This is a genomic window from Arthrobacter sp. 05N429, from assembly GCF_056397045.1.
In genome coordinates this window covers 56,882-114,552 of record NZ_JBFTMQ010000007.1, presented here as the reverse complement: position 1 = coordinate 114,552, position 57,671 = coordinate 56,882, and the positions used below count along the sequence as shown (strand labels likewise).

Genomic DNA, 57,671 nt, shown 5'->3' with positions numbered 1-57,671 from the left:
CTTCTCCAGCGAGTCGACGAGCTCCTGCAGGGTTTCTGTGCGGACAAAGTCGCCGTCCTGGCCGTGCTTCGCCAGCAGGGCGTCGGTCTTCTCGACGGACCGGTTGTGCAGGGCAACGGTGAAGCCGTTCCGGGCCAGGTTGCGGGCGAGGTTGGCCCCCATCACCGCAAGGCCGGTGACACCGATGTGTGCTGACATCAAAACTCCAATTCATTCTGTGCAACGAGTGCAGTTCGTCCCGCGCGTGGGGCGGGACTTTTCTTCTTGGGATCAGTGGCTGTCAATAAACCATACGTATTTCCGCGGGCCGCTGGAAAGCAGTGCCCACGTGGCGGAATATGGCGCGTCACAAACAGTCTATGATTTCCGGCGCCCTGCGCGCCGGTCCGGGGCGAAACGGCGGCGGGATCCGCGTCAGCCCCACTATGCTTACGACTATGTCAACCAGCCTCCACCACCGTGCGATTGAGCACCTCGGCACCCGCATTGTGGCGGGCGATCTCCCGGCCGGCCACATCATGCTGGCAGAGCACCTCGAAGACGAACTCCAGGTTTCCCGTTCGGTGGTCCGGGAGGCGGTGCGTGTCCTGCAGTCGCTCGGCCTGGTCGAAACGACCAAGCGTGTGGGCATCCGTGTGTTGCCGGCCAACCGGTGGAATCCCTTCGATCCCCAGGTCATCCGCTGGCGCCTCGCCGGCGAGGGCCGCGGCGCGCAGCTGCGCTCCCTCGCGGAGCTGCGCACCGCCGTCGAGCCTGTGGCCGCCGAACTGGCCGCCGCCAACGCCCCGGAGGAGATTCGCCGCGAGCTGGTGGACGTCTCGCACGCGATGCGCGACGCCGGCCGGGCCGGGGATGTGCCGAAGTTCCTGGAGCTGGACATCCACTTCCATTCCCTGCTGCTGACCGGCTCCGGGAACGAAATGTTCGCCAACCTGGTGGGCCAGGTGGCCGAGACGCTGACCGGGCGCACCGTGCACGGCCTGATGCCGGACCACCCGCGCGACACGGCGCTGCAGTGGCACGTGGACGTGGCGGAAGCGATTGCCGCCGGGAACCCGGCGGCCGCCCGCGAGGCCTCGGAGCGGATCATGCGGGAGACCATCTCGGACATGGAACCTGAGTGGAAGGACCAGCCGAGGGTGTTCGTCCCGGTCCCGCGGCCCTAGCCGTCCTGCCCCGCCGCCCTGGCGCTGCTGTCCCCGCCACGCTCACTCCCCTGCATCCGGGCTGAAGTCGATCAGCACCTTTCCCGAAGCCGCCGCGTTCCTGGCCACTTCAAAGGCTTCCAATCCGCTGCCGAGGGGGAAGGTGTGGGTGACCACCGGATCCACCAACAGCGATCCGTCGGCGAGCGCATTGATGACGTCGTCAATTTCGTCGTTGAAGCGGAAGGAGCCCAGCAGCTCCAGCTCGCGGGTGATGGCCAGCGAGATCAGGACGGGCTGCGGCCCCGAGGGCAGGAGCCCCACCATCACCACCCTGCCGCCGCGGACCGCGCCCTTGATCGCCGAGGCGAGGCCGTGGTGGCTGCCGGATGATTCTATGACAACGTCCGCCGCGACGGCCGCGATGGCCTCTGCATCGTCGCCCTTGAGGACCAAGTCCGCGCCCACGGCGCGGGCAATCTCCAGCGGGCGTTCGTGCATGTCCACGGCCACGATCCGCCGCGCCCCCGCACGCTTGAGGACAGCCACGGCCAGCGCGCCGATGGGCCCGCTGCCGATCACGAGGGCCGTCTTTCCCGCCACATCTCCCGCACGGGAGACGGCGTGCCAGGCCACGGCCGCAGGTTCCGCCAGCGCGGCTGTCCTCAGGTCCAGGCCGGCCGGCAGGGGACGGAGCATCCGGGCGGGCAGGACGGCGTACCGGCTGAAGGCACCGTCGGTGTGCGGGAAACGCGCGGCGCTGCCGAGGTAGGTGCAACCCGGCGAAAGGTTCGGTCGGTCCTCCGGATACGGGGCGGCGCCAGGTCCCGGCGTGGCGGGATGCACGGCGACACGCGTGCCGGCCGCGGGCCCCGAGCCGTCTCCGGCTGCCACGAGGACCGTTCCCACGATCTCGTGGCCCAGGATCATCGGCGCCTTGAGGACCGATTCCCCCGCGGCTCCGTGCAGCCAGTAGTGCAGGTCCGAGCCGCAGATGCCGCCGAAGGCGACTTCGATGACTGCCTCATCGGGCGCCGGCGCGGGGACGGGAAGGTCCTCGATCCGGAGATCACCCGCCGCGTGGGCCACCACTGCGGCCGCCATGGCCGGAAGTTCCACTACGCTGCCCAGCAAAACGGTGTCCATCAGACCACCACCGTCATTCCGCCGTCGATGAAGATGGTCTGGCCGTTGACGAAATTCGAGCCGTCGGACGCGAGCCAGACCGCCGGGCCGGCGAGGTCCTGCACGGTCCCCCAGCGGTGCGCCGGGGTACGGCCCAGGATCCAAGCATTGAACTGCTCGTCGTCCACGAGGTTCTGGGTCATTTCGGTGTGGATGTAGCCGGGTGCGATGCCGTTGATCTGCAGGCCGGACCCGGCCCACTCGGCCGTCATGGCCCGGGTCAGGTTGCGCAGTCCGCCCTTGGCCGCGATGTAGGGGGCGATCGTGGGCCGGGCGAGGTCCGACTGGACGGAGCAGATGTTGATGATTTTTCCCCGCCCGCGCGGAATCATGTGCCGTGCCGCCTCCCGGCCCACGAGGAAGGCGCTGGTCAGGTCGGTGGAGATCACCCGCTCCCAGTCGGCGACATCCAGCTCCAGCATGGGGACCCGGTGCTGGATGCCGGCGTTGTTGACCAGGATTTCGAGCGGTCCGACGTTCTCTTCCACCCACGCGACGCCCCGGGCAGCCTCGGTGTCGCTGGTGACGTCGAAGGCGCAGCTGGAGATCCGCCCCGGCGGGTAGTCCGCGGCCATGGCGGTTTCCGCGGCTTTCAGCCGTTCGGGGCTGATCCCGTTGAGCACCACCGTGGCGCCGGCGTCGGCCAATGCCCGGGCCAGCGCGTTGCCGATCCCCCGGCTGGAGCCGGTGACCAGTGCGGTCCGGCCTGTCAGGTCAAAAAGTCCGCTCATGGTTCGCTGATCCTCACTTGGTGTTGACGGTTGTGGTGACTGTCGTGCCGCCTCTGGCGACGTCGCCGAGATTTGCGATGGCCTGCCGGACGACGGCAAGGTCCCGGTCCCCCAGTCCCTGGCGTTTCAGTTCCGCGTAGAGTTCGACGCCGGCCTCCGCCATCGGCACGGCGGCACCGGCGGCGGCGGCGCTCTCGATCACGAAGGACAGGTCCTTGTGCATGAATTTTGCCGGGCCGGTGGGCTCGTAGTCCTTCGCGGCGAGCCGAGGGCCCACGATGTCCAGGACCCTGCTGCCGGCCAGGCCGCCCGCGAGCACGTCGTAGAGGGCACCGACGTCCATGCCCGAGCGTTCGGCGAGTTCCGCTGCCTCGGCGAGCGCCGCCGTCGTGGTCCCCACGATGAGCTGGTTGCACGCCTTGGCGAGCGACCCGGACCCCAGCGGCCCCAGCCGCCGCACGGTGCTGCCCATGGCGCTGAAGAGCGGCAGCAGCCGCTGGAAGTCCTCCTCGCTGGCGCCGGCCATGATGGCCAGGGTCCCCTCCACGGCGCCTTTGGTGCCGCCGCTGACGGGAGCGTCGACGACGACGGCGTTTCCTCCGCTTGCCCGGGCCACCCGCGACCCGAAGTCCTGCACCGCGGCCGGCGAGACGCTGCTCATGACCACCACGGCGGTTCCGGCTGCGGGCGGGTGTACGGACCAGCTGGCCAGGAGCCCCGCGGCGGCGTCTTCGATGTAGGGCAGATCCGGGAGCATAAAGATGATGAACGGGACGTCGCGGAGCTCTTCCACCTCTGCCACGCGGGCGCCGCCGAGGGCTTCGATCTCCTCCAGCGCCGCCGGCGAACGGTTCCAGGCGCTGACAGCCCAACCCGCTTTGAGGAGGTTTGCCGCCATCGGCGCCCCCATCAGGCCCAGGCCCACAAAGCCGGCTTCCTTCCGGTCCTTATCCATGCTGCCTCACTTCGTCGTGGCTAATCTGTAGTGGCCAATCTTTGAAATCTGTTCAATATCCTAGCCTCCATTCAGTATGATGAACACTATGACGACTAAAACCACCGTCGCGATCGCCGTCCCGCTCGAAGCAGAGCTGGTGGAGCGCATCCGCGCAGTAGATCCCTCCGTTACCGTCCTCTACGAGCCGGAACTGTTGCCTCCGGAGCGCTTTCCCGCCGACCACGCGGGCGATCCTGACTTCCGCCGGACGCCTGAGCAGGAAGAGCGCTACTGGGACATGCTCAACCAGGCCCAGGTGCTGTACGGCTTCCCCAACGAGAGCCCCGCAGGCCTTGCCAGGATCGCCGGCAGCAATGCCCACCTGGAGTGGATTCACGCCATGGCGGCAGGAGCCGGCGGTGCCGTGAAGGCATCGGGGCTCGACGCCGGGACGCTGCAGAAGTTCAAGGTGACCACCTCCGCCGGGGTGCACGCCCTGCCGCTCGCCGAGTTCGCCGCCCTCGGCATCCTCAACGGGTTCAAGCGCAGCGCGGAACTGGCACAGGACCAGGCGGCCAGGAACTGGCCCGAGCTCCGCACGCCCACGCGGCTGGTCAACGGCTCACACCTCGTGGTCACCGGACTCGGGGAGATCGGCCTGGAGACTGCCCGGATCGCCCGCGCACTCGGCATGACCGTCAGCGGCACCAAGCGGACGGTGGAGCCGCTCGACGGGATCCAGGACGTCACGGACAACGACGGCCTCGCCGGACTGCTGGCCACCGCGGACGCCGTCGTGAACACCCTTCCGGGCACGCCGTCCACCGAGAAGCTCTTCAGCCGCGAAGTCTTCGCGGCCATGAAGCCGGGCACGGTCTTCGTGAACGTGGGCCGCGGCACCGTTGTGGACGAGGAGGCGCTGCTGGAGGCGCTTGGGAACGGCCAGGTGTCCTACGCGTGCCTGGACGTGTTTGCCGTGGAGCCGCTTCCACAGGACAGCCCGCTGTGGAACCACCCCAAGGTGATGGTGTCCCCGCACACCTCGGCCCTCAGCGCCGCCGAAAACCGGCTGATCGCCGAACGGTTCTGCAGCAACCTGCGGACCTACCTCGACGGCGGCGAACTCCCCCACGTGGTGGACACGGTCCACTTCTACTAGATCCTGACCCCGGCCGGATTTCTACGGTCCGGGTTGCACGCCCAAGGGCGGCCCTCCCAAGAACGGAGGGCCGCCCTTTTGTGTCGGTTCGTGCTGGGTCGATGCGCGTTGTGTCGAACCCCGCGACGCAAAACGAGAAGCCGCGGCCCCTTCCTGAGCGGAAGGGGCCGCGGCCGGCCCGGCAGACCGGGCAGCAAACGCGAGGGCTTAGCTGGCGTCCTCGGTCAGGAGGAGGTCGCGTCCCACCGTCTCGGGGGTGAAGAACGTCGTGACGAACGAGATCAGGGCGAGTACCAGCGAGTAGATGGCGAGCACCAGCCAGGAGTGATCCGTCACAGACAGCAGCGCGGCACCCACCAGCGGAACCAGCCCGCCGGCCATCACGGCAGAGAGCTCGCGGCTCATGGCCACGCCGGTGAACCGGTACCGCGAACCGAAGAGTTCGGGCAGAAGCGGGCACTGCGGGCCGAGCATGGACTGGACGCCAAGGGCAATGCCCACCACCATAACGATCCACACGAGCGTGACGTTGCCCAGGGTCACCAGGTAGAACGCCGGCAGCGCGATGAGGGCCTGGAACAGCGCGCCGTAGCGGTAGACCGGAACCCGGCCGAACCTATCCGACAACGCACCAAACGTGACGACCATGACGGCGGCGAAACCGGCGGCAATGAGCAGGCCCACGGGCCCGATGAACTTGTCCCCCGGGAAGACCCCGTCCTTGGACGCCAGGAAGGCGATCAGCAGGGCCGAGTAGATGGAGGAGTTGCCGTTCTCGCCCATCCGCAGGCCAATCCCGATCAGGGTGTTCTTCTTGGAGTGCTTCCACAGCTGGCCGAGGGGGTTCTTGGCCACGTTCTTGTGCTTCTCAAGTTCCTGGAAGACGGGCGTTTCCTTCAGCCGCAGCCGGATGAAGACGGCAAGCGCAATCAGGATCACGCTGGACAGGAACGGAACCCGCCACAGCCATCCCTCCAGGGTGGCCTTGTCCGACATGGCAATCAGGGCAAAAGTCCCGGCGCCGAGCAGCGTGCCGAGCTGTATGCCGACGAACGGGAGCGCAGCGAAGAAGCCCCGACGGCGGCGCGGTGCAACTTCGGAAATCAGCGTGGTGGCCCCTGCCTGCTCCGCGCCGGCGCCCAGTCCCTGGAAGATCCGCAGGGTGACCAGGAGAACGGCGCCCACCATTCCGGCCTGTTCAAAGGTGGGCAGCAGGCCGATGGCGAAGCTGGCCGTCCCCATCAGGCCGATTGTGAGGATAAGGACCATCTTGCGGCCGAACCTGTCACCGATGTAGCCGAAGATCATCCCGCCGAAGGGCCGGGCCGCGAAACCGACGCCGTACGTGGCGAACGAGGCGATCAGGGCGCCGTCGTCGCCGAGCGGCTTGAAGAACAGCGGGCCGAAGATCAGGGCCGAGGCCAGGCCATAAATGTAGAAGTCGTAGTACTCCAGGGCCGAGCCCACGGAGCTGGCAAGAGTCGCCCTTCGCAGCTGATCCGGATCGACGACGGCGCCGTCCGCCTCAGCATGCGGTGTATTCGTACTGGTTGTCACAAGCACTCCCTCAAGAACACTCCAGACCCCCGTTGGCCTGGTGGGATATGAGCAACCCCCGGAAGGGATGATCACCATGTTGAACAGCGTACAACATGGTGATCACCTAGCCAATGTGTAATCCGATATATTTTTTGGGTCCGCCGTCTGCTGCGCGACGGCGGAGGCGTTACCCCATGGGGTTGCCCAGGGACCGGGCCAGTTCCTTGAGTTCTTTGACCATCAGGGCGCCCTGTTCGTCCGAGTAGGTCGCCTTCAGCGCGGTGACTGACAGGCCCAGGCTGGGCCCGTGCGCACCACGGGTCGGGACGGAAACGGCAAGGCAGACGACACCCGTGGTGGACTCCTCGTCCTCGAAGGCATAGCCCCGTTCCCGAATGACCTCGAGTTCGGCCTTGAGTTCGGCGCCCGTCCGCAGCGACTTGGGGGTCAGAACCGGAAGTTCGGCGTCGTCCGGGAACATCTCGGCAACATCGTGGTCATGCAGCCGTGCCAGCAGCGCCTTGCCGACGGCGCAGAGGGAAACCGGCATCTTGTCGCCGATGTTGGACGTCAGACGCACGGCGGGATGGCCCTCATAGCGGGCCAGGTAGATGACGTTGGTTCCGTCCAGCATGGCGATGCGGACTGTTTCGCCGGAAAGCGTCGGAGCCTGCTCACAGAAACGGTAGAACTCCTGGACCTCGTCAAGGCGGCTGAGGTAGGCCGCGCCGAGTTCGACCAATTTGCGCCCCAGGGTGAACTCCGCACCCTGGCGGTTGATGAGCCGGGCCTCTTCGAGGGCGAGCAGGAGGTTCGATGTGGAGGATTTCGGGATCCCCAGCTCCCGCGCGAGGTCACTCAGCGTGAGGCGTCCGGTCGCAGACGCAGCCAGGGCCTCCAGCACGGCGGCGGCGCGTGTGACCGCCGGCGCCGGCGAGGCGCTTCCCAGTCCATCAGTGGTTCGGGGAACTCGGGAATCGGCCATGATTCTCCTTCAGGTATCGCGTGTGTGGCGCAGGCGCCGTTCGAACGGCTGTTCATTCAGCTGAACAGTAACCATCATAATGTCTGGAGTCGCCAATCTCTCCCAGCGGTCGGCCCGGAGCGCAGGCTGTTGCCGGCCTGGAGTCAGCCGACGGCCACAACGGGGTTAGTGAGCTCCCCGATTCCTTCGACGCGGCAGGTGACCGTGTCGCCGGGGTGGATGCGTGCACACTCGGCGGGGAAGCCCGTGAGCACGAGGTCGCCGGGGTGAAGCGTCATGAACGACGTCAGGTAGACCAGGATTTCCGCCACGCCCCAGCCCAGATCAGCAGAGCTCGCCGCCTTGAGCTCCGTGCCGTTGTGGGTGATCCCGATGGCCAGGTTGGCGCCGTCAAGTCCCGTAACGATCCACGGCCCTGCCGGAGTGAACGTGTCCTGGCTCTTGGCGCTGATCCAGAGATCGTCCGTCTTCTGCAGGTCCCTTGCCGAGACGTCGTTTCCGATGGTGAATCCCAGGACCGCCGTCAGTGCGTTGTCCAGCGTCAGTCCGCGGGCCCTGCTCCCGACGACGACCGTGAGTTCCGCCTCCGGATCAACGTGGCCCACGTCTGGACCCAGCTCTATGGCGTCTCCCGGCCCCACCACACTGGTTGCTGCCTTGTGGAAGGCCTGGGGAGGCAAAGCCCGGCCCGCAGGCCCGGTGTTGTGGGCCATGCCCAGGACATTGGCCGGGGCGCTTGGCGCCAGGAAGGTGAACGTGCTTGCGTCGACCGCGTCGCCGTTTTCCCAACCTGCGCGGGGTGCACTGCCGGCGTTCGCCAAGGAACCGGGGAACGGCGAGTCGACAACTGTCCACACCCGCCCTGCTTCACTGTCGAAGGCCGGGACATCGTTGGCGACGAAGAAGTGCTCGGCTTCCGAGACGGGGGCAAGGGGGCGGACCCGGGCGATACGGCGGGCACTCGTGGCGTTCATGATGACATCCTAGGTGGCGGCCACGGACCGGTACGGAATGTGTCGGTCCGGGCGCCTTCCGCCCCCGGCTCCAGGCCCGGGCCAGGCCGTCGAATGGCCGTCAATTACCCCATCGAATGGTCATTTCGGCGCGTCGGAATCGCCGCCGCCTGTTTCACATTTCCCAGTGTTCACGGTATATTCATATCAAGCCTTCCACCGCGGCATCCCCCAATAGTCGCGGTGGAAGGCTTTTCCAATGCCCGCGTAAATGCCCCGGGAGTTCCGGCGTTTCAGGCCCGCAGTCCCGCCGCTACGCCGCGTCCGCTATGGCCTCCCGGAGCCGCCAGCCGCCACCCAGTCCGTCCCGGATGATTTCCATCGTGGTGAGGGCGGAACCCGCATTGCGGCCCAGCCTCGCCTGGATCTGCCAGACCTCGACGTCGACGCGGCTCAGCCCCTTGGGCATCCGCCGCTCCGCCTCCCACCAGCTGACCCGTTCGAACCAGCGGACCGGCTCCGCGCCGACAATCCATTCGCGGCCGCCGCGCACTACGGCCTGGGGCCTGCCATCCGGGGCGGATTTCACCATGACGTGTTCCATGCCAGCCACGGTAGGCCGGGGCACCGACAATATCCCGGGCGCGGCGAGCAGGCCGCCGTCCGAATCCAGAGACAAGCCGTGACCAGGGCAACCTCCGCACCGATAGAACATGGAAGCACCCAGGGCACAACGACGCGGACTCCATGGCAAAACTCTATGGGGGCACGGGCCGAAGAGTAAGTGGCTGGCAGCACCCGGCGGGCTGGCTCCAGTTCATGGGGGGACATAGGAGCCAGCCTCGGGGAATCGGCACATCGCTGGGATGTGCCGTGTGGGACTGTCAGCGAATGACATTGCCACTTCCGAGGTAAAGGTATGGGCGGGACCTTAACTATTCCTTGGAGCTATGGCGTCGTTCACCCTCGACGGGATCTCCTACGAGTACCTGCGGCGGGCCCCGGGACCCCACGCGAACATCCAATCGTGGGAGTACGGCAGTTACCCGAATATCATGGCGACCGTTCCCCTGGCCGACGGCTTCACAGTGGACGTCTACGCGCTGGCTTCCCGGTGGAACCCGACGCACATCCTCGTCGCATGGCAGGACGACGAGTACCACCCACACGGGGAAACAGGATCCCTGGGTTCCTGCCGACCTGAAACGAATGCGTCAGAAGAGGCGCCGCTCGCGGGCGTGACTAGCAGCCGTCTGCTCCTTACGTGACGGCCACGCGATCGACTTTCTTCACCGATCGGTTTCGCGCCACTCCGATGGTTATAATCGATCCGCCTCCCGCTGGGGGCGCCGTGGATTCAATACTTTGGAGGCTGATGTGGACGAGAGTTTGGCGCGTGTTTGGGTTGCTTCCGCAGACAGTGAGTCCGCGGACTTTGCAGCGGATCAAGCGCGAATGGACCTACGCGATGCAATGACCGAGGCCCTGGATGGGGGCGCCGATCCGCAGAGTGTCTGGGCTGCTTCCAATGCCACTGACTCTGACATGATGCGCGACCAACAAGATGCGGATCTGCCCGAGTTGGCATAGTTGGGAGGCGTCCGCGGTCGCAGCCGTGATGCGGCGCTTGACGCCTTTAAGCCGTCCCGGTCCCTGACTGGTTTTAGAACTTGATGATTTCCGTCATGGGCTGATACTGCCCCGGCATCCCGGTCCCAGGGAGGTTCAGGGAGCCTCAGCTCCCGCAGGCCATGGGCGGCGGCTGCAACTCTACGGATGTGCGCGGAACTCAGCAGAAGAACTCCGAGGAACTCGATACGCCCGGAACTCACGCAAAAGCCCCGCCGTTCCGGGGATTTCCAGAACAACGGGGCTGCGTAACTTGGTGGGTCCTACCGGGATCGAACCGATGACATCCACGGTGTAAACGTGGCGCTCTACCAGCTGAGCTAAAGACCCAAACCGCTGTTTTCACGCTTCCGCGCTTCAACCAACGAACAGTTACTGTACCGGATGAACCCGGCGGAACGCCAATCGGGCCGAGGCTCCCCCGCCCCGTTCACAGCGGGGGCAATTCGGCGGCGAGCCAGGTGAGCGCCTCGCTGACGCCGGCGTCGAGCTTGATGGCGGCAAGCCCGTCCCCGCGGGTCTGGCCCCGGTTGATGATGACGACCGGCTTTCCGTGCTTGGCGGCGTGCCGGGCAAACCGCAGGCCACTCATGACCGTCAGCGAGGAGCCCGCCACCAGGAGGGCACCTGCCTCATCCACCATGGCGTAGGAGCGTTCCACCCGGTCCTTGGGGACGTTTTCTCCGAAGTAGACGAAATCGGGCTTCAGCGTTCCGCCGCAGGCAGGGCAGTGGGCCACAACAAAACTCTCAATCAGGGCGGCGTCCTCGACCGTGGCGTCGGCGTCGGGGGCCATTTCAACCACCCCGGCGGCAAGGGCACGTTCCAGGAAACCCGGATTGAGTTCCTCCAGCACGCCCGCCAGCAGCTTCCGGCTGTAGCGGCGGTGGCAAGAGAGGCAGACCACCTGGTCGAACCGGCCGTGCAGGTCCACAACGTTGACACTCCCGGCGTCCTCGTGGAGCCGGTCCACGTTCTGGGTGATGAGGCCGGTGAGCAGCCCGCGGCTCTCCAGCCGGGCGACGGCGGCGTGGCCCTCATTGGGGTCGGCCCGGCGAAGGTGGGACCAGCCGATGTGGTTGCGGGCCCAGTAGCGGCGCCGGTTGTCCGCGGCGCCGATGAATTCCTGGTAGGTCATCGGCGCCCGGGGCGCGGCACCCGGTCCGCGGTAGTCCGGAATGCCGGAATCAGTGCTCAGCCCGGCACCGGTCAGCACCGCAAAGCGTTCTCCCGCGAGAATGCCGTGGATATCCTGCAGGACCTCAAGTTCGCTGCGGGCGGGCTCGCCGGCAGTGACCGGGGGCAGGCTGGCGAACCCCGTCATGCCGATCCCGGGCCGCCGCGTCCTCACCGCGTCAGTTCCCGCCGAGTCCCGCCAGGGCGGTGCGGTACTCGGTGAAGTCCCGGGCCTGGCCGCGGGGATTCACCACGACGTAACGCACGGTTCCGCCGGCGTCGATGATGAACGTTCCCCGCTTCGCCATCCCGCTTTCGGCGTCGAACACGCCGTACTGACGGGCGACGGCGCCATGAGGCCAGAAGTCCGCCAGCAAGTCGAAGGCGTAGCCTTCCTTCTCCGCGTAGGCCCTCTGGGCAAATTTGCTGTCCACCGAGATCCCCAGCACGACGGCGTCGGCATCCTCGAGCAGCGCCAGGTTGTCACGGATTTCGCACAACTCCCCCGTGCAGATGCCGGAAAAGGCGAACGGGAAGAACACGAGGACAACGTTCCGGCCCCGGAGTTCCGAGAGCCTCACGGGTTCGCCGAACTGGTTCACCAGTTCGAAGTCGGGAGCGGCCTCGCCGACGGCGGGCACAGCCCGCGCCTCAAGCCGCGGATCCCCGATGACGCCCGCAGCGCCCGCTTGGGTCACTTGTTCTTCCGCGTGACCAGACGGGTGGCGCTCCAGTCCTTGGAGACGCCCGCGGAGGTGGTGTAGTGCAGGCCAGCCGTGGGCGCAGCATCCTGGATGTCAGCCGGCGAAACGTAGCCAACCCGGCCGGACTTCGGGGTCAGCACCCACACGACGCCGCCCTCGGTCAGGGTGGTGCGCGAGCCGACCAGGGTGTCAACGAGGTCGCCGTCGTCGGACCGCCACCAAAGAATCACCGCGTCGACGACTTCGTGCTCGTCCTCATCGAAGAGTTCCGAGCCGGTGAGATCTTCGATGTCGTCGCGCAAATCGAAGTCGACGTCATCGTCATAACCGAATTCCTGGATCAGGTCTCCGGTTTTGAAACCCAGTTTTTCCGCCACATTTACCGAAGTGGCGGCGTCGGCCTCGCTCACGTGTTGCTCCTATGCTTGGTGTTTTCAACAGCTCTAGTGATTTCCATTACTCCAAGCCAACACCCTTTGCGCCTGCGCTTCAAGCTGTTGGCCCCGCGATCCGCCATATTCTGCGTCACACACGGCGATCCGAGCACCGCCTGGCGGCACTTCGTCACACAACCAGTATGCCGGTCAAATACGACGGTGCCCCCACACGACAGCTACGCATCCCCGAGCTGTCAGAGCTAGAGTGGCTGATGACGACTACGCCCGCGAGGGCGAATGCCCCGCCGACGCAGGCGGGAATAGTTGTGATTGGACCTTGCCCGGCGCACATGACCGGGCAGTTGTAACCGATATGTCGCACACGTCGCGTTCACGCCAGGCAGTTACCCTGCCGGAGCTGAGGGTGCCGATGAATGCGCTCAAAGAGAGGTTGGACGTGGCTGCAGGAGAAGAGACCTCCCATATCCTCAGCGGGTTGACTAACCAGCTGCCTGATCGTGATCCGGAAGAGACCGCCGAATGGCTGGAGTCCCTGGATACCCTGATTCAGGAACAGGGCACCGAGCGTGCCCAGTACATAATGCGCAGCCTGCTCCAGCGGGCCGGCGCGCAGAGCGTGGGTGTGCCGATGGTCACCACCACGGACTACGTCAACACGATCCCGGTGGACCAGGAAGCGGAGTTCCCGGGCGACGAGGAAATCGAGCGTAAGTACCGGGCATGGCTGCGGTGGAACGCCGCCGTCATGGTGCACCGGGCGCAGCGGGCAGACATCGGCGTCGGCGGGCACATCTCCACCTACGCCGGTGCCGCGACCCTGTACGAGGTCGGGTTTAACCACTTCTTCCGCGGCAAGGACCACCCCGGCGGCGGGGACCAGGTCTTCTTCCAGGGCCACGCCTCCCCCGGCATGTACGCCCGCGCCTTCATGGAAGGCCGCCTGACCGAGGAGGACCTGGACGGGTTCCGGCAGGAAAAGTCCAAGGAAGGCCACGCCCTCTCTTCCTACCCGCACCCGCGCCTCATGCCGGAGTTCTGGGAATTCCCCACGGTCTCGATGGGCATCGGCCCCATGAACGCGATCTACCAGGCCCAGTCCAACCGGTACTTGGCCAACCGCGGCATCAAGGACACCACCGACCAGCAGGTCTGGGCGTTCCTGGGCGACGGCGAAATGGACGAGCCCGAGTCCCGCGGCCTGCTCCAGCTCGCCGCGAACGACAAGCTCGACAACCTGAACTTCGTGATCAACTGCAACCTCCAGCGCCTCGACGGGCCGGTCCGGGGCAACGGCAAGATCATGCAGGAACTCGAGGCGTTCTTCCGCGGCGCGGGCTGGAACGTCATCAAGGTCGTCTGGGGCCGGGAGTGGGATGACCTCCTTGCCAAGGATGAGGACGGCTCGCTCGTGAAGATCATGAACGAGACCGTCGACGGTGACTACCAGACGTACAAGGCCGAGTCCGGCGCGTTCGTCCGCGAGCACTTCTTCGGGCAGACCCCTCAGACCAAGGAAATGGTCCAGGACCTCACCGACGACCAGATCTGGAACCTCAAGCGCGGCGGCCACGACTACAACAAGGTCTACGCCGCCTACAAGGCCGCGACCGAGTTCAAGGGCAAGCCCACTGTCATCCTGGCGCACACGGTCAAGGGCTACGGCCTGGGCACCCACTTCGAGGGCCGCAACGCGACCCACCAGATGAAGAAGCTCACGCTCGCGGACCTGAAGGCCTTCCGCGACCACCTGCGCATCCCGATCACGGATGACCAGCTCGAAGCGGACCTCTACCGGCCCCCGTACTACCACCCCGGCCCGGATTCCCCTGAGATCAAGTACCTCATGGAACGCCGCCGCGCCCTCGGCGGCTTCGTCCCCGAACGCCGCTCCAAGCACACCGACGTCACCCTCCCGGATGACAAGGTCTACGAAGTCGCCAACCGCGGCTCCGGCAAGCAGCTGGCCGCCACCACCATGGCCTTCGTGCGGCTCCTCAAGGACCTCATGCGGGACAAGGAATTCGGCAACAGGATCGTCCCGATCATCCCGGACGAGGCCCGCACCTTCGGCATGGATGCGTTCTTCCCGACGGCGAAGATCTACAACCCGAACGGCCAGAACTACCTGTCCGTGGACCGCGAGCTCGTCCTGGCGTACAAGGAGTCCATCTCCGGCCAGATCGTGCACGCCGGCATCAACGAGGCCGGTTCGGTGGCTGCTTTCACCGCCGCGGGCACGTCTTACGCCACGCACGGCGAACCGCTGATCCCGATCTACGTCTTCTACTCGATGTTCGGCTTCCAGCGCACGGGTGACTCCTTCTGGGCCGCAGCGGACCAGATGACCCGCGGGTTCATCATCGGCGCCACCGCCGGCCGCACCACCCTGACCGGTGAGGGCCTGCAGCACGCCGACGGCCACTCCCCGATCCTGGCCGCGACCAACCCGGCCGTGGTCACCTACGACCCCGCCTACGGCTACGAGATCGGCGTCATCATGCGCGACGGCCTCAACCGCATGTACGGTCCCGGACCGGCGGACAACGACCCGTCGCGGAACGTGATGTACTACATCACCGTCTACAACGAGCCGATTTCCCAGCCCGCAGCACCGGCGGAAATCGACGTCGAAGGCATCATCAAGGGCATCTACCTGCTGGCACCGGCCAAGATTGACGGCCCGCGCACGCAGATCCTTGCCTCCGGCGTGTCCGTCCCCTGGGCCCTCGAAGCCCAGCGGGTGCTCGCCGAGGACTGGGGCGTCTCCGCCGATGTCTGGTCCGTGACGTCCTGGAGCGAACTGCGCCGCGACGCCATGGCCGCCGAGGAAGAAGCCTTCCTGAACCCGGGCCAGCCCGCCCGCGTGCCGTTCGTGACCGAGCAGCTCGCCGGCGCGACCGGTCCGATCGTGGCGGTCACCGACTACATGAAGGCCGTGCCGGACCAGATCCGCCAGTTCCTTCCGAACGAGTTCGCCTCGCTCGGAGCCGACGGCTTCGGCTTCTCGGACACCCGTGCCGCTGCGCGCCGCTTCTTCAAGAACGACATCCACTCCGTGGTTGTCCGTTCGCTGCAGATGCTCGCTCGCCGTGGCGAGGTGGATGCCCAGGCTCCGGCCCAGGCAATCGAGAAGTACCGCCTGCACAACGTCAACGCCGGTACCACCGGCAACGCGGGCGGCGACTCCTAAGTCCAGTCCAGCACCGTACGACGGCGGTCCCCACCGGAAGGCGGGGGCCGCCGTCGTCGTTTGGTCCCGCTTGCTGCGCCGGTACGCATACCAGTCCGGCCGGCCGACGGCGTTCGGATCCAGCACTGTGATCCAGCACTGTGATCCAGCACTCCGTGCCTTGTAGCCTTTGCACAAATGGAGCTTGGGCGGCAGGCACCGTATGCTCGATGCATGTCCGAGCCGATCACCACTCCCGCAAAAAGCAAGCCCTCCTCACGGGCGATGCCCCCGGAGAAGGTCGAGACCCTCAAAAAACTTCGGGCGAGCGTCGGCCAGCTCTCCACCACGACACTGCGCCAGCTGGAAAAATCCCTGCCGTGGTACAGCCGGCTGAACTCCGATGAACGCTCGGCCCTGGGCATGGTGGCCCAGAACGGAATCGCCGCCTTCGTCACCTGGTACGAGCGCCCCAGCTCCCCGTCGTGGATCCTGTCCGACGTTTTCGGCACCGCGCCCACCGAACTCACCCGCTCCATCAGCCTGCAGAAGGCCCTCCAGCTGATCCGGATCGTCGTGGAAGTGGTCGAGGACCAGGTGCCCGTGATCGCCCCGGAGGCGGACCAGGGCGCACTGCGGGAAGCGGTGCTGCGGTACTCCCGCGAGGTTGCCTTCGCCGCCGCCGATGTCTACGCCCGCGCCGCCGAATCCCGCGGATCGTGGGATACCCGGCTGGAAGCCCTCATTGTGGACGCCATCCTGCGCGGCGAAAACACCGATGCTTTGCGGTCCCGGATTGCCGCGCTGGGCTGGAAGGCCCAGGAGCGGTTCACCGTGATGGTGGGAAATTCCCCGTCCGAACCGAGCGCCAGCTACGTCAGCGAACTGCGCCGCACGGCCGGGCGTTTCGCCGAAGACGCCCTCGTCGGAATCCAGGGCGACCGGCTCATCCTCATCCTCGGCGGGGTCCACGACCGCGAGACCGCTTACCTGAAGCTCGCCGAACTCTTCGCTCCGGGGCCGGTGGTCTACGGCGCCGAAGCAGGTTCCCTGCTGGAGGCCAGCGGCTCGGCCCAGTCCGCGTTCGCGGGGCTGACCGCTGCCCGCGCGTGGCCCGCCGCGCCGCGCCCGGTGGCAGCGGACGACCTCCTGCCGGAGCGCGTGATCTCCGGGGACGACGCCGCCCGGCGCTCCCTGGTCAAGAACATCTACCGGCCCCTGCTGGCGGCATCCAACGGCCTGGTGGAGACGCTCGGCACCTACCTCGAACTGGGCCATTCGCTGGAGGCAACGGCCCGTGAACTCTTCGTGCACGCCAATACCGTGCGGTACCGGCTCAAGCGCGTCTGTGACGTCACGGGCTGGGATCCGCTGTTGCCGCGGGAGGCCTTTGTGCTCCAGACGGCCCTCGTCGTGGGCCGGCTTGCGACCCCTCCGAAGCCCGCGACCGAACGGCAGCCGTCGCGTAACAACCCCTGATGAGTTGTAGACTTCCTACAAAGTGACCCGATGAGCTTGGTGCATGAATGCACCGATAATCACGCCGTAGTTTGGAAAGCTGGATACGTGCTTGCAATCGTCTGCCCTGGACAGGGCTCCCAGACCCCTGGTTTTCTGGCCCCCTGGCTGGAACTGCCGCCCGTCGCAGGCCAACTGGCCTCCCTCAGCGAAATCGCAGGTATCGATCTCACCGCCCACGGCACCACCTCGGACGAAGAGACCATCAAGGACACCGCCGTTGCGCAGCCCCTGATCGTCGCAGCCGGGCTGGTGGCCGCGAAGTCCCTGTTCGACGTCGAACTCGGCACCCTGCCGGTGATCCTCGCCGGCCACTCCGTCGGCGAAATCACGGCGTCCGCCCTGGCGGGCGTGCTGACTGAAACCGAAGCCATGACGTTCGTCCGCGAACGCGCCAACGGCATGGCAGCCGCCGCTGCCGCGACCCCGACCGGCATGAGCGCCGTGGTGGGCGGCGACCCGGCCGAGGTCCTGGCCGCGATCGAGGCCTGCGGCGCCACGGCCGCCAACGTCAACGGCGCCGGCCAGACCGTCGCCGCCGGAACGCTCGACCAGCTCAAGGCCCTCGCCGAGAACCCGCCGGCCAAGGCCCGGGTCATCCCGCTCAAGGTCGCCGGCGCATTCCACACCTCGCACATGTCCCCCGCCGTCGCCGCGCTGCAGGCCCTCCGGCCCACGCTGCACCCGCGGAACCCGCAGGTCCCCCTGCTCTCCAACTTCGACGGCGCCGAAGTCACCGACGGGGACGCCGCCGTCGAAAGCCTGATCGCCCAGGTGTCCCGCCCGGTCCGCTGGGACCTCTGCATGGAAACGCTCGTGAAGCGCGGCGTGACCGGCGTGATTGAGCTGGCACCCGCAGGAACACTTGCCGGACTCGCCAAGCGCGGCATGCCGGGGGTAAAGACCGTCACCGTCAAGACCCCGGACGATCTGTCCGCCGCCCTGGCCCTATTCGCAGAACTGGAAGGACAGGCATGAGCGTTCCCACCTTGAAGCAGGCGCCCCTGAACGAGAACACCCGCATCATGGGCGTCGGCGCGTACCGGCCCGACGTGATCGTCACCAACGATGACGTCTGCCAGTGGATCGATTCCTCCGACGAGTGGATCCGCCAGCGCACCGGCATCATCACCCGGCACCGCGCCCCCGCAGACGTCAGCGTGATCGACATGGCCGAAGGCGCTGCCCGCGAAGCCCTGCAAAAGGCCGGCATCGAAGCTTCCCAGCTCGGCGCCGTCATCGTCTCCACCGTGACCCACCCGTACGCGACGCCGTCCGCCGCGGCAAGCCTCGCCGACCGCCTGGGCGCGACACCGGCCCCGGCCTTCGACATCTCCGCCGCGTGCGCCGGCTACTGCTACGGCATCGCCCAGGCCGACGCGCTGGTCCGCTCCGGCACGGCCGACTACGTCCTGGTGGTCGGGGCGGAAAAGCTTTCCGACGTCATCGACAACACCGAGCGCACCATCTCCTTCCTGCTCGGCGACGGCGCGGGAGCCGTGGTGATCGGCCCCTCCGACACCCCGGGCATCGGCCCGTCGGTGTGGGGCTCGGACGGCAGCAAGTGGGACGCGATCGGCATGACGCACTCCATGCTGGACCTCCGCGAGCTCGCCACGGCCGGCAAGCAGGGCGGCGCGCTGAGCGCCGAAGAAGCCGCCGTCACGGACGCGGCCGTCTGGCCGACGCTCCGCCAGGACGGCCAGACGGTCTTCCGCTGGGCGGTCTGGGAGATGGCCAAGGTGGCCCAGCAGGCCCTCGACGCCGCCGGCATCACCGCCGACGACCTCGCGGCCTTCATCCCGCACCAGGCGAACATGCGGATCATCGACGAGATGGCCAAGAAACTCAAGCTCCCGGAGAACGTCATCATCGCGCGGGACATCGCCGACGCCGGCAACACCTCCGCTGCCTCCATCCCCCTGGCCACCCACCGCCTGCTGCTGGAAAACCCGCAGCTCAGCGGCGGGCTTGCACTGCAGATCGGCTTCGGTGCCGGGCTGGTCTTCGGTGCCCAAGTGATCGTGCTTCCGTAGGCGTTCCGCTTTTCCGTTTTCCCCGTCTTCAAATCACACAGCAAGCCGAAGCCTCGGTTTGAATAATTACCGCCCGAAGATGCCGGCACACCGGCAGCCCACGGCACCAACAAGAAAAGGAGCCATCAATGGCTAGCAACGAAGAGATCCTGGCCGGCCTGGCTGAAATCGTCAACGAAGAGACCGGCCTGGCCACCGAGGCTGTCGAAATGGACAAGTCCTTCACCGAGGACCTGGACATCGACTCCATCTCGATGATGACGATCGTCGTCAACGCAGAAGAGAAGTTCGGCGTGCGCATCCCGGACGAAGAGGTCAAGAACCTCAAGACCGTCGGCGACGCCGTCAGCTTCATCGCGAACGCACAGGCCTAATTTCGGCCCCGGCCGGTCCGGGGGCGCAACTGCACCCCCGGACCGCGCCTTTTGCAGCACCCTCCACTGCACCACCCCAGAGATTTTCAAACGCAGGCCCCGGCAACCTTTCCCAGGTCCCGGACACGGCAGGCGCACCGACAGAGAGTGATCCCATGGCACGCAAAGTAGTCATTACCGGTCTGGGTGCCACCACACCCATTGGCGGCGATGTCCCCACGATGTGGAAGAACGCGCTGAAGGGCGTCTCCGGCGCGCACACGCTCGAGGACGACTGGGTGGCCAAGTACGAACTGCCGGTCCACTTCGCCGCACGCGCCACCACCGCCGCGACCGAGGTCCTGAGCCGGGTCGAAGCCAAGCGCATGGACCCCTCCACGCAGTTCGCCGTGGTCGCCTCCCGCGAGGCCTGGGCCGACGCCGGCATCACCGAAATCGACCACGACCGGCTGGCTGTGGCCTTCGCCACCGGCATCGGCGGCGTCTGGACGCTCCTGGACGCGTGGGACACCCTGCGCGAAAAGGGCCCGCGCCGTGTCCTGCCGATGACCGTGCCCATGCTGATGCCCAACGGCCCCGCCGCGGCCGTAAGCCTCGACCTCGGCGCCCGCGCCGGCGCCCACACCCCCGTCTCCGCCTGCGCGTCCGGCACCGAAGCCGTTCACATGGGCCTGGACCTGATCCGCTCCGGCAAGGCCGACGTCGTGGTCTGCGGCGGCGCCGAAGCCGCCATCCACCCGATGCCGATCGCCGCGTTCGCCTCCATGCAGGCACTCTCGCGCCGCAACGACGATCCCGAGCACGCCTCCCGCCCCTACGACCGTGACCGCGACGGCTTCGTCATGGGCGAAGGCGCCGGTGCCCTGGTGCTCGAAGCCGAGGAACACGCCCTGGCCCGCGGCGCCCGGATCTACGCCGAACTGGCAGGCACCTCGGTCACCGCCGACGCGTACCACATCACCGCCCCGGACCCCGAGGGCCTCGGCGCCACCCGCGCACTGAAGTCCGCGATGTTCGACGGCCGGATCCAGCCGGAGGACGTGGTGCACGTCAACGCGCACGCCACCTCCACCCCGGTCGGCGACAAGCCCGAGTACGCGGCCCTGAAGGCCGCCCTCGGCAAGCAACTGGACAGCGTCGCGGTCTCGGCCACCAAGTCGCAGATGGGGCACCTGCTGGGCGCCTCCGGGGCGGTGGAAGCCGTGCTGACCGTGATGGCCATCTACGACCGCAAGGCGCCGGTGACCATCAACCTCGAGAACCAGGATCCGGAGATCCCGCTCGACGTCGTCACGACCGCCCGCGACCTGCCGTCCGGCAGCATTGCGGCGCTGAGCAACTCCTTCGGCTTCGGCGGCCACAACGCCGTGATCGCGGTCCGCAGCATCTAGTTCCAGCTGCCCGCAGCACGCCGAGTTGCCAGTTGGCGGCAATGTTCTTCGTGAACATTGCCGCCAACTTCTTTTTCGACGCTGGTAGAGGCGGTCGTCACTGATGTTGCGAAGCCTGCCAAATGACGGATGGCGGCAATGTTCTTCGTGAACATTGCCGCCATCTGTCGTTTGGCGCAGCTATGGAGTGTTTTGTGGCGCGTCCTTCCGGCGGCGGCCTAGCCCACCTGGTGGAGCCAGCGCACGGGAGCACCTTCGGCGGCGTGCCGGAAGGGCTCCAGTTCTTCATCCCAGGCTTCGCCGAGGGCCAGGGAGAGCTCATGGTAGACCGCTGACGGGTCGCCCGCGCCGGATTCGTAGGCATAGCGGATGCGGTCCTCGGAGACCATGATGTTGCCGTGCACGTCCGTGACGGCATGGAAGATGCCAAGCTCCGGCGTGTGCGACCAACGGCCGCCATCAACGCCTTGGCTGGGTTCCTCGGTGACTTCATAGCGCAGGTGCGCCCAGCCCCGGAGAGCAGACGCCAATTGAGCCCCCGTGCCCGGATTTCCGGTCCACGACAGCTCCGCCCGGAACATTCCGGGCGCTGCTGGCTGAGCAGTCCACTCAAGGTCCGTCCGCTTGTCCACAACGGAACCTATGGCCCACTCAACGTGGGGGCACAGGGCAGTTGGGGCCGAGTGAACGAACAACACACCGCGGGTCAGTGCAACAGACATTCCATCCTCCATAGCTGTAGGTACGTCTTCCCCAACGACCTCTGCCTGGATGTCTGTCTGTTGCGCGGGTCCGTAGTGATGCGGGTGGTCCTTGCCAGACTATTAAGTTACTGCCCGGATTCTCGGTGTGGCTTGATGCTCATGAGCTTCAAGCAACACTTGAAAGTTGCCGGGCGTGAGTCTTATTCTGCCGTACCCCACCTAATTACGCCAGTGCAATTCGGCGCGTCTTTCCCGGCGCGCCGCGGGGCGCCTTCAAGGGAGCCCTTGTGCTCCGGCGGATCGGGCCGAGGCGCTGGGATCAGGCCCTCGGGTGGGCCTGCTGGTAGCTCTGTCGGAGCCGCTCGACCGAAACATGGGTGTAGATCTGCGTGGTGGCCAGACTGCTGTGGCCCAGGATTTCCTGGACCGCGCGGAGGTCGGCCCCGCCGTCGAGCAGGTGCGTGGCGGCGGTGTGCCGGAGGGCGTGCGGCCCGGTGGCTGCGGTGTCCCCCAAGGCCTCGAGCAGGTCATGGACGACGCTGCGGACCTGCCGCTGGTCGACCCGCTTGCCGCGGGCACCGAGGAACAGTGCCGGCCCGGACGTGTCCGTGGCGAGGACGGGCCGGCCCCGGCGCAGCCAGTCGTCGACGGCGAGCGCAGCAGGCAGTCCGTACGGCACGGTGCGTTCCTTGTTGCCCTTGCCGAGCACCCGCAGGGTCCTGCGGTCGGGATCGAGATCATCGACGTCGAGGCCGGCCAGCTCGCCGACCCGGATGCCGGTGGCGTACAGCAGCTCGACCATGGCCCGGTTCCGCAGGGGCATGGGGCCGCCCTCGGCGGCCGCGGTTTCGGCGCCTTCGACGAGCCGAAGGACCTGCTGTTGGTGCAGCACGCCGGGCAGGGTCTTTTCGCGCTTCGGTGCCTTGAGCCTCAGTGCCGGGTCCGCTGCGATCAGTTCCTCGCGGACGGCCCAGGCGGTGAAGGCCCGGGCGGTGGCGGAGCGGCGGGCCAGTGTGGCGCGGGACATCCCCGATTCGCTTTGCGCGCCGAGCCAGCGCCTCAGGGTGCCAAGTTCGAGTCCGGTGAAATCCTGCACCCCTTCGGAGGCCGCGAACTCCAGGAGACTTCCGACGTCGGAGAGGTAGGCGCGCACTGTGTGGGCCGACCGGCCCCGTTCCGCTTCCAAATACCGGCCGAAGGCCTGGGCTGCGGTGGCCAGTGGGACCGGGATCTGCTGAGTGGACACTCCCCTACTCTCGCAGGATTCACCCGGCGATCAAGGAGCCCGACGGCGAGCCGCACGTATGGTCGGTGCCGGTGCTGCTGCGGCGCCGGTGTCGTCCGTCGCGCCGGTGCATGCACCGGAAGCCTTCCGCCGGTCAGCCTGCCTTGCCTGCCCGTTTCCAGCCTCCGGCGTGAGACTCGGCAAGGCCCAGCAGTCCGAGCCGGCCGAGTCCGGCCCTGACCGAGTCCGCGCTCAGTCCCGCCACTGACGTGAGCTTTTCGACGGAACTGGTGGTCCGCAGCGGCAGGGCGTCGAGCAGGATGAGGTCCTCCAGGGTCAGTCCGTCATGGACCGCCGCCGGGCCGGTCCTGGCGTCGGGCAGTGACTCACCGCTGGGTGCGGCGAGTTCCGCGATCTCCCCCGCGTCGGTGACGCAGACAGCCCCGCCCTCGCGGAGCAGCCGGTGGCAACCCGCGGAGTTGGCGCTGTGCACTGAGCCCGGCACGGCACCTACGGCACGGCCCAGCGTTTCCGCATGGTGAGCCGTGTTCAGGGCACCGGATCTCCACCGGGCTTCCACGACCACCGTGACCGAGGCAAGCGCGGCGATCAGCCTGTTCCGCTGCAGAAACCGGTACCGCGTTGGCGCGGACCCCGGCGGCACTTCGGCCAGGACCGCTCCCTGGTTGGCGACTGCCCGCAGCAGGTCCTCGTTGCCGGAGGGGTAGAAACGGTCCACTCCCCCTGCCATCACGGCAATGGTGGGGATGCTCCCGGAGGACCCTGCGGCGAGGGCGGCGCGGTGGGCATGCGCATCGATCCCGTAGGCGCCGCCCGAGATGATCGTGAACCCGCGCTGTGCCAGTGAGTACGCGAGGTCGCCCGTCACTGACGAGCCATACGAGGTACTGTCTCTGGAACCAACCAGCGCAATCGACGTGGCGGCCGGAGGCAGCTCCTGCTCGATGCCGCGCCACCAGAGGCAGATCGGTTCCTGCAGTCCGAGGTCGGCCAGCTGCCGGGGCCAGAGTTCGTCCGAAGGAATGATCATGCGTCCGCCGAGCCGGTGCATTGTCGCGAGGTCTCGGTCCGGCGCCAGATCCGGGATCCTCGGCGCCCACCGCTTCCGGGCAGTCCCCAGGCCCGTCCAACCGCTGCCCGAACCGTTCTCGTCCAGGAGCCCGAAGAGCTCCTGTTCCAGTTCCGCGCCGGAGGCCACCTGACCGGTGGCGATCCTCAGAGCGTCCTCTGCCCCGGCGATGCGCACGAGCGCGAGGCCCGCGGCGTCCTGCGGCTCGAACAGCCGGGACAGCGCTGCCCTGGCGGTCCGTTCGCTCTCTGTCATGGTGTTGTCCTTTCACGGGCGGCGACGGGTAGTGGCGCTGCAGCGTTGACGGCCGCGCCATGGCGAAGCGCCTTGGTTGGCGAGAATGAGTGTCAGGCCGCGACGGCGGCCTGCCGAAGATTGAGTGCGAGGCCGATATCGTCGGCCTCCGGGACGTCCCGGAGGGCAAGATCCGCCAGGGTCCACGACAGACGCAACACGCGGTCGTAGCCGCGCGCCGTCAGCACCCCGCGCTCGAGGGCGTGGTCCAGGATCCTCGTGGTGGGGGCGCCGAGCCGCAGTGCACCCCGGAGCACCCGCCCCGGCACCTGGGCGTTGGTCTCCATGCCGAACGGCAGCAGCCGCTCCAGCTGGCGTTCCCGCGCGGCCCGGACACGGGCCGCGATGGTGGCGCTATCCTCCTCGGCCGCGGGCTGGCCAAAGTCGGCAAGCGACACCCGCTCGACCTGCAGCTGGATGTCCACCCTGTCCAGCAACGGCCCGGACATCCGCGCCAGGTAGCGCCGGCGCATCGTTGGGGTGCAGATGCAGTCGACCCCCTTGCCCGCTGCCTTGCCACACGGACAGGGGTTGGCCGCAAGAACCAGCTGGAAGCGTGCAGGGTACGCCGCAGTTCCTGCCGAACGGTGAAGTACCAGCTCCCCGCTCTCCAGCGGCTGCCGGAGCGCGTCCAGGACCCGGCGTTCGTATTCCGGTGCCTCGTCGAGGAACAGCACACCGCGGTGGGCCCGGGATGCCGCGCCGGGTCTGGGCAGCCCCGAGCCCCCTCCGATGATGGCCGCCGACGTGGCCGTGTGATGCGGGTTCTCATAGGGTGGCCTGCGCACGAGCTCAAGGGAGGCCGAGGTCAGCGAGCAGAGCGAATGGATGGCGGTCACTTCCATGGCCTCGGCGTCGCCCAAGTCCGGGAGGAGCCCCGGCAGTCGTTCAGCCAGCATCGTTTTTCCCGCGCCCGGAGGCCCCGTCAGCAGCAGGTGGTGGGCGCCGGCTGCGGCGACTTCCAGGGCCATCCGCGCCTCACCCTGTCCGGAGACGTCGCGCATGTCCGTCGGCTCGACCGAAAGGGCCCCGCCGCCGGCTTCAGGTGCACCTTCTTCAGGCACGGGTTCGAAGTCGAGGGCCAGGTCCTGCGGGTCCGCGCCGAAATCGAACGCCAGTCGGGCCAGGGTGGCGTAGCCGCGCACGCGCGCGCCGGGCACCAGTTCCGCCTCGGCGGCGTTCGCCTGCGCCACCACGATGTCGGCGTAGCCTGCACGTACCGCGGCCATAACTGCCGGAAGGACTCCGCGGACCGGCCGCAGCCTGCCATCCAGTCCCAGTTCGGCGATAAACACGGTCCGGGCGGTGGACCCGACGTCGTTCGAGGCCAGCAGGGCAGCCATGGCAATTGCCAGATCGAAGCCGGAGCCGCGCTTGGGCAACGACGCGGGAATAAGGTTGGCCGTGATCTTCCGGCGGCTCAGGGGAATGCCGGAGTTCTGGGCGGCCGAACGGATCCGTTCCTTGGCCTCGTTGAGCGAGGCGTCCGGCAGGCCCAGGATGATGAACGCCGGGAGCGTCTGGCCGATGTCGGCCTCCACCTCCACGATGTAGCCGTTCAGCCCCACGAGGGCCACCGAGTAGGTCCGGCCCAGCGCCACCTACCCCACCCCCTTGAGGTGTTCCACGGCGGGCTCGCCGATGCCGTCGTCGAGCACGGCGATGACATCGACGCGGCGCAGCGGCATGCGGAGTTCATGGTCGCGGCACCAGGCCGACGCAAGCCGGTGCAGCCGGGCAAGTTTGTCCACTCCCACGGCCTCGAAGGGATGCCCGTACGCGAGGGACTTGCGCGTCTTCACTTCGGCGATGACCAGCGCGTCGCCGTCGAGCGCCACGATGTCGATCTCGCCCTCGGAACACCGCCAGTTGCGGTCCACGATCCGCATCCCCTGGGCCTCGAGGAACCCGGCGGCGAGTTCCTCACCGCGCCGTCCCAGCACGTCCTTAGCTCTCATGGAACCAGCGTGCGCCGCCACAGCAGGAAGGCCCAGCGCGTCACGACGCTATGTGGAAAGCAGGCTCAAGGATGGTGATGTGGGGGAAGAGTCGGCAGCCGTTGCCCGGCTGCCGGGACGGATCAGTTCCCCAGATCCTCCACCTTGGGCAGGGCGAGCTCCTCGCTGCGCGGGAGCTCCTCGACGTTGACATCCTTAAAGGTGATGACCCGGACGCTCTTGACGAAGCGTGCGGAACGGTAGACGTCCCAGACCCAGGCGTCCTGCAGTGTCAGGTCGAAGTAGACCTCGCCGTCGGCGCTGCGCGCCTGGAGGTCAACATGGTTGGCAAGATAGAAACGCCGTTCGGTCTCGACCACGTAGCTGAACAGTCCGACGACGTCGCGGTATTCGCGGTAGAGCTGCAGCTCCATGTCGGTTTCATAGTTTTCAAGGTCCTCGGCACTCATGGTTCCATCTTGCACCATTGGGCGCCGCCCGCGCGCCACGGCCCGTCCCGCGGCGCCCGCGTTGCTGCACCTGCCGGCTCAGTCAGCGAGCAGCTGCCAGCTCACGCGGTGGTACGGAGTGGGTCCGGCGGCGCGGAGCGCTTCCTTGTGGAGTGCGGTGCCATAGCCCTTGTTCACGTCCCAGCCGTAGGCAGGGTATTCCGTGTGGAGCCCGCGCATCATGCCGTCGCGTTCCACTTTGGCCAGGATGGACGCCGCTGCGACGCTCAGGCACTGCATGTCCGCCTTGACCAGCGTGTGCACCGGCGCGTCGCAACCGGGCTCCGCCGGGCCGTCGTCGAACAGGGAGGGCTGGGTCTCGGGCGAGAGCCAGTTGTGGCTGCCGTCCAGGAGCACCACGTCCGGGGTCACTCCGGCGGCCAGGACCGCGAGCCACGCTCGGGTGCCGGCGAGCCGGAGTGCGGCGACAATGCCGAGGGCGTCGATCTCATTCGCCGAGGCATGACCGACGGCGGAGGCCACGCTCCAGCTCTGGACCAGCGGCACCAGCCGTTCGCGGTCCGCCACTTTGAGGAGCTTGGAGTCCCGCACGTCGGCGAGCAGCTGCTGCTCGTGCAGGTCCACGACGGCGATTCCCACGCTGACGGGTCCGGCGAGGGCGCCACGGCCCACCTCGTCGATGCCGGCGAGGAGCCGGGCGCCGGAACCGCGGAAGCGGCGCTCGTAGTCGAGGGTGGGGGCTTCAGACATGACGACCAGCCACTACTTTCCGGCCGGGGCGGGCACGTCGCGGAACACGTCGGGGTAGTTGTCCAGGGCGGTGATGCGGTTCAGCGGCCAGGCAATGACGGCGGCCTTGCCTTCGATGTCGGCGATGTCCACGAAGCCGCCGTTGCTGTCCGTGTGGGCGCGCGAGTCGGCGGAGTGGTTCCGGTTGTCGCCCATCACCCAGACCTTGCCTTCGGGGACCACAACGTCGAATTCGCGGACCTGGGGCACTTCGGCGGGGTTGATGTAGGGCTCGTCCAGCGGCGTGCCGTTGACCATCAGCCGGCCGCCCGCGTCGCAGCAGGCCACATGATCGCCCGGCAGTCCGACCACGCGTTTGACCAGGTGCTGCTCCGAGTTGTCCGGCAGCAGGCCGATGAACGTCAGGCCGTCCTGCACCCAGGTGAATGGGCCGGTTTCCTTCTCCGCCGCAGGAACCAGCCAGCCCTGGGAGTCCCTGAACACAACGACGTCGCCGCGCTCCAGGGCGAACGGTTCCGGAACCAGGAGGTTCACGAAGATCCTGTCGTTCACGTCGAGGGTGTTGACCATGGATTCAGACGGGATGTAGAAGGCCCGGAAAAGGAACGTCTTGATCAGGAAGGACAGAACGATGGCGACGAGCACTACCGTCGCTATTTCCTTTGCCCAGAGGAACATCGGGCTGTGGCCCTCCCGGGCTTTGGCCCGGCGCGCACGCCGCGATGAGGCGCCCGCATGGGATGGCCCGCCCGCCGCCGGAACATCCAGGGGCGGAACATCCCTGGCCGGGGCGGCCTGACCCGTGATGGCCTGGCCCGAGGCGTCGGAAGACTCCGGAGGGTCGGTGGCCGGCGAAGGATTCGCAGCTGCGTACGGGTTCTCCTGGCCGGGGATGGCTGAGGAGGTTACCCGGGGCTGGTCCTGCCCCCGCGGATCGGGAGTCCGGGGTCCGGTCTCGGGCATTTACTGTCCGTTCTTCGCTGTCGTCGTGGCGGCCTCGGGGGGCCGTGCTACTGCTGTAAATCTATCAAGCGGCCAGAGGATCTGTACGGGCCTGCCGATCACCCTGTCCAGCGGGACCATGCCTCCGCCGGGGGCGCCCAGGAGACTGCGGGAATCGGCCGACTGCGACCGGTGGTCCCCCATCAGCCAGAGCCTTCCGGGGGGAACGATCACGCTGAACTTCAGCTGGCTCGGGGTGTCGTCCCCGTAGATATAGGGTTCCGTGACTTGCTGGCCGTTGACTGTGAGTTTGCCGCTGGCATCACAGCAAATCACATGGTCCCCCGGGATCCCGATGACCCGTTTGACGTAGGTGTTGTCGCCGCCTGAAAGGCCGATCCAGTGCCCGACGCCGCCAAGAAAGTCCAGCACGGGGCCCTTGCCGCTGTTCAGCGGGGAGAAGGAGCCTCGGCCGTCGAAGACGACAATGTCGCCACGGCCCACCGGTTCGGACTGGAAATCCGTCCGCGAGACGAGGATCCTGTCCCCCTCCTGGAAGAGTGGCTCCATCGAGGCGGAGGGGATGTAGTACACATCGAGCCACAGTGAGCGGACCAGCCCGCTGATGAGTACGGCCAGCACGACGGCCAGCAACACAAAACGCCAGCCGAGTTTCCTGGGCTGGCGTTTTGTGTGTTCCATGATCCGTATCCTCTAACGCTTTTCTGAAGTGAACAGCGCTGTTGCGGATGCTCCGGCGCTGGCCGGACACGGTCCGTGGACCCGCGGTGGAAGACTCCGGTGAAAGCCGGAAGAGTCTTACTTTGCGGTCTGGAAGTCGCGCTTTTCCTTGATTTTCGCGGCCTTACCACGCAGGTTGCGCATGTAGTAAAGCTTGGCGCGGCGCACGTCACCCTTGGAGACGAGTTCGATCTTGTCGATGATCGGGGAGTGCACCGGGAAGGTACGCTCCACGCCGACGCCGAAGGAGACCTTGCGGATGGTGAAGGTTTCGCGCAGGCCGTCGCCGTGGCGGCCCAGGACGAAGCCCTGGAACACCTGGACACGGGAGTTCTTGCCTTCGATGATGTTCACGTGAACCTTGAGGGTGTCACCCGCGCGGAAGACGGGAACATCGGTGCGCAGCGAGGCTGCGTCTACGGAATCGAGGATATGCATTGATCCACTCCTGGTGAACGCCACAGGTCCTTCACGTTGGGTCACGGCGGCCAAGCCCGGGCGCGGATGCGGCCCGGAAATTCCCGCCGAAAAATTGTGAATCCGGCTCCGCCAGGACTTGGCGGCGGCCGGGGTGCCGCGCTGTTGGTGACGCTCCCCCTGTGGCAGGTTCGCACCCAGCAGGCACAAGGACTAATTTTGCCACACCCGGGGCTTTCCAGCCAATCCGGTCAGGCGGAATCCCCGCCGGCGTCCGCGCGGCGCTCGAGGCGGCCGTCGACGACGTCGTACCCGAGATCCGCGAACGCGGCGCGGTCCGCGCGGGGCAGCCTGGCGGCGTCGAACTCCTCGAGCAGGTCCGGGCGCCGCTCGGCGGTGCGCCGGTACTGCTCGTGCCGGCGCCACTGGGCGATCTTGCCGTGGTTGCCGCTGAGCAGCACTGCCGGGACGTCGCGGTCCCGCCAGCTGGAGGGTTTGGTGTACACGGGGTACTCCAGCAGCCCGTCCGAGTGCGATTCCTCCACGAGGGACTCGGGGTTGCCGACGACGCCGGGCAGCAGGCGGCCGATGGCCTCCACCATGGCCAGCACGGCCACTTCGCCGCCGTTGAGGACGTAGTCGCCGAGGCTCATGGGCCGCACCGTGAAGTGCTCGGCGGCCCATTCCATCACGCGCTCGTCGATGCCCTCGTAGCGTCCGCAGGCGAACACCAGCCGGTCTTCCCCGGCCAGTTCGTGGGCGGCGGCCTGGGTGAACCGCTCCCCTGCCGGCGACGGCACGATCAGGACCGGTTTTGACGCTTCAGGCCCGGCAACTGCCGGCCCGACGGCGTCTGCCGCCCCGGCATCCGCAGCCCCGGCCGCGGCGACGGCGGCCAGCGCCTGGGCCCACGGCTCGGGCTTCATGACCATGCCGGCGCCGCCGCCGTAGGGGGTGTCATCCACGGTCCGGTGACGGTCCGTGGTGAAGTCCCGGAGGTCGTGGACGTTCAGCTCCAGCAGGCCGTCCTGGCGCGCCTTGCCGATCAGCGAAAGTTCCAGCGGTGCCAGGTACTCGGGGAAGATGCTGACGACGTCGACCCTCATTTAGGCGTTGTCTCCGGCATCGGCACGTTCTGCCGAGGCGCCCGCGGGCTCCTGCGTGTCCTCCGGCTTGGCCTCGTCCTCGGCGTTGACCTCAAAGAGTCCCGGCGGCGGGGTGACCACAACGTAGCCTTCGCCGACGTTGACCTCGGGGACGATCTGCTCCACGAAGGGAATCAGGACCTCCTTGCCGTCCGTCGCGGTGACGACCAGCAGGTCCTGGACCGGGAGGGTGTGGAGGCCGGAAACCTTGCCCACGGCCTGGCCGCCGACGCGGACTTCCAGTCCCTCGAGCTCGTGCTCGTACCAGCCCTCGTCGTCGTCATCGTCGTCGAGCTCTTCGGTTTCGATGAACAGCTTGGCGCCCCGGAGGGTCTCCGCCTCGTTGCGGGTCTCAATCTCCTCGAAGGCGAGCAGCAGGATGTCCTTGTTCCAGCGGGCGCTCTCCACGGTCAGCGGGCCGGCCGAGGCCGGCTCCACGACGAACTGGGTGCCGGGGACGAAGCGGTCGCCCGGAGCATCGGTGAGCACCTGGACGGTTACTTCGCCGCGGATGCCGTGGGGCTTGCCGATTCGTGCCACCTGAAGCTGCATCTGTTCCTCTGTTCGGGGTTGGTGAGTCTGTGGGTCTAGGGGTAAAGACCGGGATATCCGGTAAAAACAGTCCGGCCCCTCCACCATTATCTGGTGAAGGGGCCGGACTCAAGACAAGTGTTGCTGAAAGCGTTACCGGCGGCGGTCGGTGTCGACGACGTCGACCCTGACCGGCTCGCCGTCCGCCAGTGCTGCCACCACAGTGCGCAAAGCGCGCGCGGTGCGGCCCTGGCGGCCGATTACCCGTCCGAGGTCGTCCTGGTGAACGCGCACTTCGAGGGTGTCCCCGCGGCGGTTGTTCTTCGCACTGACCTTGACATCCTCAGGACTGTCAACGATCCCGCGGACGAGGTGTTCGAGCGCTTCGGCCAGCAATTTACTCGGCCTCGGTGGTCTCTGCTTCGGCGTCGGCGGGAGCCTCGGCTGCGTCGTCCTTCTTGGCCTTCTTGGTGATGGCTTCCGGGATGATCACGGAACCCTTTTCCGGGGTAACGAAGGCAGCCTTGGGGGCCTTGGTCTTCAAGGTGCCCTCCTGGCCCGGGAGACCCTTGAACTTCTGCCAGTCACCGGTGATCTTGAGGATCGCGGCGACCTGCTCGGACGGCTGTGCGCCGACGCCGAGCCAGTACTGGGCACGGTCCGTGTCGACCTCGATGTACGAGGGCTCTTCGGTCGGGTGGTACTTGCCGATCTCTTCGATGGCACGGCCGTCACGCTTGGAGCGTGCATCCATGACGACGATACGGTAGTACGGTGCGCGCATCTTGCCGAAGCGCTTAAGGCGAATCTTTACGGCCACTTTTGTGGTCACTCCTGTTTCTGAAACGGGGTCGAGCCCGGCGTTCTGCACCCGTGGGGCGGGCCATACTAGGGGGTTCTAAAAGGACAAGATCCGGACGCGGAGAGAGGGGCCACGCAGATCGAGTACCTGTTTATTGTGCCAGATCAGCGGCGGGATTTCGACTTGACACCCGCAACCGGTCCATTTAGCGCCTGCGAGTCGCCTCGGACGCGTCAGGAGGTCCAGACGTAAAGACCGGATTTGCTGGCGGGATCGACGGCGGTGGCCAGTTCGGCGAGCTGGCGGACGTAGCGGGCGGCCTGCTCCGCACCGAAGGGCATGTCCTCCTCGGCGGCCCAGCTTTCTGCGACGTCGTCCAGGACGACTTCCTCGCCCTCGGTCTCATAAGTGAGCAGCTCGGCCAGGGCGCGGACCATCGCCGCCGGGACGCCGAGCAGGGAGTCGCTGGCGACGTCGACCATGGCGAGCTCGTAGTCGGCGCCGGAGGCGTGGACGGCGGTGCCGGCCAGGTCGCCCAGGCGCTCGACTTCGAAGTCGGTGATGTCGGCAATGCGGACGGCCCCGGGGGCCGCGGCCGCGCCGCCGTCGAGGGCGGTGGCACGCTTGAGGGCTTCGTCGTGGGTGGAGACAAAGACTTCGGTGAATCCCATGGAACTCGTCCTTAGCTGTTGGCGGCGCTGGTCCGCTGTTTTTGGCGTCGCTTCAGCCTAGCTGTTTCCGCCGGGGCTGGTGCCCGGACTGGACATGCCCTCCGCCGGCAGCGACCAATGGACATGGAGCCACTATGTCCACCCCTGGCCACAACGGATGGACATGCTCAGCGGTCCCGTCAGCGAAGAATGGACATGCTCCGCGCTCGCTCCAGCCGAGGCCGGCGTTCGGACTGGACATGCCCTCCGCTGGCAGCGACCAATGGACATGGAGCCATTATGTCCACCCCTGGCCACAACGGATGGACATGCTCCGCGGTCCTGTCAGCGAAGAGTGGACATACTCCGCGCTCGCTCCAGCCAGGGCTGGAGCCCGGACTGGACATGTCCTCCGCTCACCCGGCCGCTAGCTGCCGTTGCCACCGCAGGCGTAGTGGACATGTCCACTCCTGACTTGCACGAGTGGACATATGGTCACTATGCCCACTCGTGGCCGCCCTCGATGGACATGTCCCTGCGGCCGGGCGGGCGGGGTCCCGCAGGGGCAGGGCCCAGCCGGGCTTACATTTAGCGGACGGCGACGCGGATCCGGTTGCGCCACGGATCCTCGAAGCGCAGTTCGGCTCCGGTGTGGTGTGACTGGACCCCCGCGGTCTTGAGGCGGTCGGCGAGGGCGCCGACGTCGTCGCCGGCCGGTACTTCGATCAGCACCTCGCCGAGGCCCAGGGTGTCGCGGCGGGGGCCGGCGCCGCGGCTGTTCCAGACATTCATGGCCATGTGGTGGTGGTAGCCGCCGGCGGAGACGAAAAGCGCCTGGCCGTGCCAGCCGGCGGTCTTTTCGAAGCCGAGCGTGCCGACGTAGAAGTCGTGCGCGGACTGCACATCGCCGACCTGCAGGTGGACGTGCCCGACGCCGGCATCCGTCTCGCGCTGCCCGGCGAGCGAGGCTTCGGTGAGGTGCTGTTCGAGGTAGCGCTGCGGTGGCAGGGCAAGGCTGTCCATAACAACGTTCTTGCCGTCCCAGGACCAGGCATCGCGGGGCCGGTCCCAGTAGAGCTCGATGCCGTTACCTTCGGGGTCATTGAAGTAGAAGGCCTCACTGACGAGGTGGTCGGCGCTGCCGGTGAAAGACTGCGGCTCGAACTGCGCGGCGGACGCGACCGTGGCCGCAAGGGCCGACTGGTCGTCGAACAGCAGGGCAGTGTGGAAGAGGCCGGCCTCGCCGCGGGAGGGCAGGTTCAGCCCGGGGGCCGGGGCCAGGTGGACCAGTGGCTTCCGCTTGCGTCCGAGGTAGAGCCCGCCGTCCTGCTCGGCCACAATGTCCAAGCCAAGGGCGCGCTGGTAGTAGTCGGTCATCAGCTTCATGTCGCCGACCTTGAGCATCACGGTACCCATGGTGAGTTCGGCGGGAAGGAGATCCTGGGTGCTGGCTTCTAAGGTCATTTCATCGCTCCGATACTTCGGCGGCCACCGTCCGTCGATGACCCTTCATAGATATAAATTACTTGAAGCTTCAATTTATTCCTAATGGAGCAGGCAGGTTCCTAGCGGACCACTTCTCCGCGCAGCACGACGTTCTTGAGGTCCCTCAGCGTGGCCAGGTTCCCGCGCGGGTCCTCGGCGCAGACCAGGACGTCGGCGCTGGCGCCGTCGGTGATGACCTCCGCCCCTAGCCAGTCCCGTGCGGCCCAGGCGCCGGCGTCGAGCGCTGCCGCGGCCGGGAGTCCGGCGCCGTGCAGCGCCTGGAGTTCGTCGACGATGCGACCGTGCTTGATGACGCTGCCGGCGTCCGTTCCGGCATAGATGGTGACGCCGGCTTCGAAGGCTCTAAGGACGCGATCTGCCCGGCGCTCCCAGAGCGAGCGCATGTGCGCCGCGTAGCGCGGGAACTTGGCCTCGGCCTGCGCGGCGATGTCGGGGAAGGTGGCGATGTTGATCAGGGTGGGGACGATCGGCACGCCCTGTTCGACGAACCGCGGGAGGTGCCTGGGGAGCATGCCGGTCGCGTGCTCAATGCAGTCGATCCCGGCGTCGAGCATGTCGTCCAGGGTGTCTTCGGCGAAGCAGTGTGCCGTGACGCGGGCGCCTTCGTCGTGGGCGGCAGCGACGGCGTCCTTCAGCGTCCGGGCCGGGAAGCTCGCCGCGAGGTCGCCGGCGTCCCGGTCGATCCAGTCCCCCACGAGCTTGACCCAGCCGTCCCCGGCCCGGGCCTGCTTGCGCACGGCTTCCACCAGGTCCTCCGGTTCAACTTCGACGGCGAAACCGCGGAGGTACCGGCGCGTCCTCGCGATGTGCCGGCCCGAGCGGATGAGCCGCGGCAGGTCGGCGCGTTGCTGGATCCAGCGGGTATCGTGGACGACGCCGGCGTCGCGGACCAGAAGGGTTCCGGCGTCGCGGTCGGTCACGGCCTGTTCTTCCGCCAGCTCCCCCGGGACATCCCCGCCGGGGCCGAGTCCGATATGGCAGTGCGCGTCGACCAGTCCGGGGATGACCCAGCCGTCGAGCACCACGTCCGGAGCGGCGGCAGGGCGGCGGAAGGTGAGGACACCGTCGACGGACCACAGCCCGAGGTGCTCTGTGCCGGGTGCGGTGAGGACGGTGCCGCTGAATTCGATGATGCGGGTCATGGCTTAAAGCCTAAGTCGCATGACGACCCGCCGCCCAAGGTCATCCAGCCCCAGCTGCGCTTCCCGGACCCGCAGGGACGCCAGCGCCGGCCCCGGCTCGGCACATTCCTCGAACCCGCAGCTGGCGTAAAACGGTGCATTGAACGGGACGTCCGCGAAGGTGCAAAGGGTCATGGAACTATGGCCAAGGCTCCGGGCCCGGTCGATGGCCGCCTCGAGCAAAGACCTTCCGATTCCGTGCCCGGCTGAGGCGGGCTGCACGGAGAGTTGTTCCAGGTGGGCGTGGCCGCCGACTTCGTCAACGCGGGCGAATCCCACGGGCGGATTTCCTGCGACCAGGATGGCGACCAGGACGAAGAGCGGCTCAGCAGCGGCCTGCGGCTCCGGGGCAGGGAGTGCCTGATGCCCCAGCTCCGCTTCGAGCATATGGTCTGCCGCGGCTTCAAGAACGGGCAGTGCCGCGAGGTCCTCGGGCGTTGCTGTCCTGATAAGGGGCACGGCCCTGGGCTGAGTCACGGTGCCACGCTAGCACCGGGCCCGACGGCCGCCGTCACACTCGTCAGCTTTTCGGACGGCACGTGGTAGCTTCATCTACGACCACACGGGTGCCCCTGCAGGGGCTGAGATCGGGCTGACGCAGCCTGCGACCGTTGAACCTGTCCGGGTAATGCCGGCGAAGGAAGTGAGCAGTCCCTTGAGCACCACAGAAACGCAGCACAGTCCTGTCCAAAACCAGATTGCCCCCGCACAGTCGCTGCAGTCCCATTCGCTGGCGTTCGCCACGGACGCGGAACACGGCATCCGCGTCCCGGTGACCGAAATCGCGATGGCAGACTCGCCTGACGGCCGCGGCAATACCCCGTTCCGGGTGTACCGTACCGCCGGTCCCGGCAGCGATCCCGTCCGCGGGCTGGAGCCGTTCCGTGCCCCCTGGATCGCTGCCCGGGCAGACACCGAACCGTACGCCGGCCGTCCCCGGGAACTGCTCGACGACGGCAAGTCCGCGGTGCGCCGGGGCGCGGCGTCCGCAGAGTGGAGGGGCGCCCGCCCGGTGCCGCGCCGCGCCGTCGAAGGCAGGACCGTCACGCAGATGCGCTATGCGAGGGACGGAATCATCACGCCGGAGATGCGGTTCGTCGCGTTGCGCGAAAACTGCGACGTCGAGCTGGTCCGGAGCGAGCTCGCGGCGGGCCGTGCCATCATCCCCAGCAACGTCAACCACCCCGAATCCGAGCCGATGATCATCGGCAAGGCCTTCCTGGTGAAAATCAACGCCAACATCGGCAACTCCGCGGTGACCAGCTCCATCGCCGAGGAAGTCGACAAGCTCCAGTGGGCCACCCAGTGGGGTGCGGACACGGTGATGGATCTCTCCACCGGGGACGACATCCACACCACACGCGAATGGCTCATCCGCAACTCCCCCGTGCCCATCGGCACGGTCCCCATCTACCAGGCGCTGGAAAAGGTCAACGGCATGGCCAACGCCCTCACGTGGGAAATCTTCCGGGACACCGTGATCGAACAGTGCGAGCAGGGTGTGGACTACATGACCATCCACGCCGGGGTACTGCTGCGCTACGTGCCGCTAACGGCCGGGCGGGTCACCGGCATCGTGTCCCGCGGCGGCGCAATCATGGCCGGCTGGTGCCTGGCCCACCACCAGGAGAACTTTCTGTACACGCACTTCGATGAGCTGTGCCGGATCTTCGCCCGCTACGACGTCGCCTTCTCGCTGGGCGACGGGCTTCGGCCCGGCGCGACGGCGGACGCCAACGACGCGGCGCAGTTCGCCGAACTGGACACCCTGGCCGAGCTCACCCGGCGGGCCTGGGAATTCGATGTGCAGGTCATGGTGGAGGGTCCGGGACACGTCCCGTTCCACCTCGTCCGGGAAAACGTCGAGCGCCAGCAGGAACTCTGCAACGGCGCCCCGTTTTACACGCTGGGGCCACTGGTCACCGATATCGCACCGGGCTATGACCACATCACGTCCGCGATCGGTGCCACCGAAATTGCCCGCTACGGCACCGCCATGCTGTGCTACGTCACGCCCAAGGAACACCTTGGACTGCCCAACAAGGACGACGTGAAGACCGGGGTCATCACCTACAAGATCGCGGCCCATGCCGCCGATCTCGCCAAGGGCCACCCCGGAGCGCATGAACGCGACGATGCCTTGTCCAAGGCGCGGTTTGAGTTCCGCTGGCGGGACCAGTTCGCGCTGTCCCTGGACCCGGTGACTGCCGAAGCTTTCCACGATGAGACGCTCCCTGCGGAGCCCGCCAAGACGGCCCATTTCTGCTCGATGTGCGGGCCCAAGTTCTGCTCCATGCGGATCAGTCAGGACATCCGGGACGAGTTTGGCACCGGCAGCGCCGCCACTGCGGACCCGCGGGCCGCAGTGGCGGCGGGAATGCGGGCGAAGAGCAGCGAGTTCCTCGCCTCGGGCGGCAAGGTCTACCTGCCGGCGCCTTCCGTGGGGGGACCCGCAACCGGCTAGGACGCCTGGGCGTGCTGCTGCCGCCCGACGTCGGCGATGAACGTCCGGATGACCCGGTTCCCTTCCACTGAATCTTGGGGCCGGTGCCCGCCGGCCGCCGTGCGGTGCAGGGCGCCGGTCTCGCGCAGGTAACCCGCGATCTCTTCGTAGAGCGGTTCCCAGCCACCGGTCAGGACCAGGGTGGGGACGCCGGGGACGATCTGCAGCGGGGCTTCCCAGGGCGGGGCCTGCAGGCGGAGGCGGCGCGCCTCCCGCTGGTCTTCCGGGCGCGGGGCGCCGAGGGTCGCCTGCGCGGGCGTGTGCGCTGCGAACACCCGGCGGACGAATTCGCGGTGGAAATCCTCGTCGCTGAGATTGTGTCGGACCTCGAAGAGCGGCTGCATCAGGGCGCGGTGCGCCGCGGTGGCCGGCAGCTCCGCCGTGAGCGAGAGGCACGCCGGTTCCACCAGGGTCAGCGACTGCACCAGGTCGGGACGCTCGACGGCGGCCATCATCGCCGCAATGGCACCCTGCGAATGCGCCACGACGTGGCCTCCGGCGGCGCCGCGGCCGTCGTCGGCCAGGGCGCGGAGGACGATGGCGGCGTCGGCGGCGAAGTCGGTTTCCAGCGGTTCCGCGGTGGGGTCAAAGCCGTGGCGGCGCAGGAACAGGGCGTCATAGTTCAGCGCCATTCCGTGCTGCTTCGGCCACGCGGCAGCACCGAAGCTGCCCGCCCCGTGGACGAAGACTACGCGCTGCTTGAACATGGTCTAACCCTATGGCACCGGCCCCGCAATGGGGCCGCCGACATCTCGGCCGGACGGGCCTATTTGCCGCCGCCGAGGAACTTGTCGAAGCCCTTGGGCAGGTTCAGCTGGGAGGGATCGAAATCTCCGCCCTGCTGGCCGAACGCGGCCCCGGTCGGAAGGGCCTTGGCGCCCGCGGCGCGCCGCGCCTCGGCGTCCTTGAGCTCCTGCGCTGCCTTGGCCGGGTTGCCGGAGCGGGCCTTCTTCTTGGGTGCGGCCTTGCCGCCCTTGCGGGCACCGCCGCCGCCCATGCCGGGCATCCCCGGCATTCCGGGCATGCCTCCGCCGGCTGCCATCTTCTTCATCATCTTCTGGGCCTGGGCAAAGCGCTCCAGCAGGCCGTTGACCTCGGAGACGTGCACGCCCGAGCCGCGGGCGATGCGGGCGCGGCGGGAGCCGTTGATGATCTTGGGCGCGACGCGTTCATGCGGCGTCATGGAGCGCACGATCGCCTCGACGCGGTCGATCTCGCGCTCGTCGAACTGCTCGAGCTGCTGCCGGATGTTCTGCGCTCCGGGCATCATCATGAGCATCTTCTTCATGGAGCCCATGTTGCGGATCTGCTGCATCTGGGCCAGGAAGTCGTCCAGGGTGAAGTCTTCCTGGTCGGCGAATTTCTTCGCCATCCGGGCAGCCTCGTCCTTGTCCCAGTTCTGCTCGGCCTGCTCGATCAGGGTGAGCACGTCACCGAGGTCGAGGATGCGTGAAGCCATGCGGTCCGGGTGGAAGAGCTCGAAGTCGTCCAGGCTTTCGCCGGTGGACGCGAACATCACGGGCTTGCCGGTGATGGAGGACACGGAGAGCGCGGCGCCGCCGCGGGCGTCGCCGTCGAGCTTGGAGAGCACGATGCCGGTGAAGTTGACGCCTTCGTCGAAGGCCATGGCCGTGTTGACGGCGTCCTGGCCGATCATGGCGTCCACCACGAACAGCACTTCGTTCGGAACGATGGCGCGGCGGATCTGGCGCGCCTGTTCCATCATCTCGGCGTCGACGCCGGTCCGGCCGGCGGTGTCCACGATCACGACGTCGTGCAGCGTGCGGCGGGCTTCCTCGACGCCGGCCCGGGCGACGGCGACCGGGTCGCCGGCCGGGTGGTCGAGCTCGGTCGAGGTGGCGCCCGGGTGCGGCGCGAAGACCGGCACGCCGGCGCGCTGGCCGACGACCTGGAGCTGGGTCACCGCGTTGGGGCGCTGCAGGTCGCAGGCCACCAGCATGGGGCTGTGGCCCTGCGCCTTGAGGTACTTGGAGAGCTTTCCGGCCAGGGTGGTCTTGCCGGCGCCCTGGAGGCCGGCGAGCATGATGATGGTCGGCCCGGTCTTCGCGAGGCGGATCCGGCGGGTCTCGCCGCCGAGGATCTCGACGAGCTCCTCGTTGACGATCTTCACGATCTGCTGGCCCGGGTTCAGCGCGGCGGAAACCTCGGCGCCGAGGGCACGCTCGCGCACACGTCCGGTGAACTCGCGGACCACGGGCACGGCGACGTCGGCATCCAGGAGGGCACGCCGGATTTCGCGGACCGTGGCGTCAACGTCCGCCTCGGTCAGGCGGCCCTTGCCACGGAGATTCTTGAAGGTTGCTGTCAACCGGTCAGAGAGTGAATTGAACACGCGCCGTGCACTTCTTTCAGTGGATCTACGGATGGCTGCCGGTCCGGCACGCCAGCGTCGCGGCTGAAGTTCGCCTGAACGAACCGCCTCGACAACGGGACTCGACTATCTAGGGTACCAAGACGGGCGTTCAAGATGGCATGCTGGCGTAGGTGACCAGCAAAACAACTGTAAAAACCCTGCTCATCCTCGGCGCCTCGGGCGACCTCACCGGCAGGCTCCTGCTGCCGGGACTGGCCAGGCTCGTGTCGCGTGGGCGCGCCGACGGCCTGACCCTGGTGGGTGCCGGCTCGGATGCCTGGACCCAGGATCAGTGGCTGGAGCGCCTCGAAGAGTCCTTCGCCGACGCCCACTCCCAGGCCGGGGCCCCTGGCCGCCGGGAGCTGAAGCGGATCCGGGAAACCACCAGCTACCACCAGCTTGACGTCACGGCCGACGGGCAACTGGCCGGCCTGCTGGCGCAGCTGGAGGGGCCCGTGGCCATCTACTTCGCCCTGCCGCCGCGCGTCAGCCAGCTGGCCTGCGAGGCGCTGGCTCCCGGCCAGGTGCCCGCCGGGACGCGGCTGGTCATGGAGAAACCGTTCGGTTCCAGCGAAGAGTCCGCCCGCCACCTCAATGCAACCCTCGCCGCACTGGTCCCGGAGGACCACATCCACCGGGTGGACCATTTCCTGGGCAAGGCGACGGTGCTGAACATCCTGGGCCTGCGCTTCGCGAACACCTTCCTCGAGCCGGTGTGGAACCGCGAGCACATCGAGAAGGTCGAGATCGTCTTCGACGAGGACCTCGCGCTGGAGGGGCGCGCCCGGTACTACGACGGCGCCGGCGCCCTGCGCGACATGATCCAGAGCCACCTCCTGCAGATCATGGCCCTCCTCGCGGTCGAACCGCCGGCGTCGGTGGATGAGCGGGACCTCCGCGACGCCGTCGCGACTGTGCTGCGGGCCAGCAGCATCAAGGCCCCCTACGCAAAAAGCACACGCCGCGCCCGGTACACCGCGGGATCAATCGGCGGCCGGACGGTGCCGGACTACGCCAAGGAGGATGGGGTCGACGCCGCCCGGGGCACCGAGACGCTCGCCGAGGTGGAGGTGGAGATCGACAACTGGCGCTGGCAGGGCGTCCCGTTCATCCTTCGCTCCGGCAAAGCGCTGGGCAACAAGCGCAAGGAAGCCGTGGTGACCTTCCGGCCGGTGCCGCACCTGCCCAAGGGTTTCACCGGGGTGGACTCCCCCAACCAGCTGCGGATCGGCTTCGGGCCGGACACCCTGCAGTTCGACGTCGATGTGAACGGCCCCGGCGACATCCTCAGCCTGGACCGCGCCACCCTTAAGGCCGAGCTGAGCGCCTCCGCGCTGCTGCCGTACGGGGAGGTCCTGGAGGGCGTCCTGACCGGCGATCCGCTGCTCTCCGTCCGCGCCGACACCGCGGAAGACTGCTGGCGCATCCTGGAGCCCGTCCTCAAGGCCTGGGCCAGGGGCAGCGCACCGCTGGAGGAGTACGCGGCCGGGAGTGACGGGCCGAAGGGCTGGCCGGCCTGACCGCCGGGGCCGGACGCGGGCGGACGCGGGGCAAGAATTCTGCGCCAGCAGGCTGGCGTCAGGACGTGCCGGTCAGGTCACGCTGGGTCTGCTGGACGGTTGCGGGCCCTGACTCCCTCGCTTGTTCCGCTTCTTCCCGTTGCTGCCGCGCGAGCCCGAACTGACGTGCTATCCGATGCGACGGTTTCTCCACTCCCACATAGAACAGCCAGCCAGTGAGGAGTGAGACGACGGCAACCAGCGGTAACTGGAGCCAGAGAGGCGACTGCCCGCGGGTAAGGAATCCCAATCCCACAACCACCGGTTCCTGTGTGAGGTAGAGGCTGAAAGAGATCCTTCCCAGCCAACGGACGCCGGCCGTTGAAAAAAAGCGGACGGCAGGTGCCCAATGGGCAACCGCAAACACCAGGAGGACGGCGCCTGCCGCCGCAGGTCCTATCCAGCCGGCACGGAGGGGAGAGTTCGGATCAATTCCGGCAATCAGCCAGGAATTGGTGATCAGGGCCCCCGACATCACGAGCATCAGGATCCATCCCCAGGACGGAACACGTTGTGCCCAGTCCCGGAGTTGGTCCGTGTTGTAGGCCATCAGCACGCCCAGCGCAAAAACGGAGATATACACGAGGTCCGGATAGAAGACGCCGGAAAGCCGCCAAAAAATGCAGAACGCAATAACGCTGGCTACTTTGAGCCACAGGAGGCGCTTGAACCGGACCGCGAAGAGCAGGAACAGCGGCAGCAGCAGCGAGAAGAGCACTTCCCACCGCAATGACCACAATGACGTGTTCAGCCCACCCCACCCTGCCATCAGTGAAGATCCAAGCAGGACCTGCAGGAGTCCGTTGGGTTTCTCAGCGTGTTCGTTGAGCCACTGGCCGGCGTCCGGCAGCACCGAACGGCTGACCGCCACTGTGGTGAGATACGCGAAGACCAGGCTGGCGATAGCCGGCAAATAGAGGCGCAGGAGACGCCTCGGGTAGAAGTACCGCCACGGCTGGCCATGATTGCGGGCGAATGGCAGCGCCAACACGAATCCGCTGAGCACGTAAAAAACCACGACCGCTTCCGATCCGGCCCAAAGAATCCTTGCCGGGGAATAGTGCATGATTTGCTCAAAGAGGGTCAGTTGGCCGGCGTTCTCCAGCTCGTAGATGGCACCCGCCCGCCCGTCCGCGATAACGACGTGGCAAACGACCACAGCGGCGGCGGCGACACCACGTAGGCCGTCCAAAGAGGTGTAGCGGGGGCGGGAAGCTTCCATCTTTTCCTCCATCGACGGCGCCGGCTGGGTAGGCCCGGACGTGCAGGCTCCGCTCAGTGCCGCCAGCCTACGGCAATCCTGCCTGTGCGTCAGCCGATTCGACCTGCCGGAAAAATGCGAAAGCCCCGGTTGCCGTGGACGTATCGTGTCCATGGCAACCGGGGCCCGTCTGCTGTTCCGAGCGTTAGATCGCAGCCGATCCGCGTTCACCGGTGCGGACCCGTACTGCCTCGAACACATCCATCGTCCAGACCTTGCCGTCCCCGGCCCGGCCGGTGTTGGAGCTGGCGATGATGACATCCAGGATGTCGTCCGCCTGTTCATCGGTGGCCAGGACCTCCACCCGGATCTTGGGAAGCAGGTCCACGTTGTACTCGGCGCCGCGGTACACCTCGGTGTAGCCCCGCTGCCGGCCGTAGCCGCTGGCCGCGCTGACCGTGAGGCCCTGCACGCCGTAGGCTTCGAGCCCTTCGCGGATGGTGTCGAGCTTTTCCGGCCGGACGATTGCTGTGATCAGTTTCATGCCTCCACACTTTCCTTGCCTGCGGTCTTCTTGCCATTGGACGACGCGTCCACCGTCTCGGCGGCGGGGGCCGCTGCGGCCTGGCCCTGGGCCTTGCCGGTGATGAGCTCGTGCAGCGGGGTGAAGCTGCCGCCGTGTCCGCCGACACCGAATTCGTAAGCGGTTTCGGCGTGCAGGCTGAGGTCCACGCCCACGACTTCCTGCTCCTGGGAAACCCGGAAGCCCATGGTCTTGTGGATGGCGTAGGCGATGATTGCGGTCATGATCGCGGAGAAGGCGATGGCGGTACCGGCAGCTGCGAGCTGGGCCCAGAGCTGGGTGAGTCCGCCGCCGTAGAAGAGGCCGCCGCCGACGCCCTCAACCGGGAGGGCGATGAAGCCCAGTGCCACGGTGCCGATGATGCCGGAGACCAGGTGGACGCCGACGACGTCGAGTGAATCGTCAAAGCCCCAGCGGAACTTGAGGCCGACGGCGAGAGCGGAAGCCGCACCGGCGACGAGGCCAAGGCCGAGTGCGCCGACCGGGCTGACGTTGGCGCAGGCCGGGGTGATGGCGACGAGGCCGGCAACCACACCGGAGGCGGCACCGAGCGAGGTCGGGTGGCCGTCGCGGATGCGCTCCGTGATGAGCCAGCCGAGCATGGCCGCAGCGGGGGCCGCCAGGGTGTTGACCCAGATCAGGCCGCCCTGTTCCGCCGTCGTCGCTGCGCCGCCGTTGAAGCCGAACCAGCCAAACCACAGGATGGCGGCACCGAGCATGACGAACGGGATGTTGTGCGGGCGGTGGTTGGGGTCCTTGCCGAAGCCCTTGCGGTTGCCGATGATCAGCACGAGGATCAGCGCGGCAACACCGGCGTTGATGTGGACCACCGTGCCGCCGGCGAAGTCAATCGCGGGGCCGAGGGCCTGGCCGATTGCGCCTTCCGGGCCGAACAGCCCGCCGCCCCAGACCATGTAGGCCAGCGGGCAGTACACCAGCGTGACCCAGACCGGGACGAAGACGGTCCAGGCGCCGAACTTGGCGCGGTCAGCGATCGCGCCGCTGATCAGTGCGACGGTGATGATGGCGAAGGTCGCCCCGTAGCCGACCTTGATCAGTCCGTCAGGAGTGTCGATGCCCTCCAGCCCGAAGGTGGCGAACGGGTTCCCGACCATCTGCATGAAGCCCTCGCCGGAGCTCATCGAGGCGCCCCAGAGCACCCAGACCACACCGACCATGCCGATGGAGATGAAGCTCATCATCATCATGTTCAGTGCAGCCTTGGCGCGCGTCATGCCGCCGTAGAAAAATGCGAGTCCTGGTGTCATGAACAGCACAAGTGCCGCTGCCACCATCAGCCATACGTGACCTGCGGTAAGTTCCATGGTGCACGTCCTCCCTTGCTTAGATGCGAATCTGTTGGGTGTTCCTGCGGAGTTCTCCGCATGCCTCAACGCTGTTTGCGTTCTAAGAAGAGTTTGTCCGGGGCGTGTTTCACCGGGAGAGGAATTAGATTGCCGGGTTGTTACAAGAACCTCCCGGAAGTAAATGGTGCAAATCCTTCTTGTTACGGTTATGTTTCACCCGTTCCAACACCCCCTCTCCCGCACGCCCGCACCGCCAGGAAGCCACCAACATGAGTAAGACCCCCCGTCCCGCGGGTTCCCCGCCGCAGGCCGCCCCCCGAAACAACGGGAAGGCGGTGCTGCCCCGGGACATCAAGGTGATGTTGGTGGCGGCCTTCCTCATCGCCCTGGGCTTCGGCCTCGTGGCCCCGGTCCTCCCCCAGTTCGCCACGACGTTCGACGTCGGCGCGACGGCGGCTGCCGTGATCGTGAGCATCTTCGCGTTCATGCGGCTCGTGTTCGCTCCGGCCGGCGGGGCACTGATTGTTCGGCTTGGGGAACGGCCGGTGTACGTGGCCGGCCTGCTGATTGTTGCGGCGTCGACGGCGGCCTGCGCCTTCGCCCAGGACTACTGGCAGCTGCTGGTCTTCCGGGGTCTTGGCGGCGCCGGCTCAGTGATGTTCACGGTCGCGTCGATGGCCCTCGTGGTCCGGCTGGCGCCGCCCGAGAGCCGCGGGCGGGTCTCCGGGGCGTACGCCTCGGCCTTCCTGATCGGCAATGTGTGCGGGCCGGTCGTCGGCGGGCTGCTCGCCGGCTTCGGCCTGCGGATTCCGTTCCTGGTCTACGCGGCCGCCCTGGTCCTGGCCGCCCTGGTGGTGCAGACCCAGCTGAGCCATGTGCCGGCCGCCTCCCGCCCGGACGGCAGCACGGCGCCGGCGATGGACCTGCGCGAGGCACTGCACGACAGCGCTTACCGGGCGGGGCTGTTCTCCAGCTTCGCCAACGGCTGGGCGACCTTCGGTGTGCGGATGGCCACGGTGCCGCTCTTCGCCGTCGCCGCGCTGAACGCGGGGCCGGAGTCGGCTGGCTGGGCGCTGGCGGTGTTCGCCGCGGCCAACGCGGTGGCACTGACCTTCTCCGGCCGGCTCGCGGACAGCCTGGGCCGGAAACCCATGATGATCTCCGGCCTGCTGGTGACCGGCACCGCGACGGCGGCCATCGGCTTCACGCACGAACTGCTGTGGTTCCTCCTGGCCACGGCCGTGGCCGGCATCGGTTCAGGCCTGCTGGGCCCCGCCCAGCAGGCCGCCATGGCCGACGTGATCGGCAACGAGCGCTCCGGCGGGCGGGTGCTCGCCATCTTCCAGATGACGGCCGACAGCGGAGCGATCATCGGCCCGGTGCTCGCCGGGCTTCTCGCGGACCGGCTGGGCTATGGCTGGGCGTTCGGCGTCACGGGCGGCGTGCTGGTCGCGGCCGCCGCCGGCTGGCTGATGGCCAGGGAGACCTTCCGCGTTAAAGCCAACTAGCTCGCAGTTGGGTCGTTTTAGCGCTGAAACGACCGCAACTGCAAGCCAGTTGGGAGAAACGGAGCGGTTAGTTCAGGATGGCGTCGACGAAGTTCTCGGCGTCGAACGGGGCAAGGTCGTCCGCGCCCTCGCCGAGGCCGATCAGCTTGACGGGAACGCCGAGGGACTTCTGGATCGCCACGACAATGCCGCCCTTGGCTGTGCCGTCCAGCTTAGTCAGGACGATGCCGGTGATGTTCACGACTTCGGCGAACACCCGGGCCTGATTCAGGCCGTTCTGGCCGGTGGTCGCGTCCAGGACCAGGAGCACCTCGTCCACCTCGGCGAGCTTCTCGATGACGCGCTTGACCTTGCCGAGCTCGTCCATCAGGCCGGTCTTGTTCTGCAGGCGCCCGGCGGTGTCGATCATCACGACGTCGACTTCCTGGTCGATGCCTGCCTTGACCGCTTCATAGGCAACGGACGCCGGGTCCGCACCGTCGACGTCGGACTTCACTGTGGGAACGCCGACACGCTGTCCCCAGGTGGCGAGCTGCTCGGCGGCGGCGGCGCGGAACGTGTCCGCGGCGCCCAGCAGGACATCCTTGTCCTCGGCGACGAGCACGCGGGCGAGCTTGCCCACCGTGGTGGTCTTGCCGACGCCGTTGACGCCCACCACCAGCACGACGGCGGGCTTGTCGGCGTGCCGTTCCACCCGGAGGCTGCGGTCCATCGTCGGGTCCACGAGCTTGATGAGTTCCTCGCGCAGCAAAGCTTTGACCTGTTCCGGGGAGCGGGTTCCCAGCACCTTGACGCGTTCGCGGAGCGCGTCCACCAGCTGCAGGGTCGGCTCGGTGCCGAGGTCGGCGAGCAGGAGGGTTTCCTCCACCTCGTCCCAGACGTCCTCGTCGATCTTGTCCGCTGAGAGCAGCGCCAGCAGGCCCTTGCCCAGGATGTTGTTGGACTTCACCAGGCGTTCGCGGAGGCGGATCAGGCGGCCGGCGACCGGCAGCGGCGTCTCGACCGGCACGATTTCCAGTCCGGCGACGTTGTCCGGGACTTCGACTGTCTCCAGATCCTCGACGTCGGCCGTGACGTCGTCCGGCGACACGCGTTCGCGCGCTGGCGCGGGGCGGTCCTCGAGGAGGGTTCCGCCGCCCGCACCCGGCTTCACAGGATCGTTCTCGTCACGCTTTCCCGGGTAGTTGGTGATGTTCTTCCGGGTCTTCATCAGGACCGGAATAAGCGCACCGAGGACCACCAGGGCGGCGAGAATGGGCAGAAGAATGGGGAGGATGTCGTTCACTCCCCTAGCTTCTCACAAACCGGAAAGCCGTCGCGGAGTCCGGAAACGCGGGCGGGCGTGCCGCAGACGCTGCCTCAGCCGGCGCGCCTCAGACCTGGGCGCCGAGGCGCTGGCTGATTACGGTGGAGACGCCGTCGCCGCGCATTGTGACGCCGTAGAGGGCGTCGGCAACTTCCATGGTGCGTTTCTGGTGGGTGATGATGATGAGCTGGCTGGATTCGCGCAGCTCCTCGAAAATCGTGATGAGCCGGCCCAGGTTGGTGTCGTCGAGGGCGGCTTCCACCTCGTCCATCACGTAGAACGGTGAGGGCCTGGCTTTGAAGATGGCGACCAGCAGGGCCACCGCGGTCAGCGACCGTTCGCCGCCCGAGAGCAGTGAGAGCCGCTTGATCTTCTTGCCGGCCGGGCGTGCCTCGACCTCGATGCCGGTGGTGAGCATGTCGGAGGGGTCGGTGAGGACCAGCCGGCCCTCACCGCCGGGGAACAGCCGGGCAAAGATCCGGACGAACTGCGCCGAGGTGTCCTCAAAGGCCTCGGCAAAGACCTTCTGGACCCGCTCGTCGACTTCCTTGATGATGTCCAGCAGGTCTTTGCGGCTGGACTTGAGGTCCTCGAGCTGGGTGCTGAGGAACTGGTGGCGTTCCTCCAGGGCCGCGAATTCCTCCAGCGCCAGGGGGTTGACCCGGCCCAGCGCGGACAGGTCCCGTTCTGCCCGTTTGAGCCGCTTCTCCTGTTCCTCGCGGACGAAGGGCTTGCCGGCCACGATCTCGCGGCCGTCCTCGTCCACCGGGGCGCGCAGGGCCGCCCATTTGTCCGCCGATTCCGCGGCCGGCACGGGCACGGGCTGGTCCGGGCCGAAATCCGCCACGAGCTGGTCGGGGGTCAGTCCCAGCTCCTCGACGCTCCTGAGCTCAAGGGCCTCGATCCGGAGCCGCTGCTGGGTGCGGGCCAGTTCGTCGCGGTGCACGGAGTCCGTCAGTTCGGCCAGTTCGCGGGCCAGCGCGTCGTTGCTGCTGCGCACGGCCGCCAGCTCCGCATCCATCTGCTCCTTGCGTTCCTCGGCGCTGTCCCGTTCCTGCCGGGCGAGTTCCACCGAGACATCCATGAAACTGATCACCTGGCCGACGGCGGCGGAGACGGCTGCGGCGCGTTTGGCCTGGAGCCGGCGGCGGTGTGCCCGTTCGGCGGCCTCCTCCCGGGCGCGCCGCTCGGTGGCGGCGGCGCGTTCGAGCGACGACGCCCTGTTGCGCGTGGCGGTGAGCTGCTCCTCGGCGCTGCGGAGGGCGAGCCGGGCTTCCATTTCGGCGGTGCGGGCCAGCGAGGCAGCCAGGGCAAGGGCGTCACGGTGTTCCGGGGAGGGTTCCTCTTCGGCCGGTGCCTCCTGCGCGGCGGCGAGCCGGGCCGCCACGGCAGTGAGCGCTTCCTGTTCGCTGACGATGTTGGCCTCGGCCTTGGCGAGGGAGGCTGCGAGCCGCTCGCTTTCGCCGACGGCGCTGCGCAGCACGGAGTTCAGGTGCCCCAGGCGTTCGGCGACGGCCGCCAGCCGGGCGTCCGACTCATGGAGTTTCTCCAGGGCGGCATCGGCGCGGTCCTGCGCCGCGGCCCGCCGGGCCTGGGCGGCGGCAAGGGCGAAGCGCTGGCGTTCCAGCTCGGCGGTCACGGCAGCAAGCCGCGCGGAGGCGTCGTCGACGGCGGCCTGCACCTCAATCAGGGAGGGCGCCTTGGCGGAGCCGCCGCTGACCGTCAGCGCCGTGAAGACGTCCCCGGACCTGGTCACAGCCGTCAGCTCCGGGTGGCCGGCAATCAACTGCGCCGCGTCATCCAGTCCGTCGACGACGGCGATGCCCGCCAGCAGGCCGGGCAGCGGCAGCCCGGAGGCGGCGCCCTCCGGCCCGGACGCCGTGACCAGGGAGGCGGCCCACCGTGCGCTTCCGGGAAGCTCTGCACCGGAGTCCGGCGGGGCTGACGTTGCGCCCGCCAGCAGCAGGGCTGCGCGGCCGGCGTCGTCGTCTTTCAACCGCTGCACGGCGGCGGCCGCGGCCCCGCCGTCCTGCACCACGACGGCGTCGGAGGAGGCGCCGAGGGCCGCCGCGATGGCGGCCTCGAAGCCTGGTTCAACGGTGATCATGGACGCCAGGGAGCCGAGCACCCCGGGAATACCCGCGCCGAGGACGTGGTCCGAGCCATCCTTGCGGTTCAGGCCGAGCTGGAGGGCGTCGCGGCGGGCAATGAGGGCGCCGCGTTCCCGTTCGCCCTCCCGTTCGGCCGCCTTCAGCGCGTCGATCTCTGCGATGATGGCGTCGAGAGCCGCGCTGGCGTCCTCGTAGTCGGCGTCGAGGGTTTCCTCGCCGTCCTCCACTCCGGCAACCTGGGATTCGAGGGCGGTGAACTCGCTGTGGGCCTGCCTGCGGCGTTCCTCCCCCGCTTTGAGGGATTCACGGAGCCGGCCGAGTTCCGCCTGCGCCGACTCCACCCGGGAGCGTGCGGCGCCGACCTGCCCGGCAAGTTTCGCCAGGCCTTCGCGGCGGTCCGCGGCGGCGCGGAGCAGGGACGCGAGCCGCTTGTCCTCGGCGGCGGCGGCGTTCTCGGCCTCCTGTTTGGCGGCCGTGGCGGCGTCCAGGGCGCTGCGGCACTCTCCGATCTGGTGCTCCAGCCCGGCCTGTTCCGCCCGGACGGCGGCGGCCTGCAGGTCGAGCTTGTCCGGGTCGCGCCCGGAATCAGGGACGTTGTCCGAGGCCCCGAGCAGCCGGCGCCGCTCCTCTGCGAGCGAGCCGAGGGAACGCAGCCGCTCACGTCCCGCGGAGAGCTGGTACCAGTTGTCTCGGGCGGCGCTGAGTTTTGGGGTGGCGTCGGCGGCGAGCTGTTCGAGGCTGGCCTGCCGCTGTCTGCCGTGTTCAAGTTCCTGCCCGACGACGCCGCGGCGGGCTTTCAGTGCACTCTCGTCCGCTACATCCTGGGCCAGGGCCGACTGGAGCTGGACCAAGTCATCGGCGAGGAGGCGGGAACGCGCGTCGCGGACGTCGAACTGGACGGTCTGCGCGCGCCGTGCCACTTCCGCCTGCTTGCCCAGCGGCGTGAGCTGCCGCCGGATTTCACCGGTGAGATCGCTGAGCCGTGCGAGGTTGGCCTGCATGGCTTCGAGTTTGCGGACGGTTTTTTCCTTGCGGCGGCGGTGCTTGAGGATGCCGGCGGCTTCTTCGATGAAGCCGCGCCGGTCCTCCGGGGTCGCGTGGAGCACCTTGTCCAGCTGCCCCTGGCCAACGATCACGTGCATTTCCCGGCCCAGGCCGGAGTCTGACAGGAGCTCCTGGATGTCCAGGAGGCGGCAGCCGGCACCGTTGATCGCATACTCCGAGCCGCCGGTGCGGAACAGGGTGCGGGAAATCGTGACTTCGCTGTAGTCGATCGGCAGGGCGCCGTCGCTGTTGTCAATGGTGAGTGAGACGTGGGCGCGGCCCAGCGGCGGACGGCCGGACGTGCCCGCGAAGATAACGTCCTCCATTTTGCCGCCGCGAAGGGTCTTGGCGCCCTGTTCGCCCATTACCCAGGCGAGGGCGTCCACCACATTGGACTTGCCGGAGCCGTTGGGGCCCACCACGGCGGTGACACCTGGTTCGAATTCGAAGGTCGTCGCCGAAGCGAAGGACTTGAATCCCCGGACGGTCAGGCTTTTGAGGTGCAAGGTGTTTCGGTTCTCCTGGCTGGCGGAAACGGCTGTTCCTGCCCCAAATCTACCGCCATCACGCCAAATTCAGCGGATTTAGGCTTTTCCCAAGGAAATCCTTTGCGGCGTTTCCGAGCGCAAACATAGGCTGGCGCGAAGAGTTGCCAGACAACTCGGGCCGGCGGGCTCACGCCGTCCCGACGTGGCAGAACGCAGTTCAGCGTTCCGCCACTGGCTCAGGGGACGTGTGGCTGGCAACTCGGTGCAGGGACAACTGAAAAATCTTGGTTGGCTGCCCCGGGGGTGGCGGCACAGGGCGGCGCACGATGTTCCGGCCCGATACCGCCACCGCGTACTCACTCAGGAGTTCACATGTCCGTATCGTCATCCGGTCGCACGCTGAAAGCTCTCCGCCGAGTCGTCCTTCCCCTGGCCGTCGCCCTGGTGGCAGCGCTCCTGCCGGTTGCCGCCGGGCCCGCACTGCTGCCGACCGCGAGCGCCGCGGATCCCTGCGCGCCGGTCCTTAACGCCGTGGCGTGCGAAAACTCCAAACCCGGAGCGCCACCTGAGGAATGGGACATCTCCGGCGCCGGCGATCCGGACATCCAGGGGTTCTCGACCGAGATCAGTGTCAACGCGGGCCAGCCCATCAGCTTCAAGGTGGACACCAACGCGTCCAGCTACACGATCGGGATCTACCGGACCGGCTGGTACCAGGGGCTCGGCGCGCGCAAGATCGCCGATGTCACGCCGTCGGCTTTCCGGCAGGCCCAGCCGCAGTGCCTCTCCGACGTCACCACGGAACTCTACGACTGCGGAACATGGGCGGTGTCCGCGATCTGGCAGGTCCCCGCGACGGCGGTCTCCGGGGTCTACGTTGCGTTGCTGACCCGGCCGGACAACGGCAGCCAGAGCCACATCACGTTTGTGGTCCGCTCCGATGGGAGCCACTCCGACGTCGTCTTCCAGACCTCCGACACGTCCTGGCAGGCCTACAACAGCTACGGCGGCTCGAACTTCTACGCAGGCGCCGAGAACGGCAGGGCCTACAAGATCAGCTACAACCGTCCGGTCAATACCCGTGGGGCCGTGGACGGCCGCGACTTCTACTTCAGCAACGAGTACCCGCTGGTCCGGTTCCTGGAGAAAAACGGGTACGACGTCAGCTACCTCAGCGGCGTGGACACCGACCGGAACGGCGCCCAGCTGCTCAACCACAAAGTGTTCCTCTCCGTGGGCCACGACGAATACTGGTCGGGCGCGCAGCGGGCCAATGTGGAGGCAGCCCGCGACGCCGGAGTGAACCTGCAGTTCCTCTCCGGCAACGAAATGTACTGGCGGACCCGGATAGAGCCCTCGCCTGTGGACGGCGCGGCCGGCCGCACCATCACGTCGTACAAGGAGACCTGGGCCAACGCCAAGATCGACCCCAGCACGGGGTGGACCGGGACGTGGCGCGATCCACGGTACGCCGCCCCGGCCAACGGCGGCGGCCTGCCCGAGAACGCTTTGACCGGGACCATGTACATGTCGAATTACACGGATCTGCCGATTACGGTCAGCGCAGACGAGGGAAAATCGCGTCTCTGGCGTAACACTCCCCTGGCGACGCTCGCCGCGGGAAGCTCCGCAGAGTTGGCGCAACACACCATCGGCTACGAATCCAATGAAGACCGCGACAACGGATTCCGACCCGCGGGGCTGGTCCGCCTGTCCACCACGACGGGGCCCACATCCCAGTATCTGCAGGACTTCGGCAACACCGTACTGCCGGGCACCACAACCCACAACACCACCATGTACCGCGCCCCCAGCGGGGCGCTGGTCTTCTCCGCGGGCACCGTGCAGTGGACGTGGGGCCTGGACCAAGAGCACGACGGCGACGGCGCACCCGCTGATCCGCGGATGCAGCAGGCACAGATCAATCTCCTGGCCGACATGGGGGCCCAGCCCGCCACCCGCGACACAGCGCTGTCACCGGCGTCGGCCAGCAGCGACACAGCCGGCCCGACCGTGACGATCTCTTCCCCCGCCGAGGGGGCCACCATTCCGCACGGCACGGCCGTTACGGTGTCCGGAACGGCCAGCGACACCGCCGGCATCGTGGCCGGAGTCGAAGTTTCCACCGACGGCGGAAACAGCTGGCGGCCGGCCCAGGGCAAGAAGAACTGGACCTACACCTATATCCAGAAGGGCCTCGCCACGGCCAGTATCAAGGTGCGTGCCATCGATGACAGCGCCAATGTTGGAGCCCCCATCACCCGCAACCTCCAGCTCACCGGACCGTACTCGGTCTTCGGCCAGCAGGTGCCGGACGTGCCCGATACTCCGGACGGCGGGGCCTACGAGCTGGGCATGAACATCACGCCCAGCGTGGACGGCTTCATCACCGGAGCGCGTTTCTACAAGAGCGCCGCCAATACCGGAACCCACAGCGGTTCACTCTGGAGCTCCGCCGGGCAGCGGCTGGCGACAGCCACGTTTACGTCCGAAACGGCCTCCGGCTGGCAGGAAGTGCGCTTCAGCGAGCCGGTTGCGGTTTCCGCCGGGCAGAAATATGTCGTCTCGTACACCGTTCCGAACGGACACTACGCCAGCAAGGAAAACCAGTGGGCCAGCTTTGGCCTGAGCGAAGCGCCCCTGACCGTTGCCGGAGGCTTCGGAAGCGCACCGGCCGGCGTATACGCCGGTCCGGGTTCGTTCCCGTCGAACAGTTACAACAACGGCAATTACTTCGTCGATGCCCTGTTCGACACTGTTGACACCTCGGACCTGACGGCCTCCGGCCACTGGCCGCTGGACGGCTCATCAAGCGTCCCGCAGGCCACGACAGTGGGTGCGGTGCTCTCCAAGGCCGTCACGGAGTCCAGCGTGCAGTTGACGCTGACGGCCAACGGCACGTCCGTGCCCGGCACCACCGGTTACGACGCCACAACCCGGAAAGTGACCTTCACCCCTGCGGCCAGCCTGGCACTTGGCACCGTTTACACCGTGACGCTTGGCGCCACGGCAGCGAGCGGCGGATCGCTGGCCAGCGGCGCGTCGTGGTCCTTCACCAGCGTAGCCTCGCCTCCGGCACCGGGGAGTTGCCCCTGCAGCCTCTTCGACGACTCTGTCGTCCCGGGGATCCAGGAGGCCCGGGACGGTGTGCCGCTGACGCTTGGAGTCCGCTTCTCGAGCACTGCGGCAGGAACCGTCACCGGTATCCGCTTCTACAAGTCGGTGGGCAACACCGGCACCCACTCCGGCACCTTGTTCACGGCGTCCGGAGCGCAGCTCGCCACTGTCACGTTCGCAAATGAGAGCACGTCCGGCTGGCAAACGGCCTACTTCAATCAGCCCATCGCCATGACCGCGGACACCGAATACATCATGGCGTACAAGAGCACCACCGGGTCCTACTCCGCGACGGTGAACGGCTTCGGGTCCGGGCTGAGCGTCGGGAACCTGAGAACGGAGCCCGACGCCGGGGCGTACTCCTACACGAATGATTTCCCGAGTGCCCGCTCCCGTGCCAGCTACCTTGTCGACGTCGTGGTCCAGTACCCGGATCCGCCGTTCGTGGCCGGCGCGCAGGCACCGCTCCCCGGCTCGTCGAGCGTCCCCCTGGACGCCCCGGTCTCCGCCACCTTGTCCAAGGCTGCGGCGGGTTCGAGCGTGGCGCTGACCCTGACCGGCCCCGGCTCCGTCGAGGTCCCGGGCACGGCCAGCTATGACGCGCCCGCCCGCAAGGTCACCTTCACGCCGGCGGCGCCCCTGGCGGCGGCCACCACCTACACCGCCACTCTGACCGCCACCTCGACGACGGGCCAGGAACTCAGCGCCGGAGGCACGTGGACGTTTACCACCGTTCCGTCCCCGCGGCCCGACGGCGTCTGCCCCTGCTCGCTGTACCAGGACTCCGTGACTCCCGGCCTACCGGACTTCAACGACGGGGTGCCCTTGACGCTGGGCGTACGCTTCGCCAGCGATTCGCCCGGGCAGGTCACCGGCATCCGCTACTACAAGTCGGCGGGCAATGCCGGAACCCACACCGGGGCCCTGTACACCGCTGACGGCCAGCAGTTGGCGGCGGTTACTTTCACTGGCGAATCCTCGTCCGGGTGGCAGACGGCCTCCTTCAGCCAGCCTGTGGACATCGCGGCGAACACCGAATATGTGGCCGCGTACCGCACGCCTGCCGGCGTGTACTCGGCGATACCGGGAGGTATTGGTTCCGGTATCACCAGCGGGCCGCTGCGCGCAACATCCGGTGCCTACACGTACAGCGGCGACTTTCCGTCATCCTCCTCGGGCGCCAGTTACCTCGTGGACGTCGCCTTCGTCGTGACGGTGCCTCCGCTCAGCGTGACGACCCAGGTGCCGGCGGCAGACTCCATCGGCTTCCCGGTGACATCGAAACCGACGGTGACGTTGTCGGAGTCCATCCGGGCCGGCTTCACATTTGAACTGTCGGCCAATGGGGCCGCCGTCGCCGGCACCTCCGCTCTCTCGGCGGACTCCCGGACCATCACGTTCTCACCGGCGGAGCCGCTGCCGACAGCCACCGTGATGTCCGCCAGCGTCGGCAATGTCGTCTCGGCCCAAGGCGCCGAGCTGGCGCCGCTCAGCTGGCAGTTCACCACATCCAACCCCGGCGGCCCGGAACAGTCGCTGTTCGGACCCCTGCTGCCGGCGGTACCCGCCGCGTCCGGGGACACTTCGTCCATTGAGCTCGGCACCGCCTTCTCCGTGTCGGCGGCGGGCAGTGCCACGGGCGTGCGGTTCTACAAGGGGGCGGGCAACACCGGAACACATGTCGGCTCGCTGTGGAATGCCGCCGGGGAGCGACTGGCACAGGTGACTTTCTCGGACGAGACAGCCACCGGATGGCAAACAGCCACGTTCCCGGCTCCGGTCGCGCTGGAACCGGATCAGACCTACGTGGTGTCGTACTTGGCTCCCAATGGCAACTATGCCTACACCCCGGCGTTCTTCTCGGAACCATGGATCAATGGCATCCTCTCGGCGCCCGGTCCTAACAACGGCCGCTACCAGTACGGGTCCGGCGGTTCCATGCCGTCGAACTCCTGGAACGCCACCAACTACTTCGTCGACGTCGTCTTCGCACCCGCATCGCCCTGACCTCCATCGATTGCTCCATAACTCCCTATTGAGGCGTGATAACGGCAGTTATGGAGCAGTCGACGGGTGGTTGGCGGTCAGTACCTGGGTGCCGGTGCAGCCTGGAGTCTGCGGGGCCACTCAGGTTGGGCGCTGGGGCTCCAGCCAGGCTCAGGCTGCGACTCAGGCTGGGCGCGGGGCTCGGCGTTGTGGGCTAGGGGCCCAGAGGGCGTCGCCGTTCCTCCGGGAGCGCTCGTTGACCCGGCCGTGGTGCCTTGAACATCTGCATCCGTTGCTCCATAACTGCCCTTCTGGGGCTTGAAAACGGCAGTTATGGAGCAATCGACGTGTGGTACCGGTCAGCGCACCACTGACGGGGACCAGGCGTGCTCGATGTAGAGGGAGGGGCGGGACGCCGGATCCGCGTTGATCTGCCAGATATCGCTGTCACCGGCGGCGCCGTCGCGGGCGAGTCCGTAGAGCAGGGTCTGGTTGTCCAGCCATTCGACCTGGTCGTCCACGCTGCGCGGCTCGGACAGTACGGTTTCCTGCCCGGTGGCCACGTCCAGGATCGCGACACGCCAGTGCGGGGTCAGTGTTCCCCCGGAGTTCTTCTTGTAGGCGATCCGGGTGCCGTCGGGAGACAGGGACGGGCACTCCACGCCGTCGTGGATTGCCGTGAGCGTGCGCGCCGAAATGCTCCCCTTGACCAGCCAGATGCGGCCCGATGATGCCGCCGTCGCGTAGAACGTGTCGCTATCGCCCGGAGCGAAGGTCACGCCCCAGATGTTGCGGTCCGCCGCCGTGATCCGGGTGCCGTTGACCATCAGCGCGAAGTCCTCCAGGTTCCCGGTTCCGCCGCCGTCCTGCGCCCCGGTAATGGACGTCTCGGTGGAGAAGCCCGCAGTACCGTAGGCGTGTCCCGAGACAAACACCGTAGTGGATACCAGGGAGCCGTCCGGGCTCATGCGTGTCCGGCTGGGAATGCCCGGCAGGGCCCAGCTCCTGGTCGGCTGCCACTCCGCGTTCAGCAGGACCACTTCGAAGCTGGTCACCAGACCGCGGTTGGTCTTCAGGCAGACGATGTTTTGCAGCGTGCCGTACACCCTGTCGCAGGCCACCGCCGCCAGGGACCGTTCGCCGGCAGGGTCGGACAGCGGGACGGCGCCT

The 57,671-nt window shown here is 67.4% G+C and carries 51 protein-coding genes, 1 tRNA gene and 1 riboswitch (2 of these 53 running past the window's edge); of the genes, 13 read left to right on the top strand and 39 right to left on the bottom strand.

What is annotated here, in order from left to right; genetic code table 11:
* A protein-coding gene (gndA, locus tag AC1DF4_RS13495; protein WP_476913364.1) for an NADP-dependent phosphogluconate dehydrogenase crosses the window boundary here: on the bottom strand, positions 1–198 show its 5' portion. It extends 1,239 nt beyond the left edge of the window; the window shows 198 of its 1,437 coding nt (coding positions 1–198); the start codon lies at positions 196–198; its stop codon lies off the left edge, out of view.
* A gap of 239 nt (positions 199–437) precedes the next feature.
* Here gndA and AC1DF4_RS13490 point away from each other — a divergent pair, with 239 nt between their 5' ends.
* The gene (locus AC1DF4_RS13490) at positions 438–1,166 is read left to right on the top strand and encodes a FadR/GntR family transcriptional regulator (protein WP_476913363.1); all 729 of its coding nucleotides are present in this window, start codon (positions 438–440) and stop codon (positions 1,164–1,166) included.
* A gap of 42 nt (positions 1,167–1,208) precedes the next feature.
* Here the strand turns inward: AC1DF4_RS13490 and AC1DF4_RS13485 are convergent, their stop codons facing one another.
* The 3 genes from AC1DF4_RS13485 to AC1DF4_RS13475 are packed head-to-tail and all read right to left on the bottom strand — an operon-like array spanning position 1,209 to position 4,016.
* The gene (locus tag AC1DF4_RS13485) at positions 1,209–2,291 is read right to left on the bottom strand and encodes an L-idonate 5-dehydrogenase (protein ID WP_476913362.1); all 1,083 of its coding nucleotides are present in this window, start codon (positions 2,289–2,291) and stop codon (positions 1,209–1,211) included.
* On the bottom strand, positions 2,291–3,061 hold the full coding sequence (locus AC1DF4_RS13480; protein WP_476913361.1) for an SDR family oxidoreductase: 771 nt from the start codon (positions 3,059–3,061) through the stop codon (positions 2,291–2,293). The genes AC1DF4_RS13485 and AC1DF4_RS13480 overlap by 1 nt, the downstream gene beginning before the upstream one ends.
* 13 nt (positions 3,062–3,074) lie before the next feature.
* Positions 3,075–4,016, bottom strand: coding sequence for an NAD(P)-dependent oxidoreductase (locus AC1DF4_RS13475; protein ID WP_476913360.1), 942 nt, complete (start codon positions 4,014–4,016; stop codon positions 3,075–3,077).
* A gap of 76 nt (positions 4,017–4,092) precedes the next feature.
* Between AC1DF4_RS13475 and AC1DF4_RS13470 the strand changes: the two genes are divergently transcribed.
* A complete protein-coding gene (locus AC1DF4_RS13470) occupies positions 4,093–5,157 on the top strand; it encodes a D-2-hydroxyacid dehydrogenase (protein ID WP_476913359.1) in 1,065 nt (354 codons plus the stop codon).
* A gap of 207 nt (positions 5,158–5,364) precedes the next feature.
* Here the strand turns inward: AC1DF4_RS13470 and AC1DF4_RS13465 are convergent, their stop codons facing one another.
* The 4 genes from AC1DF4_RS13465 to AC1DF4_RS13450 form a co-directional block, all read right to left on the bottom strand.
* A complete protein-coding gene (locus AC1DF4_RS13465; protein WP_476913358.1) occupies positions 5,365–6,714 on the bottom strand; it encodes an MFS transporter in 1,350 nt (449 codons plus the stop codon).
* Positions 6,715–6,883: 169 nt separating this feature from the next.
* Positions 6,884–7,681 (bottom strand): IclR family transcriptional regulator, encoded by a 798-nt coding sequence (locus AC1DF4_RS13460; protein WP_476913357.1) that lies wholly within the window; start codon positions 7,679–7,681, stop codon positions 6,884–6,886.
* A gap of 143 nt (positions 7,682–7,824) precedes the next feature.
* Complete coding sequence (locus tag AC1DF4_RS13455) at positions 7,825–8,655, bottom strand: fumarylacetoacetate hydrolase family protein (protein ID WP_476913356.1); 831 nt, start codon at positions 8,653–8,655, stop codon at positions 7,825–7,827.
* A 292-nt stretch (positions 8,656–8,947) separates the two neighbouring features.
* A complete protein-coding gene (locus AC1DF4_RS13450) occupies positions 8,948–9,238 on the bottom strand; it encodes a hypothetical protein (RefSeq protein WP_476913355.1) in 291 nt (96 codons plus the stop codon).
* Between the two features lie 346 nt (positions 9,239–9,584).
* Between AC1DF4_RS13450 and AC1DF4_RS13445 the strand changes: the two genes are divergently transcribed.
* On the top strand, positions 9,585–9,902 hold the full coding sequence (locus AC1DF4_RS13445; protein ID WP_476913354.1) for a hypothetical protein: 318 nt from the start codon (positions 9,585–9,587) through the stop codon (positions 9,900–9,902).
* Between the two features lie 615 nt (positions 9,903–10,517).
* Here AC1DF4_RS13445 and AC1DF4_RS13440 read toward each other — a convergent pair.
* The 4 genes from AC1DF4_RS13440 to AC1DF4_RS13425 form a co-directional block, all read right to left on the bottom strand.
* Positions 10,518–10,593: transfer RNA gene (locus AC1DF4_RS13440), tRNA-Val, on the bottom strand.
* Between the two features lie 100 nt (positions 10,594–10,693).
* Positions 10,694–11,587, bottom strand: a complete 894-nt coding sequence (locus tag AC1DF4_RS13435) for an NAD-dependent protein deacetylase (RefSeq protein WP_476913353.1) — start codon at positions 11,585–11,587, stop codon at positions 10,694–10,696.
* 31 nt (positions 11,588–11,618) lie between these two features.
* The gene (locus AC1DF4_RS13430; RefSeq protein WP_476913352.1) at positions 11,619–12,137 is read right to left on the bottom strand and encodes a peroxiredoxin; all 519 of its coding nucleotides are present in this window, start codon (positions 12,135–12,137) and stop codon (positions 11,619–11,621) included.
* Entirely contained in the window at positions 12,134–12,553 is a 420-nt protein-coding gene (locus AC1DF4_RS13425; protein WP_476913351.1) for a DUF3052 domain-containing protein, read from the bottom strand. The genes AC1DF4_RS13430 and AC1DF4_RS13425 overlap by 4 nt, the downstream gene beginning before the upstream one ends.
* A 397-nt stretch (positions 12,554–12,950) precedes the next feature.
* On the opposite strand from AC1DF4_RS13425, the gene aceE reads away from it, so the two are divergent.
* The 6 genes from aceE to fabF all read left to right on the top strand — a co-directional run bounded on the left by aceE (position 12,951) and on the right by fabF (position 21,029).
* Positions 12,951–15,731 (top strand): pyruvate dehydrogenase (acetyl-transferring), homodimeric type, encoded by a 2,781-nt coding sequence (gene aceE / locus AC1DF4_RS13420; protein ID WP_476913350.1) that lies wholly within the window; start codon positions 12,951–12,953, stop codon positions 15,729–15,731.
* 213 nt (positions 15,732–15,944) lie between these two features.
* Positions 15,945–17,189: a PucR family transcriptional regulator gene (locus AC1DF4_RS13415; RefSeq protein WP_476913349.1), complete on the top strand. Its 1,245-nt coding sequence runs from the start codon at positions 15,945–15,947 to the stop codon at positions 17,187–17,189.
* 87 nt (positions 17,190–17,276) lie between these two features.
* Positions 17,277–18,206 (top strand): ACP S-malonyltransferase, encoded by a 930-nt coding sequence (locus tag AC1DF4_RS13410; protein ID WP_476913348.1) that lies wholly within the window; start codon positions 17,277–17,279, stop codon positions 18,204–18,206.
* The gene (locus AC1DF4_RS13405) at positions 18,203–19,264 is read left to right on the top strand and encodes a beta-ketoacyl-ACP synthase III (RefSeq protein WP_476913347.1); all 1,062 of its coding nucleotides are present in this window, start codon (positions 18,203–18,205) and stop codon (positions 19,262–19,264) included. The genes AC1DF4_RS13410 and AC1DF4_RS13405 overlap by 4 nt, the downstream gene beginning before the upstream one ends.
* 128 nt (positions 19,265–19,392) lie before the next feature.
* The gene (locus AC1DF4_RS13400) at positions 19,393–19,638 is read left to right on the top strand and encodes an acyl carrier protein (protein WP_018773434.1); all 246 of its coding nucleotides are present in this window, start codon (positions 19,393–19,395) and stop codon (positions 19,636–19,638) included.
* Positions 19,639–19,793: 155 nt separating this feature from the next.
* Positions 19,794–21,029, top strand: coding sequence for a beta-ketoacyl-ACP synthase II (gene fabF / locus AC1DF4_RS13395; RefSeq protein WP_476913346.1), 1,236 nt, complete (start codon positions 19,794–19,796; stop codon positions 21,027–21,029).
* Here the strand turns inward: fabF and AC1DF4_RS13390 are convergent.
* From AC1DF4_RS13390 to AC1DF4_RS13300, 19 genes are all read right to left on the bottom strand, one after another.
* Positions 21,026–21,184 (bottom strand): hypothetical protein, encoded by a 159-nt coding sequence (locus AC1DF4_RS13390; RefSeq protein ID WP_476913345.1) that lies wholly within the window; start codon positions 21,182–21,184, stop codon positions 21,026–21,028. The two genes, fabF and AC1DF4_RS13390, sit on opposite strands and share 4 nt — an antisense overlap.
* 63 nt (positions 21,185–21,247) lie before the next feature.
* Positions 21,248–21,751 carry a DUF3145 domain-containing protein gene (locus AC1DF4_RS13385; protein ID WP_056426723.1) on the bottom strand — a complete coding sequence of 168 codons (504 nt, stop codon included), beginning with the start codon at positions 21,749–21,751 and terminating at the stop codon, positions 21,248–21,250.
* Positions 21,752–22,052: 301 nt separating this feature from the next.
* Positions 22,053–22,979: a tyrosine recombinase XerC gene (locus AC1DF4_RS13380; protein WP_476913344.1), complete on the bottom strand. Its 927-nt coding sequence runs from the start codon at positions 22,977–22,979 to the stop codon at positions 22,053–22,055.
* A gap of 133 nt (positions 22,980–23,112) precedes the next feature.
* Positions 23,113–24,303, bottom strand: a complete 1,191-nt coding sequence (gene dprA, locus AC1DF4_RS13375) for a DNA-processing protein DprA (protein ID WP_476913343.1) — start codon at positions 24,301–24,303, stop codon at positions 23,113–23,115.
* A gap of 92 nt (positions 24,304–24,395) precedes the next feature.
* Entirely contained in the window at positions 24,396–25,943 is a 1,548-nt protein-coding gene (locus AC1DF4_RS13370) for a YifB family Mg chelatase-like AAA ATPase (protein WP_476913342.1), read from the bottom strand.
* Positions 25,944–26,300 (bottom strand): YraN family protein, encoded by a 357-nt coding sequence (locus AC1DF4_RS13365; RefSeq protein WP_441406485.1) that lies wholly within the window; start codon positions 26,298–26,300, stop codon positions 25,944–25,946. It lies immediately after the preceding gene.
* Between the two features lie 122 nt (positions 26,301–26,422).
* Positions 26,423–26,749, bottom strand: a complete 327-nt coding sequence (locus AC1DF4_RS13360; RefSeq protein ID WP_018773443.1) for a DUF2469 domain-containing protein — start codon at positions 26,747–26,749, stop codon at positions 26,423–26,425.
* A 78-nt stretch (positions 26,750–26,827) separates the two neighbouring features.
* Positions 26,828–27,499 carry a ribonuclease HII gene (locus AC1DF4_RS13355; protein ID WP_476913341.1) on the bottom strand — a complete coding sequence of 224 codons (672 nt, stop codon included), beginning with the start codon at positions 27,497–27,499 and terminating at the stop codon, positions 26,828–26,830.
* A gap of 12 nt (positions 27,500–27,511) precedes the next feature.
* On the bottom strand, positions 27,512–28,462 hold the full coding sequence (lepB, locus tag AC1DF4_RS13350; protein ID WP_476913340.1) for a signal peptidase I: 951 nt from the start codon (positions 28,460–28,462) through the stop codon (positions 27,512–27,514).
* Entirely contained in the window at positions 28,463–29,143 is a 681-nt protein-coding gene (gene lepB, locus AC1DF4_RS13345) for a signal peptidase I (protein ID WP_476913339.1), read from the bottom strand.
* Between the two features lie 117 nt (positions 29,144–29,260).
* Positions 29,261–29,620, bottom strand: a complete 360-nt coding sequence (rplS, locus tag AC1DF4_RS13340; protein ID WP_346926273.1) for a 50S ribosomal protein L19 — start codon at positions 29,618–29,620, stop codon at positions 29,261–29,263.
* Positions 29,621–29,850: 230 nt separating this feature from the next.
* Positions 29,851–30,705, bottom strand: a complete 855-nt coding sequence (gene trmD / locus AC1DF4_RS13335) for a tRNA (guanosine(37)-N1)-methyltransferase TrmD (RefSeq protein ID WP_476913338.1) — start codon at positions 30,703–30,705, stop codon at positions 29,851–29,853.
* Positions 30,706–31,296 carry a ribosome maturation factor RimM gene (rimM, locus tag AC1DF4_RS13330; RefSeq protein ID WP_476913337.1) on the bottom strand — a complete coding sequence of 197 codons (591 nt, stop codon included), beginning with the start codon at positions 31,294–31,296 and terminating at the stop codon, positions 30,706–30,708.
* A 132-nt stretch (positions 31,297–31,428) separates the two neighbouring features.
* Positions 31,429–31,671: an RNA-binding protein gene (locus tag AC1DF4_RS13325; RefSeq protein ID WP_056426755.1), complete on the bottom strand. Its 243-nt coding sequence runs from the start codon at positions 31,669–31,671 to the stop codon at positions 31,429–31,431.
* Between the two features lies 1 nt (position 31,672).
* A complete protein-coding gene (gene rpsP / locus AC1DF4_RS13320) occupies positions 31,673–32,095 on the bottom strand; it encodes a 30S ribosomal protein S16 (RefSeq protein ID WP_024366590.1) in 423 nt (140 codons plus the stop codon).
* Positions 32,096–32,310: 215 nt separating this feature from the next.
* On the bottom strand, positions 32,311–32,748 hold the full coding sequence (locus AC1DF4_RS13315; RefSeq protein WP_476913336.1) for a hypothetical protein: 438 nt from the start codon (positions 32,746–32,748) through the stop codon (positions 32,311–32,313).
* 567 nt (positions 32,749–33,315) lie between these two features.
* Positions 33,316–34,191: a VOC family protein gene (locus AC1DF4_RS13310; protein WP_476913335.1), complete on the bottom strand. Its 876-nt coding sequence runs from the start codon at positions 34,189–34,191 to the stop codon at positions 33,316–33,318.
* 101 nt (positions 34,192–34,292) lie between these two features.
* Positions 34,293–35,375 (bottom strand): amidohydrolase family protein, encoded by a 1,083-nt coding sequence (locus AC1DF4_RS13305; protein WP_476913334.1) that lies wholly within the window; start codon positions 35,373–35,375, stop codon positions 34,293–34,295.
* Between the two features lie 3 nt (positions 35,376–35,378).
* Complete coding sequence (locus AC1DF4_RS13300) at positions 35,379–35,891, bottom strand: GNAT family N-acetyltransferase (RefSeq protein ID WP_476913333.1); 513 nt, start codon at positions 35,889–35,891, stop codon at positions 35,379–35,381.
* Positions 35,892–35,966: 75 nt separating this feature from the next.
* Positions 35,967–36,074, top strand: a riboswitch (TPP riboswitch).
* Here AC1DF4_RS13300 and thiC point away from each other — a divergent pair.
* Positions 36,070–37,878, top strand: coding sequence for a phosphomethylpyrimidine synthase ThiC (thiC, locus tag AC1DF4_RS13295; RefSeq protein ID WP_476913332.1), 1,809 nt, complete (start codon positions 36,070–36,072; stop codon positions 37,876–37,878). (Overlaps the previous riboswitch by 5 nt.)
* Here the strand turns inward: thiC and AC1DF4_RS13290 are convergent.
* Together AC1DF4_RS13290 and ffh are read right to left on the bottom strand one after the other, a co-directional pair.
* Positions 37,875–38,624 (bottom strand): alpha/beta fold hydrolase, encoded by a 750-nt coding sequence (locus tag AC1DF4_RS13290; protein ID WP_476913331.1) that lies wholly within the window; start codon positions 38,622–38,624, stop codon positions 37,875–37,877. The genes thiC and AC1DF4_RS13290 overlap by 4 nt on opposite strands.
* A 59-nt stretch (positions 38,625–38,683) precedes the next feature.
* The gene (gene ffh / locus AC1DF4_RS13285; protein ID WP_476913330.1) at positions 38,684–40,270 is read right to left on the bottom strand and encodes a signal recognition particle protein; all 1,587 of its coding nucleotides are present in this window, start codon (positions 40,268–40,270) and stop codon (positions 38,684–38,686) included.
* A gap of 152 nt (positions 40,271–40,422) precedes the next feature.
* On the opposite strand from ffh, the gene AC1DF4_RS13280 reads away from it, so the two are divergent.
* Positions 40,423–41,811 (top strand): glucose-6-phosphate dehydrogenase, encoded by a 1,389-nt coding sequence (locus tag AC1DF4_RS13280; RefSeq protein WP_476913329.1) that lies wholly within the window; start codon positions 40,423–40,425, stop codon positions 41,809–41,811.
* Between the two features lie 58 nt (positions 41,812–41,869).
* Here the strand turns inward: AC1DF4_RS13280 and AC1DF4_RS13275 are convergent, their stop codons facing one another.
* From AC1DF4_RS13275 to AC1DF4_RS13265, 3 genes are all read right to left on the bottom strand, one after another.
* Entirely contained in the window at positions 41,870–43,072 is a 1,203-nt protein-coding gene (locus AC1DF4_RS13275) for an acyltransferase family protein (RefSeq protein WP_476913328.1), read from the bottom strand.
* A 184-nt stretch (positions 43,073–43,256) separates the two neighbouring features.
* Positions 43,257–43,595, bottom strand: coding sequence for a P-II family nitrogen regulator (locus AC1DF4_RS13270; protein ID WP_024366371.1), 339 nt, complete (start codon positions 43,593–43,595; stop codon positions 43,257–43,259).
* Positions 43,592–44,959: an ammonium transporter gene (locus AC1DF4_RS13265; protein WP_476913327.1), complete on the bottom strand. Its 1,368-nt coding sequence runs from the start codon at positions 44,957–44,959 to the stop codon at positions 43,592–43,594. Before AC1DF4_RS13265 ends, AC1DF4_RS13270 begins: the two co-directional genes overlap by 4 nt.
* Before the next feature lie 251 nt (positions 44,960–45,210).
* On the opposite strand from AC1DF4_RS13265, the gene AC1DF4_RS13260 reads away from it, so the two are divergent.
* Positions 45,211–46,449 (top strand): MFS transporter, encoded by a 1,239-nt coding sequence (locus AC1DF4_RS13260; protein ID WP_476913326.1) that lies wholly within the window; start codon positions 45,211–45,213, stop codon positions 46,447–46,449.
* 67 nt (positions 46,450–46,516) lie between these two features.
* On the opposite strand, the gene ftsY is transcribed toward AC1DF4_RS13260, so the two are convergent.
* Positions 46,517–47,734: a signal recognition particle-docking protein FtsY gene (gene ftsY / locus AC1DF4_RS13255; protein WP_476913325.1), complete on the bottom strand. Its 1,218-nt coding sequence runs from the start codon at positions 47,732–47,734 to the stop codon at positions 46,517–46,519.
* Between the two features lie 88 nt (positions 47,735–47,822).
* On the bottom strand, positions 47,823–51,416 hold the full coding sequence (gene smc, locus AC1DF4_RS13250) for a chromosome segregation protein SMC (RefSeq protein WP_476913324.1): 3,594 nt from the start codon (positions 51,414–51,416) through the stop codon (positions 47,823–47,825).
* A gap of 354 nt (positions 51,417–51,770) precedes the next feature.
* Between smc and AC1DF4_RS13245 the strand changes: the two genes are divergently transcribed.
* Positions 51,771–56,522 carry a DUF4082 domain-containing protein gene (locus AC1DF4_RS13245; RefSeq protein WP_476913323.1) on the top strand — a complete coding sequence of 1,584 codons (4,752 nt, stop codon included), beginning with the start codon at positions 51,771–51,773 and terminating at the stop codon, positions 56,520–56,522.
* A 338-nt stretch (positions 56,523–56,860) separates the two neighbouring features.
* Here AC1DF4_RS13245 and AC1DF4_RS13240 read toward each other — a convergent pair whose 3' ends face one another.
* A protein-coding gene (locus tag AC1DF4_RS13240) for a TolB family protein (protein WP_476913322.1) crosses the window boundary here: on the bottom strand, positions 56,861–57,671 show its 3' portion. It continues 218 nt past the right edge of the window; only the last 811 of its 1,029 coding nucleotides appear in the window; its start codon lies off the right edge, out of view; the stop codon is at positions 56,861–56,863.

Coding starts and splice junctions, on each gene's coding strand:
- AC1DF4_RS13490 (WP_476913363.1), top strand. CDS start 438: ATGTCAACCAGCCTCCACCACCGTGCGATTGAGCACCTCGGCACCCGC.
- AC1DF4_RS13485 (WP_476913362.1), bottom strand. CDS start 2,291: ATGGACACCGTTTTGCTGGGCAGCGTAGTGGAACTTCCGGCCATGGCG.
- AC1DF4_RS13480 (WP_476913361.1), bottom strand. CDS start 3,061: ATGAGCGGACTTTTTGACCTGACAGGCCGGACCGCACTGGTCACCGGC.
- AC1DF4_RS13475 (WP_476913360.1), bottom strand. CDS start 4,016: ATGGATAAGGACCGGAAGGAAGCCGGCTTTGTGGGCCTGGGCCTGATG.
- AC1DF4_RS13470 (WP_476913359.1), top strand. CDS start 4,093: ATGATGAACACTATGACGACTAAAACCACCGTCGCGATCGCCGTCCCG.
- AC1DF4_RS13460 (WP_476913357.1), bottom strand. CDS start 7,681: ATGGCCGATTCCCGAGTTCCCCGAACCACTGATGGACTGGGAAGCGCC.
- AC1DF4_RS13455 (WP_476913356.1), bottom strand. CDS start 8,655: ATGAACGCCACGAGTGCCCGCCGTATCGCCCGGGTCCGCCCCCTTGCC.
- AC1DF4_RS13450 (WP_476913355.1), bottom strand. CDS start 9,238: ATGGAACACGTCATGGTGAAATCCGCCCCGGATGGCAGGCCCCAGGCC.
- AC1DF4_RS13445 (WP_476913354.1), top strand. CDS start 9,585: ATGGCGTCGTTCACCCTCGACGGGATCTCCTACGAGTACCTGCGGCGG.
- AC1DF4_RS13435 (WP_476913353.1), bottom strand. CDS start 11,587: ATGACGGGGTTCGCCAGCCTGCCCCCGGTCACTGCCGGCGAGCCCGCC.
- aceE (WP_476913350.1), top strand. CDS start 12,951: ATGAATGCGCTCAAAGAGAGGTTGGACGTGGCTGCAGGAGAAGAGACC.
- AC1DF4_RS13415 (WP_476913349.1), top strand. CDS start 15,945: ATGTCCGAGCCGATCACCACTCCCGCAAAAAGCAAGCCCTCCTCACGG.
- AC1DF4_RS13405 (WP_476913347.1), top strand. CDS start 18,203: ATGAGCGTTCCCACCTTGAAGCAGGCGCCCCTGAACGAGAACACCCGC.
- AC1DF4_RS13400 (WP_018773434.1), top strand. CDS start 19,393: ATGGCTAGCAACGAAGAGATCCTGGCCGGCCTGGCTGAAATCGTCAAC.
- fabF (WP_476913346.1), top strand. CDS start 19,794: ATGGCACGCAAAGTAGTCATTACCGGTCTGGGTGCCACCACACCCATT.
- AC1DF4_RS13390 (WP_476913345.1), bottom strand. CDS start 21,184: ATGTTCACGAAGAACATTGCCGCCATCCGTCATTTGGCAGGCTTCGCA.
- AC1DF4_RS13385 (WP_056426723.1), bottom strand. CDS start 21,751: ATGTCTGTTGCACTGACCCGCGGTGTGTTGTTCGTTCACTCGGCCCCA.
- dprA (WP_476913343.1), bottom strand. CDS start 24,303: ATGACAGAGAGCGAACGGACCGCCAGGGCAGCGCTGTCCCGGCTGTTC.
- AC1DF4_RS13365 (WP_441406485.1), bottom strand. CDS start 26,300: ATGAGAGCTAAGGACGTGCTGGGACGGCGCGGTGAGGAACTCGCCGCC.
- AC1DF4_RS13360 (WP_018773443.1), bottom strand. CDS start 26,749: ATGAGTGCCGAGGACCTTGAAAACTATGAAACCGACATGGAGCTGCAG.
- AC1DF4_RS13355 (WP_476913341.1), bottom strand. CDS start 27,499: ATGTCTGAAGCCCCCACCCTCGACTACGAGCGCCGCTTCCGCGGTTCC.
- lepB (WP_476913340.1), bottom strand. CDS start 28,462: ATGCCCGAGACCGGACCCCGGACTCCCGATCCGCGGGGGCAGGACCAG.
- lepB (WP_476913339.1), bottom strand. CDS start 29,143: ATGGAACACACAAAACGCCAGCCCAGGAAACTCGGCTGGCGTTTTGTG.
- rplS (WP_346926273.1), bottom strand. CDS start 29,620: ATGCATATCCTCGATTCCGTAGACGCAGCCTCGCTGCGCACCGATGTT.
- trmD (WP_476913338.1), bottom strand. CDS start 30,705: ATGAGGGTCGACGTCGTCAGCATCTTCCCCGAGTACCTGGCACCGCTG.
- rimM (WP_476913337.1), bottom strand. CDS start 31,296: ATGCAGCTTCAGGTGGCACGAATCGGCAAGCCCCACGGCATCCGCGGC.
- AC1DF4_RS13315 (WP_476913336.1), bottom strand. CDS start 32,748: ATGGGATTCACCGAAGTCTTTGTCTCCACCCACGACGAAGCCCTCAAG.
- AC1DF4_RS13310 (WP_476913335.1), bottom strand. CDS start 34,191: ATGACCTTAGAAGCCAGCACCCAGGATCTCCTTCCCGCCGAACTCACC.
- AC1DF4_RS13305 (WP_476913334.1), bottom strand. CDS start 35,375: ATGACCCGCATCATCGAATTCAGCGGCACCGTCCTCACCGCACCCGGC.
- AC1DF4_RS13290 (WP_476913331.1), bottom strand. CDS start 38,624: ATGTTCAAGCAGCGCGTAGTCTTCGTCCACGGGGCGGGCAGCTTCGGT.
- AC1DF4_RS13275 (WP_476913328.1), bottom strand. CDS start 43,072: ATGGAAGCTTCCCGCCCCCGCTACACCTCTTTGGACGGCCTACGTGGT.
- AC1DF4_RS13270 (WP_024366371.1), bottom strand. CDS start 43,595: ATGAAACTGATCACAGCAATCGTCCGGCCGGAAAAGCTCGACACCATC.
- AC1DF4_RS13265 (WP_476913327.1), bottom strand. CDS start 44,959: ATGGAACTTACCGCAGGTCACGTATGGCTGATGGTGGCAGCGGCACTT.
- AC1DF4_RS13260 (WP_476913326.1), top strand. CDS start 45,211: ATGAGTAAGACCCCCCGTCCCGCGGGTTCCCCGCCGCAGGCCGCCCCC.
- AC1DF4_RS13245 (WP_476913323.1), top strand. CDS start 51,771: ATGTCCGTATCGTCATCCGGTCGCACGCTGAAAGCTCTCCGCCGAGTC.